This window comes from Trinickia symbiotica, from assembly GCF_003028655.1.
Classification (GTDB): Bacteria; Pseudomonadota; Gammaproteobacteria; order Burkholderiales; family Burkholderiaceae; genus Trinickia; species Trinickia symbiotica_A.
This window is the reverse complement of sequence record NZ_PYUC01000020.1, coordinates 1-57,671: the sequence shown is the minus strand read 5'-3', so window position 1 is coordinate 57,671 and position 57,671 is coordinate 1. Positions and strand designations below refer to the sequence as shown.

The window sequence follows — 57,671 nt, the reverse complement described above, 5'->3', positions numbered from 1 at the left end:
CGCCCGTCGGCGTCATCGCGCACGACTTCGCCGTGCCGGGCTGGCCGCACGGCGCGAAGCTCTCGGACGTCATGCTGCTCGTGATCGGCATCGTCGGCACGACGATCGCCCCGTGGCAATTGTTCTTCCAGCAAAGCTATGTGATCGACAAGCGCATCACGCCGCGCTTCATGAAGTACGAAAAGGCAGACCTCTGGATCGGGATCGTCTTCGTGATCGTCGGCGCTGTCGCGATGATGGCGTTCACAGCCGCGCTCTTTTCCGGCCGCCCCGAGTCCGGCAATTTCACCGACGCGGGCGGCGTGATCGCGGGGTTGCATCAGTATGTCGGCAAGACGTCGGCGACAATCTTCGCCGTGGCGCTGCTCGACGCATCGATCATCGGTGCCGCCGCGGTCTCGCTCGCCACCGCCTACGCGATCGGCGACGTGTTCGCGATCCGTCATTCGCTGCATCGAGGCGTGTCCGACGCGAAGGGGTTTTATCTCGTCTACTTCGCGATCATCGCGCTTGCCGCCACGCTCGTGCTGCTGCCGGGCACGCCGCTCGGCCTCTTGACCGAAGCCGTACAAACGCTCGCCGGCGTGCTGTTGCCGAGCGCAACGGTGTTCCTGCTGCTGCTTTGCAACGACAAGGCGGTGCTGGGCCCATGGGTCAACTCGAAGCGGCTCAACGCGTTCACGGGCAGTGTGATTGCGATCCTCGTCGTGCTCTCGGTCATCCTGACGGCCGCGACGGTCTTCCCCGACATCACGGGCGGCACGATCGTCGAGATTCTCGTCGGCGGGCTCGTGCTCTTCGTCGTCGGGTACTTGGCGACGCTGATCGCGCAGCGCCGAGTAGGGAAGCCAGTCGTCGGCAGGGAACATAAGCCGGCAGGCGGGAGTGGCGACGCCCACACAGACCGCGATTCATGGCGTATGCCGCCGCTCGACGAATTGCCGCCGCCGAAGCTGACGCTTTCGACGCGCGTATGGATGGCCGCGATGCGCGGATATCTGGTGATCGCCGTCGGGCTCGTCATCGTCAAGGTCGTGCAACTCGCGGTGCATTGACCAAAAGAGGTGTGCACGCCGCGGCCGCTGCCCGGCCGCTGCCGCTCGATGATCGCCATCGTGCGGCAGCGGTCTTGCTCCCAGCGTCGGGGCCTGTTCAGCCCTTCTTCTCGTCCGCGGCGTCGTAACGTCCGCGTGCCGCGGCTCCATTGAGCCGTGCGCGCTTGAGCAGCGCCTGCCGCGCCTCCCCGACATTCGCGGACTGGCCGCGCCACGCTTTCAACGGCGGCTCCTGCAGCGCCCTCGCATAAGAAAAGCTGAGCGGCCACGGGCGCCGTCCTGTGCGATTGATCGCATCGAGATGCGCGGTCGCCTGCTCAGGCGTCTGGCCGCCGGACAGGAAGAAAACGCCGGCCACGACGGGCGGCACCGTGCGGCCAAGCACCGTCACCGTGCTCGATGCCACTTCGTCGATACTCGCCTGCTTCGCGTCCTCCTTGCCCGGCAGCACCATGCTCGGCTTCAGCAGCATCAACTCGAGCGCGACGCCATGGCGGTGCAGCGCATGAAAGACCTCGTGCAAGACCGCTTCGGTGACTTCGGCGCAGCGCTCGATCGAGTGATCGCCATCGATCAGCACCTCCGGCTCGACGATCGGCACGACGCCCGCCTCCTGGCAAATCGCCGCGTAGCAGGCCAGCGATTCCGCATTCGTCTCGATCGCCAATCGGCTCGGCAACGTGTCCGACACGTTGTAGACCGCGCGCCACTTCGCAAAGCGTGCGCCCTGCTCCTTGTAATGCGCGAGTCGCTCGGCGAGACCGTCGAGCCCTTGCGTGATTTCGTCGCCGGCCGCATTGACGAGCGGAACCTTGCCTTTGTCGACCTTGATGCCGGGCACGATGCCCTGGCGCTCGGCCAGACGCGGCAGCAGTTCGCCGTCGTCGGCCTTTTGCCCGAGCGTTTCCTCGTACAGGATGACGCCGCTCACGAACTCGCCGAGCCCCGGCGCACCGAGCAGCAGGCTGCGCCACTGACGGCGGTTCTCTTCCGTCGACTCGATGCCGACCGTCTTGAACCGCTTCGCGATCGTCGGGCCGCTCTCGTCGGCTGCGAGCAGCCCTTTGCCCTCCTGCACGAGGGCATCGATGGTGGCTTGTAATTCCTCTCTGAGCGTACTCATCGTCGATCCTCCGAAAGCTGTTGCACCAGGGACCATTGAATGCCGGCGACTTCTAGCGGCAAGAAGACTCCGGCGCGCGGATGAACCGCCTGGTGCCGGTCCGCCCTGCGCTGCAAGTTCGGTGCCCACGAAGCGCCGAGGCGTGGCGCGGCGCGGCACGCCTCGGCGGCCGCTCACTCATCACTCGTGAGTCGCCTCTCCATCGTCAGCCATCATCGCAGCGCCGGATTCCGCAATCCGTGCGACACCGCGCCGAAACTCGTCGAGCGCCCGCGCGCTCGCAGCGATTCCCTTCGCGCAAACCCGGTCGCGCAAAGCGCTGCAACGCCGGCTCGCCTCGCGCTCGCCGAGCGCGAGCAGCGCGCCGTTCACTCGGTGCAATGCTTGTAAGAACGACTCGGTGTCGCCGCGTCTTGCGGCGGCGCACAAACGCTCATCGTCCTCGGGCCAAGATGCGGCAAACACCGCGTGCAGCGTTGGGGCGCGCGATTTGCCGGCACTCGCGCGCGGCGCGACGAGCAATTTCATCGATGGAAAGCCGGGTGTCGAGGGCGGCACCGATGAAGACGGCACGGGAAACGCCGGCTGCGACGACGCGAACACGATGTCGAGCGTCTCGCGCAGCCGCTCGAGCGAGAGCGGCTTCATGAGAAGCGCGGCGAAACCGCTGCGCCTCGCGTCAGCGGCCGCGTTCGGCGCGGCGGTATGCGCGATCACGGGCATCGTCATCCCTTCTTTGCGCAAAGCCGTCAGCAGTTCGCGGCCGCCCATGAGAGGCACGCAGAGATCGGCCACGACGACATCGCAAGCTTGCTGCAGGCAGGCCGCAAGTGCCTCCTGCCCGTCGGCGGCGACGGCAATCTGGCGATAGCCGAGCGCGTCGAGCTGGTCGGCGAGCAGCGCGCGGCTGACGGGATCGTCGTCGACGATGAGTATTCGCGCGCCGCGATCTTCGCCGCGTGGCGGCGCATGGGTATTGCCGCTCGTCTCCGGGCCGGGCACTGCACCGTCGCGCTCGCAAGCGACGACGGCCAGCTCGAGCTTCGCCCACGAAAGCGAAGTGACGTGCAGCGCGCCCGCGCGACGTTGCGGATGGAGCGGGCCGCGCTCGGAAACGACGACGATATCGACATACGCCGCACGCGCCGCGCGCCAGACCGGCGGAATGTCGTCGGCATGGGAGCCGAGCACGATCAGGGTACGCACGCCCGTCGCCGCGAGAGGCGCATCGGGGCGTGCTTCTTCGATCCGAGCCACCGCGCCGAACCGATGACGCAACCGGGCGAGGAGCGTGGCCCGCCAGGCGGCGTGGTTGCAAGCGACAGCGATCGTGTCGAACGCGAGCGTCTCATCGATCGGTGCGGCCGGGGAGGCCTTCACAGTGCGATCGCGAGGCAGCGGCAGACGCACCGTGAAGACGGCGCCGCGCCCCTCCACGCTTTTCACGTCGATGCGGCCGCCCATCAGATCGACGAGACGCCGGCTCAGCGACAACCCAAGTCCGGTGCCGCCGAAGCGGCGCCCGATCGAACCGTCGGCCTGCACGAACGGCTCGAAGATGCGCGTGAGCTGACTTGCCGGAATGCCGATGCCCGAATCGGCGACGGACAAGACCACCATCTCGTCACCGCCCGCCGCATGCGCCACCGTCGCCCGCAGCGTAATCGAGCCGCTTTGCGTGAACTTGCAGGCGTTGCCGAGCAGATTCGTCACGATCTGCGCGATGCGCAACCCATCGCCGTTCCAACTGCCGCCGATCGACGGATCGATGAGGCAGAGAAAGCGCAGCCCCTTGCCGGTGATGGCCGGCGCGAGCGTCTGCGCGCAACGCTCGACGACCTCGTCGAGTCGAAACGGCTCGACGTGCAAGCGCAGCTCGCGCGCCTCGGCCTTCGACAGATCGAGCACATCGTCGACGAGCGAGAGCAAGGAATCGAACGCGCGCCTGACTGAGCCGACGCGCGCAGCCTGCGAAGGCGTCAGGGCCTCCATCGACAGCAGCTCGAGATTGCCGAGCGCGCCATAAAGCGGCGTGCGCAGCTCATGACTGATCGTGGCGACGAGCATCGACTTGGCGCGACTCGCCTCGTCGGCGGCCCGCCGGGCACGGCGCAGCAGCCGAACGGTTTCCTTCTGGCGGCTGATGTCGGTGAGGCTGCAAAGCACGACCTCCTGCAGACGATAGCGCGCCCGCGCGAATGCTACGGCGAGCTCGCGGCGCATGCCGTCGGCCCCTGTTACGGACACCTCGGCGCTGCGAACGGCGCCGGTGGGCGTCGGGCGCGAACCGCTGGACGCATCGACGAGCGCGTGGTGACGCGCACCGCGGGACCCGTTGCCGGATGCCCCTCGCGCGGCGCCGCGGCGCCCTCGGCGTGTGCGGCGGCGCCTGCGCGGACGGGGCTCGAGGAGCCGCGCGTAGAAGCCCGCCTCGTCGGCCGACGCCGATAGCAGTGCGCGCGCAATGTCGTTCTGCAAGACGATGCGGCGTGTCGCGGGATCGAATACGGTAAGGCCGACCGGTGCGGTGGCGAGCACCGTGCGGCTGAACGCCTCGCTTTCGAAGACGCTGTGGGCGCGCAGACGGAGCGGCGCGAGCACGAACCGGTCTATGAGCAGAACGAACGCCCACTGCACGGCGAGGACGACGGAAGTCAGCGCGACGGTCCAACCGATCGGCCCTTTGAGATTGGCCGCGATCGTGCGCCAATCGAAGGCCGACACCGCGATCCATCCGGGCCCGGCAATATGCTGGATGATGAAGAAATCGCCGCCGCGACGCACGAGCCGTACGCGCTCGTCGGCGAGCTCGAAGACGGACGGTTTCGCAGCCAATGCGCGCATCCAGCGCTCGCCGCGCGGATTCGATTCGTCGATGCCGATCAGATGGCGGCGATCGCGCGACACCATGAAGAAATCGGGATCGTGCACCGCCGGCTGGAAGAGCCGGGGAATCTGCCTGGCCGGCAACGTCACGGCGAGCACGGCAAGGCGCTCGTCGCCGCGATAGATCGGCGCCGCGTAGTGCTTGACGAGGGCACCGTACATGTCCGAGTCGTGGAGCGCGACCCAGAACACCCGGTCGCGGCGCAGCAAGGCGTCCGCGTGATGGCCGAGTTCCGCGTCGACGTGGGCGACATAGCGGTCGATGAGGGCTTCGATGCCGTCCGAGGCGGGCCGTGCGGCCGTGCTCGCGTTTTCGTTGCGCCCCGGCGTGGGGGTATGCGCCTCGGTTCCTTCCGCTTGCGCGCCGCCCATGAGCCTTTCGTTGCGCAGCGGCGGCCAGGCCGCCAGAAAGCGCCGATCCTCGGTATAGAGAAAGCCGCCGATGTCGTCAGCCGCTTCGTGCCGCCTCAACAGCGAGCGCGGCGAAATCTCGCGCACGAGCCGCAGCAAGCCGGCGAGACGCTCGCGATCCTCGGGCGCCGACAGCGTCGAAACGATCGTGAACGGCGCCGCACCGAGGTCCTGCCCCGTGACGGCTATACCGCCGTTTTGCGCGAGCAGCCGCGAATAGCGGTCGACAGGCACGATATCGCGCTCGTGCACGGCGCTAAGCGCCTCGTAGGTTTCGACCGTATGCCGCAAGCGCGCCTGATTGCGCTCGACCGACGCGTTGACGAAGTCGCGCTGCGCGAGGAAGCCGGCACGCCAGTCGTCGATGCAGCGCGTATAACGATGCGCGATGCCGGCGATGGCGGCCGCGAGGATCGAAAGCGTCAGTACGGCACCGCCGCCGAACAGCAGCGTGCGATCGTAGAGGCCGGGGAACGATGCATTTTCGGCGGACCGGCGCAGGCGCTTCCGCCATGCGGCCAGCCTGCGCGACCACGAGCGTTTTCGGTTCATCGGCGCGACGTCCTTGTGGCGCCTCAAACTGGGCGCCGCTAGGGTAGTGAGAGGCCGTTACGCTAGCCAAGTCGAGTCGCGATGAAACAGAGAATGCCTAAAAATAGGACGATCACGCAGTGTGGGGCGGTGTGGGGCGCGAGCGGCGAGCGGCGAGCGGCGAACGCGGCGATCAGCGCCGCGCCCGTCTTTGTCACCGCGTAGCGGCGCGCTCACACGCGGGCAGTGCGCTCGCGCTTGCGTACGAACGGCAAGCGCCGCAGCACGTTGAAGGCAATGAGGTTACCCGTCACGACGAGCAAGAGGCCGACGACGGCTGAAAGGGACCAGCGGTAGCCTTCGAACACCGTCGAGACGGCGAGCGCGACGAACGGAAACAGCACCGTGCAGTAGGCGGCCCGCTCGGGACCGATGCGTCCGACGAGCGTCAGGTAGGTCGTAAAACCGATGACCGAGCCCGGTATGGCGAGATAGACGAGCGCGCCGAGATAGCGAACCGTCGATTCGGGCTCGAAAGAGAGGCCCGCCGCGAAGCTGCCGGCCGTCAGAATCGCGGCGCCGATCAGCATCGCCCAGCCGTTCGTGACGGTCGGGTGCAGCCCCATCGCCTGCATGCGGCTCGAAAGGAGATTGCCGGCCGAAAACGACATCGTGCCGACGAGCGTAATCAAGAGCCCCACCCACATCGCATGATCGTTCGCATGCCCGACCATTTGGGGCGCGAAGAGACACAGGATGCCGATCAGGCCGAGCACCGCGCCGACGAGCGCGCTCGGCTGAAGCGCACGGCCCATGAAGATGCGCCCGTTAATCGCATTGAAGAGCGGGGCCGTCGAGAAAACGACGGCCACGAGCCCGCTCGGCACGATCTGCTCGGCGTAGTAGAAGCAGAGAAAATTCACGCAAAAGAGCGCGAGACCCTGCGAGAAAAGCAGCGGCCAGGCCTTGCGCGGCGGCAACAGCGGCCGGCGCATGAGACGCACGAGCGCGAGCATGACGAGCGCGGCGAGCCAGAAGCGAAAGGCGATCGAGACCGGGGGCGCGACGACGCCGGTCTGCCATTTGATCGCGATCCAGGTCGTGCCCCAGATCAAGACGGTGGCGAAATAAAGCAAGAGATTCATGTTCGAGTCCAATTTGTCTTTTGGCCGGAAGCCCGCACGCCGCACGCAAATCGGGCGTGTGCCGGGCGGACCGACGGCGAAACCTGACCCGACTATGCATCGCCGGCCGGTCCCGGCGTTGTCCAGGCTTGCGGTTTTTTCGGGACAGCCAGGGCGCCGAACGCGCTGGCTCGCTATACTCGGAGCTCCTCGATGATCGTTACGAATTGCATTTTTGCCGTGGATGCGAGCCCGTTCCTGACCACCGCCGATCGCGCCGGCGCACCTTCAGCGTGCGCCGCGCCCGACGCCGCCTTGGCGGCCGGCGCGCGCGTGGACGAGCCGCCATTCGGCATGCACTCGATCGGCCGCACGCTCGCCGAGGCCAATGCGACGCTCGAGCGTTTCGCCTGGCTCGGCGATCGGCTCGCGGCAGCCGTCTGGCGGCGCGACATCGTCGAAGCCGAAACGGCTTACGACAATCCAGGCCACCATACGCTCTCGTGTTATCTCGACGGCGGCCATCGGACCGAGCGCCAGAAACTGCCGGGACGGTATGGCGCGCCGCAGCGGCTTTGCGCGCTGCCGAGCGATCATGAATCGCGCTGGTGGGTACGCGGGCACATGCATTTCGTGCATCTCTACTTCCTGCCCGAGCATTTCACGCGCCGGGCCATCCGCGAACTCGATCGCGAACCGCGCGAGCTCACGCTCGCCGATCGGACTTACTTCGAGGACGCGCGGCTGGCGGCGCTCTGTCAATCGCTCGCCGTCGCGCCGTGGGACGACCCCGACGATCGGCTGCGCGCCAACGAAGCCGCGCACGAGATCCTGAGCCTGTTGCTGCGCGGCCAGGCCGTGCGCCGAGACGAAGCGCCCGTCACGGGCGGGCTCGCCCCGGCGACGCGCCGCCGCGTACGCGAATACATCGACGCTCATCTGTCGCGCTCGCTCACGCTCGGCGAGCTCGCCGAGGTCGCCTGCCTGTCCGAATTCCACTTCTCGCGCATGTTTCGCGCATCGTTCGGCATGCCGCCGCATGCTTGGATCGCCGAGCAACGCATCGAACGCGCACGGGCGCTGCTGCGCTCGACGACGCTTGCGCTCGATCGGGTTGCGGCCGAATGTGGCTATGCAAATACCAGCCACCTCGGCCACCGGTTTCGCGCGGCCGTGGGCGCTTCCCCGCTCGGCTTTCGGCGTGCAATGAAGGCCGCCTGATCGCCGTTCCCTCGTTCTTGCCCCGGATGTAGCCGCGCTATCGCATCGATAGCCACCCATCGTTATCGCCGCGATGCGAACGTTCAATTGTTCTTTTTCCGCGGCGCACGGCACCATTCGTCGTAACAGGGTTGAAGCAACGAAAGCGCGACGACGAGGTGTGCGATGACGACAGCACAATTACAGCTGGGAATGACGGAACGAACGACGCAGGCGATCGGCGCCGCGCTTAGCCCGCGCGGCACGAGCCTGCGCTCGGCGCTGCTCTTCGCCGGCCCGGCTGTCGTCGCGTCCATCGCCTACATGGATCCGGGCAACTTCGCCGCCAACATCCAGGCCGGATCGCAGTACGGCTATTCGCTGCTCTGGGTCGTCGCCGTCGCCAATGTCATCGCGATGCTGTTTCAGGCGCTTTCGGCCAAGCTCGGTACCGTCACGGGCCGCAATCTCGCCGAAATGAGCCGCGAGCATTTTTCTCGGCCCGTCGTCTACGCGATGTGGGGCGTCAGCGAAATTGCCGCGATGGCCACGGACCTCGCCGAATTTCTCGGCGGCGCGATCGGCCTCTCACTGCTTTTCCATTTGCCGTTGTGGGCCGGGATGATCGTGACGGGCATCGTCACGTACGGCATCCTCGCGGCCGAAAAACGCGGATTTCGGCCGATGGAACTCATCATCGGTGGATTGATTGCCGCTGTTGCGCTCTCGTACGTGATCGAGCTTTCGATCGTCGATATCGATTGGCAACAAGCCGTGCACGGCGCCATCGTGCCGCAATTGCCCGGCGCCGGGGCGCTGTCGGTCGCCGTGGCGATGCTCGGCGCGACCGTCATGCCGCATGCCATCTACCTGCATTCCGGACTCACGCAGAACCGCGCGCCGGCGCGCAACAATACCAGTCGCCTGAAGCTGCTGCGCTTTTCGAATTGGGAAGTCGCCATCGCGCTTTCGGTGGCCGGACTCGTCAATATGGCGATGATCGTCATGGCGTCGGGCGCGTTTCACGACGGGCACGCCGACGTGGCGCAGATCGAGACCGCCTATCACAGCCTCGTGCCCCTCTTCGGCGCCGGCGCGGCTGCCGTGTTCCTGATCGCGCTGATCGCGTCGGGCGTGTCGAGTTCCGTCGTCGGGACGATGGCCGGGCAGATGATTATGCAAGGCTTCGTCGGCTTCCGGATTCCCGTCGGCCTGCGCCGCCTCATCACGATCGTGCCGGCCGTCGTCGTCGTCGCGCTCGGCGCCAATGCCACCGAAGCACTCGTCTACAGCCAGATCGTGCTCAGCCTTGCGCTGCCGGTTCCGATGATCGCCCTCGTCGTATTGACGAATCGGCGCGACATCATGGGGCCCTTCGCCAACACCGGCACGGTGAGGCTTGCGGCCGTGGGGGCGACCGCGTTGATCGTGGTGCTCAACGTCGTGCTCGTTTTGCAGACGCTCGGTGTGGCGGTACCGGGATTGGGCGCGGCTTGAGCGACGCGGATTGTTCACGCGTGCACACCAGTGATTTCAGATACCGCGTATTTATTCGTGAGATGTCGCCTTTTAGACTGGTTTCATGTAGCAACAGTCGGCGCCGTTCCGGGCATGGGCAGCGACGGTCCCGGAGCCGGCCGCGGCGTTTGAAACGATTGGAGGTTGCCATGTTCGCGACATCGGAATACATCGCGCTCGACGAAATGAACAAGCTCGTTGAATGGACGCAGGCTTGGTACGAAGAAGCGCTTTCGGCCCACTACGTCGAGGAACCCTATCAGCCCGAGGCTGAGGTGCTGACCCGTATGCATCAGTACTTCCGGTTTGGTCTGACGCCGGAAGAGGCGGTGCAGGCGTGCTTTGGCCTCAAGCACTGAAGCGTGAACGGGTTCCGGAGAACGTCGAAGTCGACCGGGCCGCTCGGCGGTTTTCAGAGCGATCGTCGATACATCACGAAACCCGGTTTATCCGCCACGGAGTCGTAGAGCCGCATCGCGGTGTGGTTGGTTTCGTGCGTGTGCCAGTAGACGCGTTCGGCGCGCGCGGCACGCGCTTCGGCGTAGACCGCTTCGATCAACGCTCGGCCGACGCCTTTGCCGCGCTCGCTTTCGAGCGTGAAAAGATCCTGCAGATAGCAGATGGGGCCGGCGAGCGTGGTACTGCGGTGATAAAGAAAATGCACGAGGCCGACGAGGGCCTCGCCCCGCTGCGCGACGAACGCGTGCATGGGCTCGTAGCCGTCGAAGAACCGCGACCACGTCAGATTCGTGATCTCCCGCGGCAAGGCCGTATCGCCGAAACGGCCATAGAAACGGTTATAGCCGTCCCACAGCGGGAGCCAACGGTCGAAATCGCTCGCCTCGATGGGCCGTACGATCAGCGGCGCGTCGGTGGTCAATGATGCGTTCATTCGACTTGTCCTTATTCTGTAGGTTCTGTAGGCACGATGAGAGGGCATGCTAGCACGCATGTGCGCTGTCGATTTCTCCTTGCCTCGATCGTCGCGTAGGATCGGGGGGCTCATCCTCCGTTCACTCCGGGAGTCGATCATGTCTACACAAACCGTCCGTCTGCATCGAGTCATTCGGGCCACGCCCGAGCGCATCTATCGCGCATTCCTCGACGCGAATGCCATGTCCAAGTGGCTTCCGCCGAATGGGTTCACCGGCAAGGTTCATGAGCTCGATGCCAAGGTGGGGGGCGGCTATCGGATGTCGTTCACGAACTTCACGACGGGCGATAGCCATTCTTTCGGCGGCGAGTATCTCGAGCTCGTGCCGCACGAGCGGCTTCGGTATACAGCGCAGTTCGACGATCCGAACATGCCGGGGACCATGCAGACGACGGTGTCGCTACGGGCTGTGATCTTCGGAACAGAGCTCCATGTCGTGCAGGAAGGCATACCGGAAGTCATTCCCGCCGAAGCCTGCTATCTCGGGTGGCAGGAGTCGCTTGCGTTGCTCACGTTGTTGGTGGAGGCCGAGATTCGACAGTAGTTGAAAGGCCGCTCACAGACACGAGCGGCCTGTCTCTTTCAGCCCGCCACCTCCGGAGCGCGGGCTGTTTCCTCGCTCGCTCCTGGCTCGATCGCCGGCACGGGCCGCCGGACCATCAATCCGTAGAACAGCGCGGCGAATGCCGCGATGATGCCGCCGCTCGTCAGCGCGAGGGCATACGAGCCCGTGTGATCGACGAGATAGCCGGCCACGACCGGCGAGAACGCACCACCGAAGTAGCCGCCGAAATTTTGGATCGAGCAAACAGAGGCGACAAGCTTGGGCGGCGCGATGTCGGCGGCCATCGCCCATGCGCTGCCGATCGTCGCGGCGATGCATGCGAGGCCGAGCGTCGTCGCGACGAGCGTTCCATTGAGCGTCGCGATGAACGGCAGCGTGATCGCACAAGCGCCAGCCAAGAGCGCGCAGACGACGAGCACCGCGCGCTTCGCCCCCATCGGCGACGCGATTTGGCGATCGACGAGCTTTTTCGTCAAATACCCGCCGGCGATTTCACCGAGCGCGCCGCCGACCCAAGGCACGGCCGCGTAGACGCCGAGCTGCGCGAACGTCACGTGAAAGCGATCGAGCAGGTAAAGCGGCAGAAAGACCAGAAACAGGTTCCACAGCCAGATCGCGCAGAAGTAGCCGAAGATCATGCCCCAGACACTGCGCTGCTTGAAGAGCGCGCCCCACGCGAGATGCGAGCCGCGGCCGAGCGCACGCTCGTGGCCGCCGCCACCCGCTTCGATATGGTCGAATTCGGCACGCGAAAGACGCTTGCTGTCGCGCGGGTTCCGGTACAGCACCATGAAGACGAGCGCGAACGCGATGCCGGCGATACCCGTCACATGGAACAAGGCGCGCCAACCGAATGCGACCATCAGCGCGATCAGCAACGCCGGCGCGAGCGCGGGGCCCCACTTCGACGACGAATCCCAGATGCCCGTGGCGAAGCTGCGCTCCTTGCCCGGGAACCAGATGGAAGTGATTTTCGCGGCGGTCGGCCAGCATGGGGCCTCGCCGACCGCAAGCAGGACGCGCATGACGATCAAGCCTGAAAGCGCGCCGACGACGCCCGTCAGGTAAGTCGCCACGCTCCACCAGATCATGCCGAGTGCATAGGCGCGCTTCGCGCCGAAACGATCGACGATCCAGCCGGCGGGCAACTGCATCACCGCGTACGTCCAGGCGAAGACCGTGCCGAGCAGGCCGATGTCGGTCCGCGTGAGGCCCAGCTCATGGATCATTTCGGGCGCGGCGATCGAGAGACTCGCGCGATCGAGGTAGTTGATGATGCCGCCGAGCAGCAGCCAGATGAGAACGGTCCAGCGGAGGTTCGGAATGCTCGCCCCGGACACTGCGGCTTGGGTGACGGTCGTCCTATCGTCCATAGCGTCTCCATGGTTATAGGACCGACGTCGTGACGTGCGTCGGTCTCGAATAGTAAAACTATATCGACCGACGTCCGCCTGCGATCCGTGTATACCCGTGAAACGCTTACGGAATTACCGCTATCAAAATCTGACTATTCGGGTCAGCCCAGCGCTTCCGAGGACTCGTCTGGCGACCGGCCGCCTTCGCCGAATCCCGCCAGAAGCCCGCTCGCCCGCTGCACTTTCGCGGTCACGGCCTGCTCGAGGACGCTCTTCCCTTCGGGCATGGCCAAAGTGAGAAATGCCCGCGCCCGCGTCACACCCGTATAAACGAGCTCGCGCGTCAGAATCGGGCTATACGTGTCCGGCAAAACCAGTGCCGCATGCTCAAACTCCGAGCCCTGAGACTTGTGCACCGTCAGCGCAAACACCGTTTCGACCGCCTGGAGCCGGCTCGGCAAAACCCATTTGATGCCGCCCGAGCCATCGGCGGACGGAAACGCGACACGCAATGCCCGCCCCCCGTCCTTGCCGCCGGGCACCGGGAGCGCGATCCCGATGTCGCCGTTCATCAGCCCGAGCTCGTAGTCGTTGCGCGTCACGAGCACCGGCCGCCCCGGATACCATTCGCTGCGCGCGTCGATCAGACCTTCTTCGTGCAGAAGGCGCGCGATTCGCTTGTTCAGCCCCTCTACGCCCCACGGGCCGCGGCGCACCGCGCAGAGCAACTGAAACGCGCCGTGCGCTTTCAGCACTTGCGCCGCCCATGCGGCAAACGCTTCCGGCGTGGCATCCGCTTCCGGCTCGCCGCTCGCCATCGTCTCCAGATAGTGACGGTAGCCTTGCCGCGCCGCTATCGCCGCATCGCTGAAAGCAGGATCGGCCGCGCCCCGCCCATCGACCACGAGCGATTTGAACGACGCGTCTTCAGTTGCCGAACAGCTCAGCAACGCAACGTCGGCGCGCCGCTCACTCAACACTCGCATGACGCCCGCGGCATCTCCTTCATTGATGCGCAGCGCCAACTCGCCGATGCCGCTATCGGACGAGAATCGATGGCTCTCGCGCAGCATGGCGATCGCCTGATCGAGCGTCGTGCCATGCTCGTCGCGCATCGAGTCGTCGATTCGCTCGCCGGTCGCCGCCTGCAGCCAGTCGAGGGTCTCGGGCGTGTAATGTCCTTTGACCGCGCGGCCGCAAAGCTCGCCTAGCACAGCGCCTGCTTCCACCGAGGCCAGCTGATCCTTATCGCCGAGCAGAATCAGTCTTGCCGATTCGGGCAACGCGTCGAGAACGGCCGCCATCATTTCGAGGTCGACCATCGATGCTTCGTCGATCACGAGCACGTCGACCGGCAGCGGATTGGCCGCGTCATGACGGAAACGCCGGCTGTCCGGACGCGTGCCGAGCACGCGGTGCAGCGTGCTGACCGCCGTCGGAATCGACTCCCGCACCGCCATGCCGTACGCGAAGCCATCTAGCGGCAGGCGCGCCACCGTACCCGCGATCGATTCGTTGAGTCGCGCGGCCGCCTTGCCGGTCGGCGCCGCGAGCTTGATTCTCAGCGGTCGGGCATGCCGAGTCGTGTTTGCGCCGGCTGCATCATTCGTCAATGCGATCGCTTGCAATAACGCGAGCAGACGAACGACCGTCGTCGTCTTGCCCGTGCCCGGGCCGCCCGTGACGATGCTGAACGCGCTGCGCGCCGCCAGCGCACAGGCGAGCTTCTGCCAGTCCGCGCCGGGCCTCGCGGCTTCCCGCGCCGGAAACAGCCTGTCGAGTGCAGCCCGCACCGCATCGGTATTCAACATCGCCGCCTGCTCTCTCGACGCATGCAATCGTCGTTCGATGCCGGCGCGCACGTCTTGTTCGTATTGCCAATAGCGGCGCAGGTACAGGCGCGTGCCAACCAGCACGAGCGGCGTGTTGCCCGCACCCGCGCTCACGAGTATCCGCTCGTCGAGCGCCGCCAGCCACTCGGCGAGCGTGACGCCGGCCAGCAGATCGGCGGGCGCGCAGGCAGGCGTGTCGGCCAACCACTCAGGAGGTCCGTCCGGCGGCAGCGACAACGCGAACGCCGGGTCGTCGAGCGTCGCCCGCAGATCCAGGCAGGCATGGCCGCGGCCCAGTTGGTGGCTGGCAAGCGCCGCCGCAAGGATCAACAGCGGCCTCGCCTGCTGCACTTCGCGCGATAGAAAGCGCGCGAATGCCGCATCGAGCGCACGAAGCCAGCCTCGCTCGACCCAATCGTCAAGCACGCCCAGCATCCGCCGCGCATCCGCGCGCGCCTCCTCGCCGGCTCGGTGCGTCACGGTGTCCGCTGCCGCTTCAATAGGATCGGTGACACGAGTCATCATGCGATATCCCCCGCCAATTCATCTTCGCTCACGCGATGCGCGAAGAGCGCATCGAGTCGCTCTATCAGCGCGCGCGGCGGATGATCGACATGAAGACCCTGGCTCGGCGCGTGGCTGCCGCGCAGGAACAAATACACCGCGCCGCCGACATGGCGGTCGTAGTCGTAATCCGGCAGACGCGCCTTGAGCAGCCGATGAAGGGCGAACAGGTAGAGCACGTACTGCAGCTCGTAGCGCGAATGCAGGATCTGGGCGCGCATTCTCGCCGGCGTGTACGCCGCATCGTCCGGCCCAAGCCAGTTCGATTTGTAGTCCGCGACGTAGTAGCGGCCCTCATGCTCGAACACGAGGTCGATGAACCCTTTGAGCATGCCGTTGAGCCGCGCCGGCTCGAGCGCGGGGCGCGCCGCGCCGTCGAGCGTCATCTCGCAGACGATGCGGTCGAGCACTTGCGCATCGACCGCATGCGCGCCTACCCAGAACTCCATTTCGGGCAGATACGACTTCAATGCGCGCAGCGTGACGGGCCGCATCGGCTCGCCGCCGCGGGCCGGCAAGTGCAACGGCTCGTGCAAAAGGCGCAGCAGCCAAGCGGTCAGCGGCTCGATCCAGCGCGCCCAGCCGCGCAAACTGCAGCGGCGCGCGACCGTATCGCGCAGGACGTCGGGGCGCTTGGCCACCTCCTCGAATCCTTCGGTCGCCGCCCATTCCATCAACTCGTGCAGGAAGCTGCCGGCGTCGGCTCCGCGCGGAAAATCGTGGAGCGCCCGGTCCTGCTCCGACGTGCTGGTCGCGGCGCCCGTCGGCGGCAAATTCACGTCCGGCTCGTCGGGCACCTCAGCTTCGGAGAGCTCCTGGAAGACGTCCTGTCCGCGCGTGTCGGGCGCGGCATGCGCGTCACCCGATTCATCCGCGTTAAACGATGCATGCGAATGAGCGCCCGTCCCGCCGATCACTCCGTCGACCTTGCGCAGGCTCGAATAGCTGGCGATCCACCAGCGCTCGCTCACGGCCTGCCGCAACGTCCGCGCGGCGCCGCGCCTGACTTGCGATTCGCGCAAGGTGAAGGGCTCGTCGCTCGGAGCCACGGCTTCTCCGACGCTGATCTGCGCGCATCCTTCGGCAAGCCGCTCGAGCAGCTCGCCGAGCGCATGCGGCGCAATCGGCTTGCCGCCGTCGAGCAAATAGCCGAGCGCACTCGACTCGACGCCTTGGATCGGCGCGATGCCGATCCATGTCGCGTAGCGAGCGCGCGTGAGGGCCACGTACAGCTTGCGCAGATCTTCGCCGAGCCGCTCACGATCGACTTGCGGCAAGACGGCCGCGTCACCGAGCGTCACCTGCAGCCGCCCCGTCTCGTCGTGCCACTTCAGCGGCATATCGGTCGGCAATGTTCGCCGAAAATTGCACGCGAACGGCAGGAACACGAGCGGGTACTCGAGCCCCTTCGACTTGTGAACCGTCACCACCTGCACGAGGCCCGCGTCGCTTTCGAGCCTCAGTTGCCGCGCGTCGCCGACTGCGCCGCCCGCCTCGTCCGCAATCTCTTCGTCGAGGTAGCGAATCAGCGCGTGCTCGCCGTCGAGTTGCGTGCTCGCCTGCTGCAGCAGCTCGGCCAGATGGAGCAGATTCGTCAGCACGCGCTCGCCGTTCACCGACGCGCCGCTCGCTTGCCCGATCAGTCTTCGCGGCACGTGAAAATCATTGAGCAGCCGGCGCAGCATCGGCAGTACGCCCTTGCTGCGCCAGCAATCGCGGTAGCCGCGAAACTGCAGCACGCGCGATTCCCACTCGATTTCATCGTGCGTGAGGGCATCGAGCGCGGCCCAATCGAGCCCGAGTGTCGCCGTCGCGAGCGCGGCGCGAAGGAGCCGTCCGTCATCAGGCTCTGCGCAGGCCGCGAGCCAATGGCGCAGTTCGGCTGCCTGCTCGGTCTGATACACGGAGTCCCTGTCGGACAGGTAGACGCTGCGCACGCCGCGCTCGGCGAGCGCGGCGCGAATCGTGCGCGCCTCCTCGCCGTTGTTGACGAGTACAGCCATGTGAGCGGGCTGTAACGGCGTCATCCGCTCGGGGCCGACGAACCCCGCTTCGCCTCGTTGGCCCAGGTTCAGCAGACGAACCATTTCGGTCGCGCAACTAGCCGCCATCGCGCGCAGATAAGCCTCTTTGCCGAGCGGCTTGCCATCCTCGGCGGGCGGCAGCCACCATGCGGTCAGCGCCGGCAAGTCATGTCCGTTCTCGCGAAGCTCGTCGGCACGGCCTTGCGCGTCGGCGGCGACGAACGGCAACGGGTTGTCCCCATCGGCGGCGTTGCGGAACAGAAACGCACCCTGCCCGTCCGCCCGCGCCTCCGCCGCCGAGAAGCAGCGGTTGACGGCCGCCACCATCGCGGCCGTCGAGCGGAAGTTCTTCTTCAGCGTAAAGAGACGCCCCGCGCAGGCACGGCGCGCCGTCAAGTACGTGTAGATGTCCGCGCCGCGAAACGCGTAGATCGCCTGCTTAGGATCGCCGATCAGGATGATCGCCGTGTCGGCGTCGTTCTCGGCGATTCGATAGACCGAGTCGAATATGTCGTACTGGACTGGGTCCGTGTCCTGGAACTCGTCGATGAGCGCCACCGGGTATTGCCGGCGAATGATCTCGGCGAGACGCGCGCCGTTCGGTGCGTGCAGCGCGTCGCGAAGGCGTGTCAGCAGATCGTCGAATCCCATCTGCGACCGTTTCTTCTCTTCGGCGGCGAAGCGCTCGGCAACCCAGCGAGCCGCGTGGCAAAGCAGTTCACGATAGGCCGTCGGCTGCGCCGCCAGCGCGGCGGGGAGCCCCTGCATTGCGTCGAGCGCCGGGTGACACGGCGCATCGCCGGTCTTCCAGATCTCGGCGAGCCCGTCTCGTGTCAAGCGCGTCCAGACGGCCGCATCGTCGGTGAACGCCGGCTTGAACATCTCCGGATCGGCAGCCCATGCCCGCATTTTGTCGAGCCAGTTCTGGCAGTTCGTCCGATTCAGGCGCTGCGCGTTGAATAGCTTTTTCTCGCGCGCATCGTCGAGGATCGCTTGCAGTTCATCGGCCCATATCGTCCAGTTTTCCTTGAGGCGTGCCAAGTGCGCGCGAAGCCTTTCACGCGCATCGCGCAGTGCTTGCTCCGGCGCGGGCGCTTCGGGCAGGAGGTCCGCGTGCGCAATGAGACCGCCAATCATCGACTGCAATGCGTGCGGACTCGCGAACCATCGACGCACCTCGCCCGCCGACTGCGCATCGAGCGGCGCGAGGAAGGTGCGCCAATAGTCGCGCACGACTTCAGCGCGCAACGCGCTTTGATCCGTTTCGAGCGTCTGCGAGAACAGGCTGTCGCTATCGAACGCATGCTCGCTCAACATCCGATTGCACCATCCGTGGATCGTCGAGACGGCTGCTTCATCCATCCATTCGGCGGCCAGTTCGAGCCGGTGCGCGCAGGCGGGCCACTCATCGGGTGAACAGTCGGCGCGCAACGCGTGCAGCAGGTCGTCGCCAGCCGGACGCTCGGCAACGTCGGCAGGATCCGCGCGGAAGTACGCGGCCGCCTCGACGAGACGCGCGCGAATCCGTTCGCGCAATTCCTTCGTCGCCGCATCGGTGAACGTCACGACGAGGATTTCGGGAGGCGTCAATGCCTGCGTGCGCAGCTCGGGGCCGCCATGCCCCAAGACGAGTCGCACATAGAGCATCGCAATCGTGAACGTCTTGCCGGTGCCCGCGCTCGCTTCAATAAGACTGCTACCGCGCAACGGAAAGCGTAGCGGGTCCAACACCGCGGCAGCCGAAGCAATCGAATCACTCACGGGTGCATCATTTATCAATTAGGACTCCCCACCGTTTTTGGCGTCGTTCTTCCCCCTTGCCGCCGCGGGAATCGCAAGATGGAGCGGCTGCAGCAACTCAACGGCCAGCGCCTCGAACTCGCCGCTCGCGGCGAGTGCGTCGAAGTTGGGGTACACGCGGCACAAGTAAGCATTCATATCGCGCTCGCCAGGTTGCCACGACGTGCCTTCATAGGCTGCGCGTGCCACCTCGCGCGCTTGCGTTTCGTCGGCCTGCGGCGAACCCTCGCGCGCTCCGTTGCCGTCGCCGTTGCGCCGCTTCGCGAGCCATGCGAACGCCGTGTTGACCGCGAGCGGCAACGGCCTGCGCATACCCTCGTCCCACGCGCTCAGCAATGCGAGCAGATGCGCGCGCGCTTCATCCGGTGCCACAGGCGCGAGCTCGATGCCGCCAACCTTACTGATCACCACCGTCGTGACCGGGCCCGCCGCCAGCTGCGCGGCCAGGTGCGGGACCCAGAACGCGATGACTCGGTCGCGGCGATACTTGTTGTCCTTGACGATCGTGCTCGCATCGAGGATCACGTGGCCCAGCCCGCCGTCCGAGCTGCGGCGAAGTCCGCCGATCCAGTCTTCGACCGAGCGCGCGCGGTCATCGAGCATGGCCTCGACACGCAGTTCGAACTGCTCTTCGAGCGCCTCGGGCCAACGTGCGAGTGCAGCCTGATAACGCTCGAAGAGGTCCGGCATCGGCGCGAGCAGTTCCTCGCCGACGAGCTCGCCGAAACCGCCTTTCGCCAGATCGCCGCTGCGGTACATGCGCTCGAGACGCGCAAGCGCGCTCGGCATCAGATCTTCGTCGCCGCGCTCGAGCGCGGCCGTCTGCGCGCGGATCAGCTCGTTCTGAAGTTGCCACGTTTCGAGCCCATCGAGGGCGAACGGTTCGTCGTTCTCGCTTGCCGTCGCATCAGCCTCGAACGCCACGCGCAGACGTTGGCGGAAGAAACACTTGACCGGATCCTTCAGGAAGGCGGCCAGCTCGCGAACCGACAACGGCTCTTCGCGTTCGATGGGCGGCAACACCGTCACGGTGCGGCGGATTGCGTTGTCCGTCCGCTCTACTTGATTCCATTCGCTCGCGAAAGTGAACAGCTTCGAGGCGTGCGGATCGGCGGGAAAATAGTCGGCGCTGAAAGGCTGCAGCCGGTGGACGATCGTCAGTTCGTCGATGAGCGCGTCGGGCTTGCCGCTCTCGTCGCCCGCCAGCCGCCAGCCGGCCGACAGATGCTCGCGCAGCTGCCCCACGAGCACCGATGGCGGACGCGGCGTGTTGTCGGTCACGCTGCGCCCGACCCACGACACATGCAGATGCTCACGTGCCGAGAGCAGCGCTTCGAGGAACAGGTAGCGATCGTCCTCGCGGCGCGACCGATCGCCAGGCCGATAGCTCTGCCGCATCAGGTCGAAGTCGAGCGGCGTGCGCGTGCGCGGGAAGTCGCCATCGTTCATGCCGAGCAGACATACGCGGCGAAACGGAATCGCGCGCATCGGCATCAGCGTCGCGAACGTGACCGCGCCCGCGAAGAATCGCTGCGACAGGCCGCCTCCTTCGAATTGCGAGAGCCAATAGTCGGCCACGATCGATAGCGGAAGCGCCTCAGTCAGCGCGGCGTCGTCACACTCGTCTCGCCATGCTTCGAGCGCGGCGTCGAGCCGGTCGAGGGTGTAGGCATCGTCGCTATCGGAGGGCGCGAAGAATGCGCTCTTGAGCTCGCGCAGGCGCCTACACCACTCGTCGACGGTGGCCGGCTCGCGCAATGTGCGCCATGTCTCGTCGAGCGCCTCGATGAGGCGCGTCAACGGTCCGAGAAGCGCCGCGTCGAGCCCGCCGATTTCGGCATATGGCTCGATGTCGGACCACGCGTCCGACTTGTCGCCCACCGCGTAGCCGAGCAGCATTCGGCGCAGGCCAAAGGCCCATGTGTTGGGCGCATCGTCGTCGCCCGTCTTCGGCAAACCGAGGCTCGCGCGTTGCTCGCCGTGCAGGCCCCAGCGAATGTTCGCGCCGCCGATCCAATGGTGCAGCGTCGGCACGTCGTCGGCCGAAATGCCGAAGCGCTCGCGCAGCGCGGGCACTTCGAGCAGGTCGAGCACATCGCTGACGGTCGTTCTCGATTGCGGCAGCGCAAGCAGCGTCTCGAGCGCGCCGAGCAGCGGGTCGAAGTCGCGTTGGCCCCGATCGGCGACGCTGAACGGGATGTGGCGCGAATCGCCCGCATCGAGCGAACCGAACACGGCCTGCACGTGCGGCGCGTAGGCCTCGATGTCGGGCACCATGACGATCACATCGCGCGGGCGCAGCGTCGCATCGGCCGCAAATGCGGCGAGCAGCTGGTCGTGCAGGATCTCGACTTCGCGCTGCGGGCTGTGCGCGATGTGAAAGCGAATCGACGGGTCCGCGCGTGGGTCGACCGCTGGCCAGCGCTCGCGCGTTTCCGCGAGCGGCCGCAGATCGCGAATGTCGTCCTGCAACTGTTGCAGCATCGTGGCGGTGCCGTCGCTCTCGAACAGATCGATACGTTGGCCGATGCTCGCGAAGCGCGACGCATAAGTGTTGCGGGCGGCGTCGCTGTCGAATTCATCGAGCAAGCCGATGAAGTCGCGCCCCTGCTTGCCCCAGGCCGCGAGCAGCGGATGGGCGTAGAGGTGAAGCTCCGCCTCGTCGATCATCGCGGGCGCGCCTTGACGACGACGCTGGCGCGAGCGCTGCGCACGCAACAGATCCTGGTCGGCGACGATGTCGGCCCAATAGTGCGCGCACGGGTTGTGCACGCACATCAGCACCTGCGTGAAGCTTGCCAGCGCGGCGAGCACTTCGAGCGATTGCCGAGGCAGGCTCGAGATGCCGAATACGATGACGCGCGGCGGGAGCCCACGCGGCCGCTCACCGTCGCCCATGGCGGCGACGCGCCGCAGAAATGCGTCGTGCACCGCCGCGCGGCCGCCCTTCGCCGCGTCGATGCCGTCCGGGCCATGCGCGCGGACATCGTCGAGCAGCGCGCGCCACAACGCCGCCTGCCAGCGATGCTCGTCGGGCAGCGGCGTGCGCGCGTCGCGGGCATCGATCAGCACGTCGTCGTGCGCGGCCCATCTCGCGAGCCAGTCCGCGCGATACAGCTGGTATTGGTCGAACAGTTCAGCCACACGTTGGGCGAGTTGAAACCGCTTGCGCTGATCGTCGTCGTGCGCCATGAAGCGCTTGAGCGGGCCGTATTCCGGCAGCTCGAGCAGCGCCGGCAGGAGACGCGTCAGCCGCCAGACGAGGCGCGACTTGTCGAACGGAGAGACGGCCGGCACCGCATCGGCGCCGAGCACCGCGCGGTAGACCTGCCAGAGAAAACGCGCGGGAAGCGAAAGATCGAGCGCGGCGGAAATCCCGCAGCCGCCCTCCTCGGCATCGGCCGCGAACGCGAGCTTCAGCCACTGAGCGATCCCGTTGCTTTGCACCAGGATCACTTCGTTTTCCAAGGGCGCCAGCGGGTACTGCTTGATCCATTCGATCATCAGCTCGCGCAGCCGCTCGGGCCGGTTGCCATGCACCAGCATCAGCCCGGCGGGAAGCGTGTGTGAGGTCAAACGGGACTCCATCAACGTGCGTGTGAATCCGGTCAGCGACGGCCCGTCGCAGAGACCGAAGGTAGTTTCGAAGAGATCGGCCCCGAACCGCAGCGCGGGCCGGCATACATATTAAGGCAGCATTGGACTCAAGGTCGTTCAGGAAAATTGGGGCGCGGCACCGCGCTTGCCGGACGCGATGCAGGCACTGACATCGCGCTCGGCAGCCGGAGGTCGGTCGCGCGGACCGCTCGGACACATCCTTGGCAGCTACCAGAAGAAATGATAACCTCTTAGGTTAATGAAATTGTAGTCTCATCGACGTGAATGGACATCACTTTCGCCAACAAGGCGCTGTGCAAGCAACTCAACGAAGAGAAGGCGATGATCAAGACGCATGGTCCTTTGAGAGCGAAGAAACTCAAGATTGCGATGGTGAAGCTTCGTGCTGCCCCCAACCTGGGAATTTTCGCGCCACCGATGAGTCCACCGCATCGATGTCATGAACTCACCGGGAACCGAAAGGGCCAACTGACGGTTGACCTCGATCACCCATACAGGCTCGTATTCAAGGCAAGGCACGATCCTTTGCCCGAGAGACCGGAGGGCGGATTGGACTGGAGCCGCGTGACTGCCATCGAAATAACGGGAATCGAGGATACTCATGGTTAGGCAAACCAACGAATTTCGGCCTGACTACGCCGTCGCGCCGGGCGAAGTGCTTGGCGAGGAACTGGAAGTACGCGGGATGACTCAGCAAGAGCTCGCAAAGCGGACGGGTCTGACTCCGAAGCACATTGTCTCGCTCGTCCAAGCGAAGTCGTCGATTACGCCCGAAACCGCCATCAAGTTGGAGAGGGCACTGGGCATGCCCGCTGTCTATTGGTTAAACCTGGAAAGTCAATATCAGGAAGCTCTTGCCCGAATTCGCGAGGAGGCGCGGCTCGAGCGTGACCTAGGTTGGCTCAGACGCGTCCCCGTCTCAATGATGGCGAAGCTCGGATGGATCGAAAGGACTAATGACGCAAAGGCACAGTTGGTAGAAGTCTTGCGTTTTTTCGGGATTGCAAGCGTTAGCCAGTGGAATGACCTGTGGCCGAGCTTGAACGTAGCTTACCGACAGCACAACCATCATGAGATCTTTCCAGAAGCGGTCTCGGCTTGGTTGCGTCGTGGCGAGATCGAAGCCTCGCAGATGACTTGTGCGCCGTTCGACAAGGCCTTGTTCCGTGAGGCGCTCGACAAGATTCGGTCGTTGACAACCGAGCGTCCCGAGTTCTTTGTCCCACGTCTGCAGACACTATGCGCGGCGGCTGGCGTAGCTGTAGTCTTCGTTCCTGCACTCCCCAAAACAGGGGTCAGCGGTGCCACGAGATGGCTCAGCGCCAACAAAGCGATCATTCAGCTCAGTTTGCGATATCGCACCGATGATCATCTATGGTTCACTTTTTTTCACGAAGCCGGGCATATTCTGTTGCATGGAAAAAAGGAACTTTTCCTCGAGGGCACCAATGGCTTGGACGCGGTGAAGGAAGCGGAGGCGAACAACTTCGCGGAACAAGAACTGTTGCCCCGCGCGCAACTATCCGACTTCGTAAAGCAGGGGCAATTTGGGAAGGCGACTATCGTCGCATTCGCCAAAATGGTTGGCATTTCCCCTGGCATCGTCGTGGGTCACTTGCAGCACCGGCAGCTGCTTGCAAGAAGCCACTGCAATGATTTGAAGCAAACTTTCCGGTGGGATCATGAATGACTAAGGCGCGCAGCCACCCGCGCGCCCAGGATTCCACGCGTTCCGCCCTTAAGCGGTGAACCGTTCCGCGCGGTACGGATCGAGCAGCTTCACGCGCACACCTTCGATCATTTCGGTCACGATCAACTGCGAAAGAATCGCTCCTAAACTCACGCCGGCATTCGTCGTGATGGCCGCGATTCCGGCCTCATCGCCGCTGCGGCTGAACACCGGCAGACCATCGGCTGGGATCACGCGGCGCGTTTCGGTGACTTTTTCGACCTTCGCGCCTTTCAACCCCGGGAGAATCGCGGCGGCAACTTCGACGAGTTGCTCCGGATTGGGTGCGCTCGGGTCGCCAACGGGTGAACCCGAGAAATGCTGCGCGATGACGACACGTCCGTCGAAACGCTGGATGGCATGCACGTGCGAGCCGAGCACGACTTTATCGAAGAGCGGGGGCAGCGGCGCGAGGTGAACGACACTGCCGACGCTATGAACGAGCGGCGCTTTCAGTCCAACCTGTTCGGTCAACTCGGGATTGGCGATCCCGCCCGCGAATACGACAATATCGGCCTCACGCGTGCCCTTGGCGCTCGTCACCGTATATCCCCCGGCAGTTCGTTGCAGACTCGCGAATGCATCGTTCGCGCTGTATGAGGCTCCCAGCGCAATCGCTTCGTCAAGCATCGCAGCAGTCATCTGCACCGGCGCCATCATGCCTTCGTCCGGCGTGTAGGTGATGAATGTCTCGTCACCGGGACGCAGGGCCGGTTCGAGTTCGCGCGCCTCGGCGGCACTCACCTTGAACGTTGGACTCCCCCACCTCAGGCGGCGCTGCAGTTCCGCGTCGAGTTCCGTCGCTTGCTGAGTGCCTGGAACCGCCAGTTGCAGACAGCCGCACCAGCGGATCGGCAGCTTTGCCTTCACTTCGTCCTGCAAATAGCGCCAACGCAGATGCGAGAGCCGATGAAGATTGAAGTAATCGCGTGCGCCGGCCTCGCTGAGCGTATCGGCGTTGCGAAACTTCGTCTGATTCGTGATCCAGGCGAACGATCCCGCCGTCGCGCCGCTCGCTCGCTCATTGCGGTCGAGCACGGTGACGCGCGCGCCGCGGCGCGAGAAATCGTAGGCAAGAATGGCGCCGATGATGCCTGCGCCGACAATCAGGACGCGGGGAGAAGAAATCGTCATGTTCGAACCTCGTTGTTGCTCACAGGAGAAAGCTTTTCGCGCGCTTGAGGCGGCTCCGAGTCCGCAAGCGGCAGATTGCGTGTTTCCGGCGCCATCCGGTATGACACCAGCAAGCCCAGCGCAGCAATGCCCGCTGCGATCAGGAGCCCGTTCGCCGCGCCCCACTTCGCAATCGTGATCGGCAGCACGAACGTGCCGGCCGCCGCGCCGATGCGGCTCACCGACATCGCGAGGCCCATGCCGGTGGCACGAACGTCCGTCGGGAACACTTCGTTGGGATAGACAAACTGCAGTGCCGAGCCAGCGGCTTCGGCGATCGTGAAAAGGATGAAAAGCGCGATGGCGAAAACAGCCAGCGCCGAGAGCGGCGTCGCGAGCGCGAACAACGAGAGCGTTGCGATAGTGCCCGACACGATCAGCAGCGGCCGGCGGCCGATGCGATTGATCACGAGCATGCCGAGCGCGGTGCCGACGATCGCAAACGAAATGATCACGAGCGTGCCACTCAGCACATGCGTCACGCCGAGCGATTTCAGCAGCAGCGGTTGAAATGTCTTGATGGCGAATGACGGCGCTATCTGACAGGTCCAGAACACCGAGCAGAAAAACACCATCCGGCCGTAACCGCGCCCAAACAACTCCCGAATGCTCGACAAGCCGAGCCCGGTGCGCGGCGCGCTCCGCGAAGTATGCGTAAGCAGGTGATCGAAGTCGGCCTGCCGCCCGAGATGTGTTTCGACGATTCGTCGCGCCTCGTCGATTCGTCCGACGGACACGAGCCAGCGCGGCGATTCCGGGATGTTCAGCCGAAGCAAGAGGAAAATCGCGGATGGAATGGCCGCGCTGGCCAGCACGTAACGCCACGTACTGCTATCGCCGGTATGGACGAACAGCCCGGTGGCAAGGCTCAGCGTGTAGCCGACCCACAAGCAGAGTACGAGACTCGACAGCACAGGCCCGCGAAGCCGCCTTGGCAAGAACTCGGACGCGAGCGCCGTGGCGATCGGATAGTCGGCGCCGAGCGCGATGCCCATGACGAGGCGCAGCGCGAAGAGCGCCGTCGCACCCGTGACGAAAAGGTGCGCGATCGAGCAGAGGACGAACACGGCCAGATTGAGCACATACATCGATTGGCGCCCGAACCGGTCCGTCATCGGACCGAACACGATTCCGCCGACGAACATACCGAGCAAGCTCGCCGCGCCGATCAGACCCGCTTGGGCCGCGCTCAGATGTAAATCGCGCGCGATGAGCGGCAATGCGACAACGATGATTCCGAGCAAGTAACCGTCGCAAAACGGTCCGCCGGCGGCGACGAGCGCGACGCGTCGATGAAAACGACCGGTAGGCAATTCGTCGAGGCTGACGCGTCTCTCTGTCATGGTGGGACTCCCGATGCGTACATGTGGGGTAGAGGCGGCTTCTTCTCATCCGCTTGCATCAAGGCTAGAGACGCGCTAAATATCGGTCAATGTCGTTCTTTATTTACGTCATATCGAAGGGATCGATATGTTGTTCAGCGAAGAGATCAATACCTTTCTAGCGGTTGTGCGCACCGGAAGCCTGTTGCAAGCGGCGGAGATCGTATGCGCGACGCAGTCGACGGTTTCCTATCGCATTCAGGCGCTCGAACGACGGATCGGCCATTCGTTGCTGCTGCGATCGCGCGGCTCGCGACGAATCGCGCTCACGCCGCATGGCGAGCGGTTCCTCGATATCGCCGAGCGGTGGAAGCGCCTCGAGATGGAGGCCGAGCAGTTGAAAATGGAAAGCGATCGCTATCTGGCGATTGGCGCTGTCGATGCCGTTGCGATCCACGTGCTGCCGCCGTTCGTGAGCGAACTATCGTGCGAAGATCCGCCGATCCGCCTGCACCTGGAAAGCGGGCGGTACTGGCAGCTGGCAAACAGAGTCGCATCGGGACACCTCAACGCCGCATTTACTTTGTCGCCCGCCGACCATGCCGATCTCGTATCGACTCGAATTCGAAGCTACGCCATGCGGATCGCGTACATGCCGCGAAACGGAGAGCAGGAGATCGAGGAATGTGCCGATTTGACGAGCTTTGACTACTCGCGCGAGATTTACCTGCCGTGGTCGGGGCAGTTCGATTTGTGGCGCACGAAGCGCGGGCTGCTCAGGCCGTTGAACTCGGCCGACAAGAGTCATTTGCTTGCGCCGTTGCTCAAGCGTCCGGGAGCGTGGGCGCTGGTGCCGTCGTTCATGGTGGAGGCGTTGCGCGCGCAGACGGGTTGCTCGATCCACCGACTCGCGCATCAGCCCCCGCCCGACATTTCGCTATATCGGATCTCACGCAGGCACGATAGTACGTTCGCCGAGCGCGATTCGGAGGCTGTGGAGCGGGCGCTAAGCGCGTTGCAAGCTTAGGCGGGACTTCGCGTGGAGGGAAATCGCGATGGAATCCTACGAGAGCATGCTTGAGACCCGACTCGTGCGCATACGCGGCACGGTGCAAGGCATCGGGTATCGGGATGCGTGCGTCGAGCACGCGAGGGCATTGGGCGTCAGCGGATGGGTGCGCAATCGGATGGACGGCTCGGTCGAGGTGATGTTGCAAGGATCGACCGAGCAGCTTGTCGAGATGTGCGAGTGGCTGGAGGATGGGATGCCGACCGCTTTGGTCGGGGAAATGGACATCGCCAACATCGCCCCGCCGTTTCCGCGCTTCAACGGGTTCGAGCAGCTGCCCACGGTTTGAGGCGCGCCGCTTCGGCGACCCCCGAGCCCCACTCGAGGGTCGCCACGATCAAACCGCTATTGCAAAGACGCCCATGTCGTCCCGAAGATGCTCGATTGATCGATCCCGGGGAAGTCGACGAACGCTTTGCTGCAATCAAGCACGCTGCTCGTCGGCAGATTCTGCTGCACCGTGCCGTTGACGACGACGCGGTTCGCCGTCGACGCGGCAATAGGCAAGTTCACGTGGTCGACAGTCAGATTGGCGTCGGACGAGATCAGCGAGATCCCCGTTGGCGTATCCGCCACCACATTCGTCAGCGACATAACGAGCGGAAAGGCCGGCTCTCCGTAGCCGCCCGTGTTGGCCTCGAACCCCTGCAGCTTCACGCCGGCATTGCCCATGATCACGACGTTGTTGAGCGAGATGTCATGGAAGTTCGGATACAGCGGACCGCTCGATGGCACGGCCTTCGTGCTGTAGTACGGCGTGAACAACAACGCGTTCGTCGCATCCTGGATGCAGATGTTCGAGTACTGGATGTGGCTGACCTCGCCGCCGCGCGCGTAGTCGGACTTGATGCGCAGCCCTTCTTCCGAATTCCAGAACGAATTGTCGAAGACCTGCACGTTCGTGACGCCCGCATTCGTTTCGCTGCCGATCGAAATCCCATGCCCCCAATAGATGTGGTTGTGCGCAATGACGACGCCCCACTTGCGATCCGATCTCACGTCGCGGTTGCCGTCGATGCCGAAGAGCCCCGAGCCGGCCGGCGACGGATTGGCGCTCCCCTTGAGCGCGATATCGTCGTCGCCCGTGCTCACGTAGTTGTACGCGAACACGAAGTTCTTCAGATAGCCGTCGAAAGAGATGGGACTCGCGGACGTCGTCGTGCTGCCCGTCGATAGCGTCGCCGAAATCGCCTTCGATGCGGAGCCCGGATCGAACGCGTCGGTGTTCTTGACGTTGTCGCGAGTGAACGTCTGCCCCGTATAAAGCGGGTTGCCATTACCCGCGGGATTCGCGAACGCAGCGAGGTTCGGCGTCTGCACCTTCACGCCCCATATGGTCAAACCGTCGACGCCGCTCGGTACCACATGGAAGTTCGGGCTGTTGCTCAGCGTGATTCGATAGAGCGTCAGGTTCTTCGCGTAGTTGAACACCATCAGACGGAAGTTCGACTGCGAGCCGACGCCGGTAGTGCCGTTGTCGACCATGTTGCCGAGGTAGGCAAGGTCCCACCACGTCATGTTGCGCGCCGGCGACTTCGAATCGACGACCGTGCCGCCGTCATCGCAAGCGGTGCCGTCGGCAGCAACCGTGCCGGTCTTATAGGCCGCGTAAGTGTTCGAGCACGTCAAATCGACTTTCATCAACGGATACTTCGCGTCGGACGTGACGATCTCCGCATAACCTCGTCCGTCGATGCGACCGTCACCGACCACGGCCGAGTTCACGAGGTCCGTCCCAGTGATCAGCGCGAGACAGTTGGATGAACTTCCGGCCTTCGTCGCGCTGACGGCGGTATTGCCGCAATACGGCCCCGCCACGTTCGGCGAATAAGCCTTGACGTCGCGCGATGCGTAGAGCGTAACGCCCTTGTCGATCCACAGCGTCACACCAGACGGCAGCGTCAACGGACCGCTGATGAAACTGTTGCCCGGCCCCGTGCTGCTCACGACGAGCCGCACCGCGAACTTGCTGGCGTGGTACTTCGATTTGGCCAGCTCCTCACCCGACGCGCCGGAGATGTTGACGTTCGGGACCGCGGCCGCCACCTCGGAAGCGGTCGCCGCGGCGTCGGCAGCCGCGATCGTTGTGCCCACCTCGGCATCGACGGACGCTCCGCAAGCATCGAGTGCCGCCTGGATGCGAGCTTGGTCCGGATTCGCGGTGGCCGTGGAGACCGCCTTGCCCACGCCGACCACCGAAGGATCCGCTTCCGGCGGCAGCGAGCCGTCCGGCCGGCTCACGAGCGAATTGTTCGCTTCGAGCGTGCTGCAAACTTGGGCGTCGGTCGGCAGCGTCGGCTCTGCGGGCAAGTTTGCATCGAACGTCGTCGTGCCGACCTGGAAGACGCTGTTGGCCGTCGGTGTCGCGGCTGCTGCGACCGGCGCGTCGCTACTGCCGCCGCATGCGGCCAACGTCGTGGCGGCGGCCAGTAGCGCCGCGAACAGGCCAAGGGGCCTCGATCTTCTCTTCAGAGCGGGAAAGCGGGATGTCATGACGAGTGTCTCCGTGTCGTGGCCTCGCTGAAAGGCGATGCCGGTTGGTTTTTGTAAGGAGCAGACGAGATCGGGGCAACTCGACACCGCCCCCTCCGCGGGACGGTGCGGCGGTACGAGATAAGCAGTGGGAGCCGCTCCCCTCGTACAGGATCATCGTCATCAGTCGTCCTACAACACTCCGGATCAGCAGGCGCAGCCGAAGAAATAGCCATCGGGCGATCGCCAATATCGCGCGAGAGAATTCTCCGTTTTCGCGAAACCTTCGAATTTCCTTCGAACGCCTTACCTCACCGATTCGCAGCACGACGGCCCGCCTATCCTACCGTGGCGCCCTGACTCCGCGCACCTAAGGGTAACTACCGAGTGAGCGAACAGACGCATATCCGTAAAGTCGCGCAACGCGTCGTACGATGTACGATCTTCGGAGACAGGCTTTAGAACCAGGAAACTGACGATGAAAAAGACATTCACACGCTCCCGCGTGGCGCTTGCAGCGGCGCTGCTCGCCGGCTTCGCCATGTCCGCGCAAGCGCGCGTTTTCCGCTCGGCGGACGTGCACGGCGACAACTTCCCGACCAACATGGCCGTGAAGTTCATGAGCGACGAGCTCTCGAAGGAGACGGGCGGCAAGGACTCGATCAAGGTCTTCGGCAACAGCGCGCTCGGCTCCGAGAAGGACACGATCGATCAGGTGCGGATCGGCGCGATCGACATGGTTCGCGCGAACGGTGCCGCGTTCAACGAGATCGTGCCCGAGTCGCTGATTCCGTCGTTCCCGTTCCTGTTCCGCGACATCGATCATTTCCGCAAGGTGATGTACGGCCCCGAAGGCCAGAAGATCCTCGATGCGTTCAAGGCGAAGGGCATGATCGCGCTGACGTTCTACGAGAGCGGCGCGCGCTCGATCTATGCGAAGCGGCCGGTGCGTTCGCCCGCCGACATGAAGGGCCTCAAAGTGCGCGTGCAGCCGTCGGACCTGATGGTCGACGAGATCAAGGCGATGGGCGGCACGCCGACGCCGATGCCGTTCGCCGAGGTCTACACGGGCCTGAAGACGGGGCTCGTCGACGCAGCGGAAAACAACTTGCCGTCCTACGAAGAGACGAAGCACTTCGAGGTTGCGCAGGACTACTCGGAAACGCAGCACGCGATGACGCCGGAAGTGCTCGTGTTCTCAAAGAAGGTGTGGGATACGCTGACGCCGCAGGAACAGGCGGCCATCAAGAAGGCAGCGGCCGATTCGGTGCCCTACTACCAGAAACTGTGGACCGCGCGTGAAACCGAGGCACAGAACATTGTGACGAAGGGCGGCGCGAAGATCATCCCCGCGGCGGACGTCGACCGCGCGGCGTTCGTGAAGGCCATGCAGCCGCTCTGGACGAAGTACGAGAAGACGCCGGAGATGAAGCAGATCGTCGACGAAATCCAGGCGATCAAGTAACGACGCGCCGCGCGCGTTGATCAGGCAACGCCCGCACGTCCTCCGGCCGATGGCCGGCGGCGAGGCGGGCGGTATTCGTTGAAGGACCGAAGTCATGAAGCTCCTCAAGCGCTCGAACGATGCGCTCTTTCGGGCGCTCGCCATCGTTGCGTCCGTCTGTCTCATCGCACTCACCGTGCTCGTGTTCTACGGCGTCGTGATGCGTTACGTCTTCGATAACGCGCCCGATTTCGTCGAGCCCATCGCACTGCTGCTCGTCGTCACGATCGCGATGTTCGGCGCCGCGTTGAAAGTACGCGACGGCGGCCACATCGGCCTCGATTCGTTCGTGCAGCGCTTGTCACCTAAGGCTCGCACGGTAGCGATCGCATTCCAGCACCTGTGCCTGATCGGCTTTGCCATCGCGATCATCGTCGGATGCGGGAGCATGGCGAGCACGACGATGGAAGACCGCATTCCGATTCTCGGGTTGCCCGAGGGGCTGCGCTACATGATCGCAGTTCCGGCCGGCATTGCGATGATCCTTTTCTCGCTCGAGCACTTGCTTGCGCTCCGTAGTCACGAACACCGTTAAAAGTCATGGAACTTGCGATCCTCGCTGGCAGTTTTCTGCTGTTTCTCGTCCTCGGCGTGCCCGTCTCGTTCGCGCTCGGGCTCTCGTGCGTGGCCACCTATTTCGCCGAAGGCCTGCCGATTGCGACCGCGATGCAGTCGATGGTGTCGGGAATGAATGCGTTCTCGTTCCTCGCCGTGCCGTTCTTCATTTTCTCGGGCGAGCTGATGTTGCACGGCGGTATTGCCGACCGGATCCTGCGGTTCGCGCAGGCCGCCGTCGGCCACTTCCGCGGCGGTCTCGGCATGGCGAACGTCGTCGCTTGCACGCTCTTCGGCGGCGTTTCGGGCTCGCCGACGGCCGACACCTCGGCGATGGGCGGTGTGGTCATTCCGTTGATGAAGCGCGAAGGCTATAGCGCGGCGTATGCGGTCAACGTGACGACGCACGCGTCGCTGGCCGGCGCGCTGATGCCGACTTCGACGAACATGATCATCTACGCCTTCGCCGCGCAGGGCATTACGGGCATGCTCAACGGGCATCCGGTGAGCGGTGTGTCGATCGGCGACTTGCTGTTTTCGGGCCTGCTGCCCGTGCTGTGGGTGATGGGCTTCGTGCTTGCCGCCGCCTACTGGCAGGCCGTGCGTCACGGTTATCCGCGTCGCGCCGATGGGTCGAGCGAATTGCCGAAGTTTCCGGGCTGGTACGCCGTCGCGCGCAGCTTTGCGGGCGCGGTGCCGGGGCTCATGGTGATTGCCATCATTCTCGTCTGTGTCGCGAAGGGGATTGCGACGGCGACGGAGGCCGCCGCGATCGCGGTGGTCTACTCGCTCGTGCTGACGGCCGTCGTCTACCGCACGCTCAATCGCGCGAAGCTGTGGCGCGCCCTGTCGCATGCGGCGCGCACGACGGGCGTTGTCCTGCTGCTGATCGCCGTGTCCAACATGCTGCGCTTCCAGATGTCGTATCTGGAGATTCCGGATGCGATCGAGGCCTTGCTGAAGCAATCGAGCGCCGCGCCTTGGCTGATGCTGCTCTACATCAATGTCCTGCAGGTGTTCCTCGGCACGTTCGTCGACATGGCGGCGCACATCCTGATCACGACGCCGCTGTTCCTGCCGATCGCGATGGCTTGCGGTGTCGGGCCGGTGCAGTTCGGCATCATGCTGCTGCTCAACTGCTCGCTCGGGCTCGTGCATCCGCCGATCGGGTCCGTGCAGTTTGTCGGATGCGCGATCGGCAACGTGTCGATCGGGGAAACGACGAAGGTTGCGTGGCCGTATTACCTCGCGATCTTCAGTGCGATCAATATCGTGACGTATTTGCCGTTTTTCTCCACCTGGCTGCCCAGCCTCATCAGCGGACATCCGGTTTATTGATTCGGCGGGCCGCCCGTCTCGCGGGCTGACGGGCGGCCCGAGCCAGATCCGCTCCCAGCGCGGCTTAATCCGCCTTCACGATTAAATCGGCAACTAGCGTCTCGTATCATCGGTGGTATCGCTGATGTCGCGAGACCGCCCCTCCATCACCGTCCCCTGGCAAGAAAAATGCGGCAGGCCCAGAGAGGGCTGTCGTATGACACGCGGATTCGTGTGCGCAAGACCTACCTCATAAGCCGGGCCGCCGCGGCCCGCGTTCGGCTCTTTTTTGGAAGCTTGGCGAATGAGGTATCTGATATGGCTTGCGTGTCTGGTTGGCACTGCAGCGGGATTGGAATGCATTACACGCATCGATCCTCCCGCGGCTGACATCCTTCTGGCAGCGTTAGCGGCTTTTTTTGCGCTCTGCGCATCGATCGGCATCATCTATACCGTCGCGGCGTCCATACTGGTCTGGCGGTTCTTCAAGAAGCCGAAATCCGAACCCTCGAGTTTTCCTCCGGTCACGATCGTAAAACCCCTATCCGGCGACGAATGGGGGCTTCTCGACGGCCTCGCAAGCTTCTGCCGGCAAGATTATGCGGGCGCCATCCAATTCCTGTTCGGCGTCCAGCAAAGCGAAGACCCCGCGTTAAAAGCCGTCGAGAAATTGAAGCAGCTGTTTCCCGAAGCGCATATCACGGTCGTCGCCGATTCGCGCCTGCATGGCCCGAATCGAAAGGTCAGCAACCTCATCAACATGATGCCGCATGCAGTGCACGATGTTTTCGTATTTGCCGATAGCGACATCCGAGTGTCACCAGACTATCTCCGACGTGTCATCGGCGAGCTGCAAAAACCGAACGTCGGCCTCGTGACTTGCCTTTACCGCGGCCGACCGGCGCCGGGATTCTGGCCGCACCTATCGGCTCAGGGCATCAACTACAACTTCCTGCCAAGCGTCGTCACTGGGCTTGCGCTTAAGATCGCCCGGCCATGCTTCGGACAGACGATCGCGACGCGGCGCGAGACGCTCGCCAAGATCGGCGGCTTCGCGCGCTTTGGGCACATCCTCGTCGAAGACAACGCTATCGGCGAAGCAGTGCGGGCCGCGGGCGAGCAGGCCGCCATCCCGCCGATCGTCATTTCCCATACTTCGGCTGAATCGACTTTCAGCGCACTGACTGCGCACGAACTTCGCTGGAGCCGCTCGCTGCGCATCATGGATCCGCTTGGCCATCTCGGCTCAGTGCTCACGCACCCGTTTCCGCTCGCGCTGATCGCGGCCGGCCTGTCCGGCGGCGCGATATGGTCATGGCCGCTCGTGCTCGTCGCGCTGCTGGCGCGCGTCGCGCTGAAGTTAGTCGCTGACGCTGCGGTGCACGAGCGGTGCCGCGACTTATGGCTGCTGCCGTTGCGAGACCTCTACTCGGTCGCGATCCTGATCGCGAGTTTCTTCTCGACGCGCGTGGTCTGGCGCGGCGCCAGTTTCGATGTCGGCCCGAAAGGCCTTTTGCATCCGCTTCAGGATGATTGAGCTGGACTTACGGTCACTTTCATCGCCAAACGACGACGCGTCTTTCCGCTCAGCGCGCGCGGGGCACTTTCCAACGCTTGCCTGCCAGAAGCTCACGCTTCCTTCGCCGACTCCTCGAATTCCGAGCCCGGATGCTCGCAGACGTGGTCTGCCATATCGCCGATGACGCGCTTAACGTGCTCGTCCGCCGCCTCATAGAAAATCTGCTTCCCGCGGCGCTCGGCCCGCAGCACGCGAGCCGCACGCAACAGCCGCAAATGATGGCTGACGAGCGGCTGAGACAGGCCGTGCTTCGCTGCGATGTCGGTGACGCACATCGGCGCGCTCAGGCAAGAGACAATGATTTTCAGGCGCGTCGGGTCGCCCATCAGCCGAAACATCTCCGACAACTCCGTGACCTGGTCGTCGCTCAATTCGAACGGCCGCATCTCGCCTCCGATATTTCACATTAACGCATACTTATATGTGTATATAATAGCCCATCCAGAGTCCAGCCGAGCGATAGTCCGATGGCACACAATCACGACCACGGTTCCGGCCATGCGGCCCACAACCATGGTGGAGGTCATTCGCATGCAAGCCACGATCATGCCCATGACCATGCGGGACATGACCACGCCGGGCACGGTCATGCAGGGCACAGTCATGCCGGCCATGATCACCTGCATGGCGTAACGGATCAGCACCGCATCGGGTGGGCATTCATCATCATCGCCGTGTTCATGGTCGTCGAGATCGTCGGCGGCCTGATGGCGGGCTCGCTCGCGCTGCTGGCCGACGCGGGCCATATGGTCAGTGATGCCGCCGCGCTGGGATTCAGTTGGTTCGCGATTCACTACGGCCGGCGCGAGGCCACGGCCGAACTGTCGTATGGCTATAAGCGCCTCGAGATCCTCGCTGCATTCGTCAACGGATGTGCGCTGTTCGTCATCGCCGCGTGGATCGTGATCGAGGCCATCCAGCGCTTTGCGTCACCGATACCCGTCGTCGGCAAGACGATGCTCATCGTGGCGATCGCGGGTCTTGCCTCGAACATCGCCGCGTTCGCGGTTCTGCACGGCGGCAACCGCGAGAACCTCAACTTGCGGGGAGCCTGGCTGCATGTCCTCGGCGACATGCTCGGCTCGGCGGCAGCCATCGTAGCGGCGTGCGTCATCCTGCTTACCGGCTGGACGCCCATCGATCCGATTTTGTCGATATTCGTTGCGCTCGTGATCCTCAAGAGCGCATGGGGTATCGTCAAGTCGTCCGCGCATATCTTGCTCGAAGGCACCCCGGCGGGCGTGAACCTGGCCGACATCAAGGCGGACCTCGAGCAAAACGTCGTGGGCGTGCGCGATGCGCATCACATTCACGCCTGGTCGATGACAGGCGAGCAGCATATGCTGACGCTGCATGTGCATCCCGCGGTCGAGGCCGATCCGCATGATGTCGTCAAGGCGGTTCAGCGCCGGCTGGCGACGCACTTCAATATCGATCACGTCACCGTGCAGATCGAGCACGACGAGTGCGCGGACCAGCACACATCCGCTCGTGGCGGATCCGGCGCGAAGAACTGTCACTGAGCGTGAAGACGTTCGCGCTATTCGCCATCACCGCCGTCGCCGAAATACTCGGCTGTTATTTGCCATGGCGCTGGCTTCGCGAAGGAGCGAGCGCGTGGCTCCTCGTGCCGGGAGCCATGAGTCTGGCGGCGTTCGCCTGGCTGCTGACGCTGCATCCGGCGGCGGCTGGCCGGACCTACGCGGCGTACGGCGGCGTTTACATCGCTGTCGCTATTCTGTGGCTATGGATTGTCGAAGGTATCCGCCCGACGGGGTGGGACTGTCTTGGCGTTGCTTTGACCGTCGGAGGCATGGCCGTTATTGCCTTTCAGCCGAAGTGAGGGGTCGCGCACCCGCAGCCAGTGTTCTATCCCTCCGAGATTCACGGGACCGGTAGAATCAGCACTGCAACAGCCGCACCAACGTTAGGCAAAATCATGGATTACCGCGTAAGTTACGAGCACAGTCTGAAGAGCAAGCCGGACGAGTTCATCGTTCACGTTCCGACGCAGCTTGTGGAGGGGGTGCCGGACAATGTGCCGCGCGCGCTCCTGGTCGAGTACATCACCGACATGATTCTCAAGCGCTCGCCGCAGATCGGGAAGATTCGCCAGCTTAGGATTCTTTGACGAGGAAGACTCGTCTCCGCCGCGGTGACTCAAGCTTTTACCGCGCCGGCGACGAGACCTTCGATGTAGTACCGCTGCAGCAAAAGGAACAACACCGCGCATCGAGCGATCCTTCGCCGCACGCGAGCTGTGTTGCCGTCAACGTCAACAGCCCATTCGCTTCTTCAGTCCATCCACGAAGCGTTTCGCCCAAGGAGAAGAGGCAGTGACCTTGGCAGGGTCAACCTTGGCCAATAACTTGAAGGAGTGTTCGCCTTTGCCGTATTCCGCCTTGGTCTTACAGTCACCTGTCGCCTTGGCAAGCGCATCGTAGACCTGGGCCTTACCTACCTTCTCGACCGAATTGTTGGCGATGAGTAGCGGCTTTTCCCTAAAGCCTTGCCCGAAAAAGGCTTTGAGTGTTTGCGGGTCGGCAAGGAACCAGCTTTCCATGCACTGCACCATCAGATGGCAATCGGCGTCTGGCGACTTGCCAGGCCTGTCCCACAGGTCACGCTTTTTCAGGTGATTCCACGGTAGCCATTTGTCAGTGCGGTCTTGAGGACTCTCATCCTCAGGCGCAATCGGCGCTTCGCTGTCCACCAACAACATTGCGTCCTCGCCATTCTTTACTGCCGTGCATTACGACTCGTAGGCGTCCCGGCGGCTGCCACAGGCGACTACCCGCGGACGAGCGGTGATTCCTGCGCGGGTGATGAACGTCGTGAAACCTTCACGGCAGGCAGTTCTGAGCGCTGTCGTGTCACCTCCCCCTTCCACATAAAGCTTTACCATCGAGTCCCCCCGATTTCACCGCGTGTCCAGAGCTGGCCGAGACGATATTTTTCGAGCCATGGTTTGAGCTTTTCAGCATCGAGCCGGGTGAGCGTCGTGCTACCGGCGGTCTTTTCCGCCACTAGCACGACTTCCGGGCGATCCGTCAGCGCGTCGACCAGCACGTCCGAATGCGTGGTGACGACAAGCTGAGTGCGCTCCGAGGCTTCCTTCAGAAGGTCAGCCAGAGCAGGGAGTACGTCGGGGTGTAGACCAAGCTCTGGCTCTTCGATGCACACTAGAGGTGGCGGGTTCGGGTGACAGAGGATGGCCAGGAGACACAGGTACCGCAACGTGCCATCCGATAGACGTGTCGCGGGGACCGTAAAGCGACCTTCGTGGAAGAAGACCTGAACAGTCCCGCCCTCGATCTGTACGTCGTAATCATCAATGCCTTCGTACAAGGCACGCAACGCTTCCAATAGACGCCGCTTGACAGCGGGCTCACGACGGAGACGATTGAGTACCAACCCCAAGTTGCTGGCATCCGGTTCGAGCAAATCGTTTGGCAAATCCGCCTTCTGCGGTAGACGCGGCGTCGTGTAGCGGCCGAAGCTCCACTCGCGGTAGAGGCGGATCTTGGAAAAGGCGTTGCCGAGGTAGGTGAGCTCGGGGTACTGGTCCGGGTCTTTCCGTTGAGCCAATATGGATGCAGCGGATTCGATTTCCTCATGCAGCAAACGCCGCTCTTTACCCTTGACATTTAGGACACCGCGGCCGTGCTCGAAGCGATAAAAGAGATGCGGCTTGTGGTGACCGGCATCTGGACGCTCGTTCTCGATGCGCTCGTCCAATATCTCGAAACGTTGAGCCACTTCCGTGAAGCTCAGCACATAGCGCAGATCCGCTTGGCCTATGGGATTGTCGAGCACGGCGTCAATCGTTGCGGTCGGCGTCTTCGATGCTCCCTTCCACAACCAATCGTGCACCCCCCCACCGTCACGAATGGGAGTCAGCAAGTCCTTCGGCGCGGATCGTATGAGTTCGATCGCTTCAATCAGGTTCGACTTACCCGAGCCATTCGGGCCGATCACCACGTTGAGCGGCAGCAGTTCCACCGCTCGGGTCGAATCGCCGAAACTCAGGAAGTTCTCTAGCTTGATGGATTTGAGCAGCATGATCACGCCCTTCTCTATTCGATGACGAGCCGCAACTCGCCAGCGTCTTCGCTCACATCGCACTCGATTTAACCGATTCACAGCAGCACGTGGCTGGGTTCGGTCATTGCGTCGAGGACAAATCGGATGGCTTCTCGTCATGCCACCAACGTGTAGCCGCGGTCACTTTCACGAAGGTAGGTTTCGACAGTGGCCGACCGCCCCTCGACTCATCTTGTTACGACTTCTTAGGCCAAGACTACGTGCGTATGCCCGATGGTGCGCCGTTTGGCCTTCCTAACCACGATGTCCACATCGCGCCCCAGCCGATTCAGACACTCGATCATCTTTGCCTGGCTGATACCTCGGAACTTGCCGCGCAGCATTTCCGACAGCTTGGGTTGCGGCATCCCGAGCAACTCAGCCGCCCGCTGCTGCGTGAGATGCCGGCTCTTGATAATTTCACCAATCTCGTGCGCCAGCCCCGCTTTGACGAGCATCTCTTCAGCCGCCGGGTAGCCCAAGTCCGCATACGGATTGTCGCTGCCTTGCTCCATGGCTATGCCGTCGACGATCGCTATCCTGCTCATCTCCTACTCCTGTTCCAACGCAGCCACCGCTTTCAATCGCTGCTCGATCAACTACACGTCCGGCTTCGGCTTGGTAATCCCGCTCGTCGACTTACGTCCCTTTTTGCTGAGCCCACCCAGTACGCGGGTTTGATCGTTGCAGACATCGAATTATACCCAAATATAGATAAATCTGCCGTAGAGCATGGCTGCGTCTGGGCCTTGCTAGGGCCGTGTCCAGGTAGTTAGCTCACGCCGCCCGCGAGCCGAACCGCGGCACGGCCTCCCCACATTCAAGCAGCGGTAATGATCAGCCTGCCGACTTCGACAGCGATTTTGACGCGTTGCCCGGGGCGGAACCCGGCATGCTCGATCCATCGACCGGCAAGCTTCAGCCAGGGATAAAACACGGGCGCCGGGTATCGGTACGGAGGTTTGTTCCACGACGATTGGTAACGCCTCGACTCCTGAACGGTGACAAAACGTTCCGAGACGAGACTACGTGACTTATGATTGGCCTCAGCCATGATCTGCTCTCCTGTGAAGAGTGGGTTGTGGTTAGCGGGTCGTGAGTGCTGCTAACACTCTCGGCCCGCGCTTCGCTTACCGCTTACCTTCTTTACCTCCTGCTGCGTACGTACGAGTTCGTTGCTTGCTCGTTGATCGCGTGACTCTTGAAAATGAGCGCGTCCAGTAGCTCGCGCACGATCTGCTGCTCGTGCTCCGGCATACGCGAAATCGTTTCGAAGTGGTAGCGCAACGTGTCATCGGGACGGCGTTCGTCGCGATCAAACATGAGCGCATCAGCGCTGACACCCAGCGCAATTGCTAACCTCCGAATTACGGCAAAGGGAGGTTGCGACGCCCCCTTCTCGTATCGATAAATCTGCACGACGGTAACGCCGATCAGGTCGGCCAGGGCCTGTTGCGATAGTCCGCGTGCTTTACGTAGCCGAAATAAGCGCTGTGAAAATTCCATGCTCGAATACCTAAATCGTTCAAGGCAGTTCGCCATTGCGGGCTTGCTCCGAATTGCTTAAGACTATCACCATGTGTATCTCAAAAACATATGGCGGAACGTAGCCGAATGGCTAACGAGCCGATGCATCACGCCTCCTTCACCTTCGGCTCCAGGAAACGACTTCCGTTGGTCTGATTTTTTGCCGAAAAGGGCCGCTGCAGCCGGCCCCGCGTCAAGAATCATCGCCGGACTAATGCAACCGAGACCCATTCGCCGTTGCCGGTCCTCGTACGAACGATCCGTTTGGCGCGCCCTCGTCGGCGCGAGCAGACGGGAGGCAAACGCTTTCAAACATCGACTTATGCGTGAAGAAACAGACCAACAACAGAACGATCTTCTCAACGGAAACGAGCGTGACTTCGTCAAAGCTGTCCGAGACAGCATCGTCAACGCGAATCCAGCCCATTTCCCACGCGTTCCTCTCGCAGCAATTTGCGCGCGAAGCTCTTCCGATCGAATCCTTACTTCATGCCTAACATGCAAATAACGCAAATTTTTCGACTACAGCAAGCCATGCTCCCTTCACAGCAAGAGCATCTCGTCTACCTCTGGAAGGTCGCAAAACTGCTCGAGCCGTTCGGCTTCCCCATTCAAAACTGGCATCCGCCCGCAGCAACTGCGAAGAAGTCCCTCGAGACCCTCGCCTTCGACCACAACGGCCCGACACCTGCTGCCGTCGAGAGGCTTCGAGCTGGAGATAAGAGAGAGAAGACAACCGACTATCGAATCACTTCGGTCTGGAACGGCAAACAGAAGGAGGGAGGCAGCGCCTTCTCCGTCTCGTTGTCCGTTGATCCCGGCAACCCGACTTGTGTGCTCGGCCTCCAATTCGACGCTGCCGAGGCACTTCTAAACACGACCAACATGCAGCGACTCGTGCTCGGCTTGCTTGGAATATGGCCGAATGCATCTGTCATCGAAGTTGGGCCGCTGATGTACTACACCACGCGGGCCGTATTTCCCAAGAGGCCGGGAGCGGGATGGATGCTCTACCTTGCAAAGCCGATCACTGCACGGGAGTTGCCAGAAGCGGCCGAGCTTGTCGCTGTCATGGAAGGCGACGGACAGAAAGGCACCATCATCGTTAGCGTCGCCGACGAGGTTTTCTCCGTCGACAATCCCGAGCACGTGAAGATCGCGAACGCGATCGAAGTGCGTTTGGCCGATCAGGACCTCTTGCCTCAGTAACGAGCTGAGCAAGCAACATCAAGAATCGAATCAGGGCTCGCCGTTCGGCGCCATCGGCGGCGCCACGGCGTCATGATTGAAATAAATCACAGAACGCACCTCGAGCTATTTTCGAGAGAACTGCTTTCGATCGAATCGTCACTCCACTCGTGACATAGACATGCAGGTAACCCTGATTTTTCGACTACAACAAGCTGCGCTCCCGTCGCAGGTGGAGCATCTTCGCTATCTTTGGAAGATCGCCAAACTGCTTGAGCCGTTCGGATTTCCCATGCAAGAGTGGTATCCGCCCGCGGCGACACCGAAGAAGTCCCTCGCGACTCCAGCCTTCGACCGCGATGGTCCAACGCCTGCTGCCGTCGAAATGCTCCGAGCGGAAGACAGAAAAGACCGGACAACCGACTATCGAATCACTTCCGTCTGGAACGGTAAACAGAAAGCCGGGGGAAGCGCGTTCTACGTCTCGTTCTCCACCGACGGCAACTTCCCCATCTGTGTTTTCAAACTTCAATTCCAAAATCCTGAGACGCTCGACAATGCGAAGAAGGCGCAACAACTCATAATTGGCTTGCTCGACGTATGGCCCGCTGCCTCTGAGATTGAAGTTGGACCTCTGATGTATTACACGACGCGTAAGGTCTTCCGCAACAAGCCGGGTGCTGGATGGATGCTGTACCTTGCAAAGATCGTCACAGCGGAGCAGTTGCCGGAAGCGGCCGAATTGTTGCCGGTCATGGAAGGCGATAAACAGAGAGGCACCATCATTGTCAGCATCGCCAACGAGGTCTTCTCCGCCGACAATCCCGAGCACGTGAAGATCGCTAACGCGATCGAAGTGCGGTTGGCCGACCAAGACCTCTTGTGCCGATAGCAAGACCCATCGCCTGCTATCGCCCGGGGGCATCGCCAAAAACGGGCTGAACCTCCGGGCGATCCACGATTCTCGTTCGAGGAATATCAGCCGTGCGGCGGCACAGCTTTGGGATCCATCCACATCACTTCCCAAATATGGCCATCCGGATCCTCGAAGCTGCGGCCATACATGAAGCCGAGGTCCTGCACAGGCGTAGGGTCTGCCTTGCCGCCGGCACCAATCGCCTTATCGACCATGCTGGACACCTCCTCCCGATTATCCGCTGACAGGCACAGCAGCACTTGAGCAAGCGCCCGACGATCCCGTCGGTCACTACGTCTGGAATCTTGCTGCCGCTACCACCCCACCGCCTTACGAATCATCTGCGCCGCGGCCACGAGCACGAACAAAAGCACGATGATACGAAACGCGTGCGGCGGCAGCTTGTCGCGCAGCGGGCGCGCAAGCACGATTCCGGCGATCACGGGCACACTCGCCGCGGCTGAAATCAGCAGATCGAAGCCGCTCGCCTGTGCGCCGCCCCTGAATGCAATCAGCAGCGTGATGACCGATACGACCAGGATCACCGCCATCTGCTTCGTAAATGCTTTGCCACGCGCACCCGAGGCGATCAGATAGATGGCGAGCAACGGCCCGGGAATCGACGCGATGCTTTCCATCATCGCAGCCCCGAAGCCGAGCACGAACCCAACGGGTTTAACCCAACGCGGCGCCAGCGAAAATCGCGGCGAAATGAGCAGCAGCATGGCCGCGAAAGCCAAAAGCGCGCCTGCCACGATCTGCGCATGGTGGGGCTCGAGCGATATCAGCACCGAGACACCGACGAGATTGCCGAGCACCGTACCCACGAGTGGGGCCGCGATATGGCGCACGGTTGGCAACAGCTCGCCTCCCTCGAGCGCTTGCGGAATGTTGCCGAGAATCACCGGCATCGAGAGCAGCAGCACCGCCTGCTTGATCGGCATGAACTGGCTCAGGATCGGCATGGCGATGATCGGTACGCCGATGCTGACGATGCCTTTCACGATCCCGCCGAGTACGAGCGCCGCTGCGATGCCGAGCAGCGTACGCACATCGAGCGTCTGCAGCGTCGGCAACAGCAGGCCCGCATGAGCGTGGAAATGGGACAGCTCGTTCATCGTTGGTTTGTTGTCGTGCTTATTGTGGTGGGGGTGTAATCGAATGCTGTCAAACGCGTGCCGGCGCGAGCGAGATTCCGAAATCGCGGCGAGCAACGATACGCCCCTACTCGCCACAGGATCGCCAAGTTTAACCAATGCAGATACGTCGCAGGTGCGTAGACGGCCTGGATCGTGCCGGCTTCTGTTGGCCTGGTTTTTTGCTGAAAACAGTCGCTGCACGCGGCAAGGCGGCTCGGCATCAGCCGGCAATCGCGTTACAGGAAGATGGCTAACTGAGGACTGACCTAGTCCGTCAACAAATCCGACGCCAAGTGTCCAGCAACCGGACGCTTTCCTTTTTGGGCACCCCGTCATTCCCTTATCCGGCCATGCCATCGCACATGGCATCGGCCTTGCAATTCACTCGCCGTCTTCTGACAGGAGTGAACCATGTATCGGACATCCCCGCTCGACACTGAACGCGCAATGCGGCCTGCAACGCACGCCGTGCGTGTTGCAGTTCGCATATTGCTGATCGCGCTAAGCCCTTGGACCAGCGCATGCGTTGCGCAGACGTCGCAGGGACCGGCCGCACCGGATATGTCGCCTCCGGCGGCTGCTCCATTGAGGCCTCCCGGTCGTGGACCGCTGTCTGTTCCGCCGCCGCCTCCGCGCGCATGGGCGCAACCTGCAATCCAGCAGTCCCCTGTGGCGCAAGGCACCGTCAGCCGGTTTGTTATCAACCCCGAGGGCGATGTCGACGGCTTCATCCTGAGTGACGGGTCGCTCGTGCATTTCCCGCCGCATCTCGGTACGCAGTTGGTCGCTGCCGTAAGGCCAGGAGACGCCGTTCAAATTGCAGGGTTCATGGACGGCAGCGGCGACGTCAAGGCACGGCAAATCGTCAACCAGCGCACCGGCCAGCAGCTCTTCGACCAGCCTCCGCCACGCGACGTGCCGCGTCCACCGCCCGCGCTTCGCGGCGCCGGGCTCGTGCGCCTCAGCGCCGAGGGAGAGGTCATGCGCGTGACAACCGCCCGTCGCGGAGAACCCGACGGGGTCGTGCTGCGCAACGGCACCGTCATCAAGCTCACGCCTGGCACGGCGCAGCAGTTCGTGAGCTTGCTGCGCCCAGGCGCGTCCGTCGCCGCCACCGGCTACGGCACCCGCAACCAGTACGGCGAAGCCCTGCAGGCCACCGCCTTTGGCACTCCCGGCAACCTCACCCGGCTCTACAGCAACTTTCCCAACTGAAGGAGAAACACCATGCACTGGATTGACCCCGCATGCCTGCCCGAAACGAAGGGCGCCGTCACGCAATTCCTGCTCGACCCGCACGGCGATCCCGATGGCTTCATCCTCGAGGGGAAACGGCAGGTCTACTGCCCCCCGCACCTTGGCGCACGCATCGCGCAACGCGTAGCGCCCGGCGACATCGTCATCGTGCGAGGCATCAAGCCACGCGCGGCGGACATCATCGCGGCAGTTTCGATTACTCCCCAAGACGGCGAGGCCATCGTCGACGATGGCCCCCCTCGCGATGACGACGAGCATGGAAGACCCGAAGCCGAACCGCATGCGACGGAAGTAGCGGGAACCGTCGTCCTGTCGCTCTATGGCCCGAAGGGCGAGTTGCGTGGCGCATTGCTCGATGACGGCACGTCGCTGCGAATGCCCCATCACACCGCCGAAGAACTGCGGACGTATCTCACACCCGGCGCACGCGTCCAGGCGTGGGGTGACCTGGTCGAAACTGGCTACGGCCGCACGCTCGAGGTGAGCGAGATCGCGGAACAGGCGGATATCGACACTGATGCTGGGACAGGCGCATAAAACAGCGGGTGGGTCACGCCCGGTATCACGTGCGCTTGGGCACACCGGCAACCCACTCCACTTCAGCGAAGCTTTGCGCAACCTTGGTCGGCATGACTTCATCCTCGCTTGGCGCCTCCGGCTTAAGGCACAATGCCCGCTCTCCCTCGTCAGCGGAAGCGCAGCACATGAGCGATTCGGATACCGCAAATGAAACCATCGGCGGCAACGCATACGCGGAGTTTGCGGAGCGCTATGCCGCGATCGCGCCGACGAAACCACATAACGCCCTTTACGAGCGTCCTGCGACGATGTCGCTTCTAGGGGACGTCAGCGGCTTGCATATACTCGACGCCGGATGTGGGCCAGGCATCTGCAGTGAACATCTCGCTCGTGGTGGGGCGTCCGTGCATGCGTTCGATGTCACGCCACAGATGGTGGAGCTCGCTCGTGTTCGATGTGCCGGTCTGCCAGTCGAAGTGGTGACTGGTGATCTCACGGCTCCGCTATCGTGGCTGCCCGATCAGACGTTCGACAAAATACTGTGCTCGCTCGCCCTCGACTACGTGGAAGACCTTGGGCCAACGCTCAGTGAATTCCGCAGGGTGGCGCGCCCCGGAGCGACGCTGGTGTTTTCGATGGCGCATCCGATGCGGGACTGGACGGACGAGCGAACTCGTGGGGACGGGGCGTACTTCGATACGAGTCGATTTGGGTTTTACTGGTCGGGATTCGGTGAGCCGAAGCCATACGTGCAGGCTTATCGGCGGCCGCTCTCGGATATCTTGAACGCGTTGGTCGACGGTGGGTGGCGACTCGATCGATTCGTCGAGCCACTGCCGCTGCCGGAGATGAAGGCAGTCTCCGAATGGCTTTATCGGGAGTTGTCCCGGGCGCCAGCTTTCATTTGCGTGCGCGCGCGGTGCTAGCGGTATTCATGAACTACCAGCAATTCGGAGGATGTTGATGGCAACGCACGCGCCTTACTCGGTCGTATTGACGTACGACGACGATCAACAAAAATTCAATGCTCAGACAGTCGACCCAGCAAAGCTAGCACCGTTACTGGCCGGCAGGCTCGAAATGCCGATCCTGCTTGACGAGTTCAACTATCGGATTGACGATGAGTTTGCTCGCCGGCTCGGCGTTGCAATGCTCAATCTGATCGCCTTGGGGAAGCCTGAACTGAAGCAGTACATAAGCGTCACACCAGGGCCGATTTCTCGACCGGGAGACAATGTCTAGCCAAGTCGAATCGCCGCTTCTGTGGGCGGCGGCAACTATGGACGGAAGCATGAGATCCAGAAAAGGCATTCGCCGCCTAAACGACTTCGATCAGTAGGATACCGGCTCAACGAGACTCGGCTCCCCGAATTCGATCAGCGATGCATTGGATTCCTGGAAATAGCCTTGCCAGAACGCCTTGAGGTCCCGCAACGTCTTCGCATCCCTATAGCCGTTGCGCTCCGCAAGCGTCCCGGTCTTAGCGGGCGGCATCATGGCGCCTCCCAGCACATACACTTTTGCGCCGGCAAGATCCGCAAGCATCTGGCTGGACCGCGCCTTACTGAGCTCGGTTGCCGGATTGATATCGCGCACAGTGTTATGCGAATAGAACGACGCGACACTCGAGTACTCCAGCCCGTCAGTCACAACAAACAGCACCTTGCTTCGCGCGGAATCAGCACGCATCGCCTGCCCGACGGTCTGAAGCGCCGCCATGATCTCCGAATGGTCGAAAGACGAAGTTGCGGTCCCCAGTACCTGCTTCGCAGTTGTCGCCGCCATTCGCCGGGCGTACGTCCGTTGCTGACCGAAGCACGCCCGAATCTGCGGCGCCTTAGCGATAGGAATATCGCTATAGGCGTTTTCGGGAAGTGGAGATTCGACGACGCCCGTATGAACAACCTGAAGGTATCTCCCCTGCGAGAAGGCCGAAAACTCGGCAATGACGAACTTCGACCCTGGCTGTATCAGGCGGTCGATGTTGTCGATGACGGACTGCTGCAGGGTCGCGTCCAGCTCAACCGTTTGGTCGATGAGAATGTAGACGAGCCGATCCGGGGGCTGGGGAACGGCCGTGAGATGAAAAGCGCCATAGCAACTCGGCACGTCGTTGACGAGGCCTGCATGAGCGAGCGTGAGCGCTTGAATGGCGACGAGCGCAGCAGACGCCGCCATCCTTCTGATGAGTTTCATAGATTCGTATCGAATGTTTTCACCCTGCACTATCATCGCCACGATGATAGGTGCGTCGCCGTGCGAAGGGCGACCGGATCAGTCTTCGAGCAGGTCACCATATTTTTCAGTGGCTTTTGCCAATTCTTTCTGCCGCTTGATCTCCTCCGCAAGCAGCTGGAAATTCGCCTCGCTGAGGGTTCCTTGCTGCTTGGCCAGGAATTCGGTCTTTGCCTGCTTGTCCGGCAACTTGAGGAAGTCTCTTGCGAGTTCGTCGATAGCAGGGGTATCTACAACCGGCGAGGATGCGTTGCCCGCAGCGACCGTGTGAGATGACGCACCAGCCGCCGCCACGGGCGCCATAACAGATGCAGCGCCGACCGGATTCAAAGACGCATCATGCGTGCGTTCACGTAGTCGAATGCGATCTTTCTTTACGTGCGCCTCCTCGCATTTCTGGACGAGGATCGTCTGCTCCTCCGACGAGAAGTTGTAGTTCTTTAGCGCAAGCTCCCATTGCAACTCGCGATCGTCGTCAGTCTTCCCCGTCGAGATCTCGGCCGCCGCTCGGGTAATGAGATTATCGCGAGCGCTCGCCTCGCGGGCTTCGCCGGACTTCAGGAAGTCCTCGAATCTACCGGTGCCAATGCGATGGCTTTTCTTCTTACGGGCGTCGCGCAGCTGCGTTAGGAAGCTCTCAGCCCGCGCGATCTTCGGCATCAAAAACTTGGCGCGAAATGTGTCGAAAGAAGGTTGATTGCGGGTGAAGCTATACGCCGCTTCACCTTGGCCGCTGAAAGTGCTCTTGAACGCAACGATGAAGGCCGTGAATTGGGTGACAAGGTAGATCAGCGCCAACATGATCGACGCCGTCATTCCTTGCGTCTTGTAATCACCACCGAGACTTTCCGCAACCGTCCTTCGCGTCTGCTGCTGAGCGGCGACAACGTCCGGCGGCAACGACGAGGAACTGGCCGTGTCGAACGGGCTTGAACCACTGCCTGAGTCCGCGACACCGTTTGCTTCCATCGACACAATCTGCTTTGTCGCTTCGCTTTCCACTCCAGCGACACGGTGCACAAAGATCACGACCATGATCGTTACGACAACGCCGGTCACGATCGCCAGTAAGACTGGCCCCCAAGCGCCCGGATCATCGACGCGGTTTGCGAACCGGCGCGGTAAAGGATTTTGCTTTACCGTTCCCGTGTTCGGATCGATATAGAACGCGTCTTGATCTTGATCGTCGCCAAGGTCGATTGGCAACCCCAGACCCTCGGAGCCCGCCCTCTTTCGATAGTGAAAGAATTTTGCAGCTTCCGCACCCGCGACGTGGGTCATGATGGCAAGAACGATCGCCACTGCCAGCGCGAGGACGGCTGCCGCCATATCTGCGCGGGCGGGCGTAATGTCATTCGATAGCCAAGGTGCGAGCACATAACCCGTTCCCACAGACTCGGCCAAGATCAGGACGAACAGGCCCACGCGTGCAAGCATCGACGGTGGATGAACATCGTTTTGCTGGGTAATCTTCAGGTAGCTCTTGGCGCGATTGAATTGTTCGGCCGTTACCTCTGCATTGCTCGACCCCGCGATCACCGCCTTGAAGGTCTGACAGAGCGTACCTTCCGCGTGGACCAGTCCGTTCTCATCAACGACTGAGTCACCGCTCTCCTTCGAAAGGCGTTGAAATTCACCGCTGTGATCGTTACCGGGAACCCAAGGACGCTTATATGCGAAAGACGTGAAACGAAAATTGTCTGCCCGAAGCCAGAAATAGAAGCTTCCCAGCACGAGGCTCGCCAGGACGGAGATGAGGACCGGCAGCGATGTGAGAATGGAAATGATGGAGTGCACGATGGCTTATCCCTTCGAAGTGAACGCGCCGGCGGCTTGATACTCCTTGCCGTCCGATGGATAGACGATGATGCCGTCCGCCTTGGCGGACTTAACGGGTACGCGGAGATCGATGCACTGCGCGCCCCCATGCAGGAAGACTCGATACAGAGTGGCACTGCTGCCCCGATAAACGTTGACCGGCGCATCGGCAAAGCGAGCGATGGGCTCATGCGAATAGCCTTGATCGTCACGGCGGAAGATTTCCGCTGTAACAGGGGGAATAGGTGCTGCGCCATCGCGCGGCACATAGACGTGCATCAGCGCGATCCCTGCGGCGCCTTGGTCACCGAACCACGGCTGACCATAGAGGCCCGGCAATGCGTCGTCAACTTTCAACGTTTGGTTCGTCGCCAAGTTCCGAATCGACGTACTGACATGCGGATGATCGAGCAGGCATGAGCCGATGGTGACCGGCGTGTCTGCGTTGGCAGGGCGGATGAAGTTGAAGAATGACGAATTCTCGCGCGCGGCACCCAAGTCCACGCGGTAACCCGCGTCATTCATTGGCTTTCCGTCGAAGCCGAAGGTCGAAATTGCGGGAGCAGTTGAAGAGGCAGCGGCCACGGGCGCGCTGCTCGAACGCGCGTCGACCGTGCTTGGGGGCAGCTTCGATTTCGCCTTCTTGCGGGCCGGGTGCGTTGTTGTTGCCGCATGGGTCGAATCGAGCGCGGCTGCAGGCGCGGTGTGCGACGCCTCGCCGATCTGCTCGTCCAATGCTCCGGCTGAAACGTGCGGACGATCTGCGGCCTGCTGCGCCACCGTGAAATTCGCCGGGTTCGCTGCGCGATTGGCTGCATAACGTGCCAAGTAGTCGAGGTTCGGCATGTCGACGACCTCGACGCGATTATTGTCGCTGTGGCCGTTCTGGGTGCCATTGGGAACGATAGGCAATGCGTCGCCCGCCCCCTGGTATTCGATGTTCGCTGCCGGGACGCCGCGTGCCGCAAATACCTGGGCGACTGCTCGAGCACGAGCCTCGGATAGCGCTGCCAGTTCGGCTCCGGACGCGTCGTCACGTTCGTCCGTATGTCCAACGATCAGCAAGTGGCGTTGTGCGAACTGCGCCTTTTGCGCAGGCGTCGCCTGAGGGCCTAACGCCGCCGGGCTGTATTGGTCGGCAATGTGCGCTAAATACTCGCGCGAGCGAGGCGTCAAGGTTGCGGTGCCGGGAAGGAATTCGTCGTCCTGACTTCCCATTTGGACATCAAGGCCGACAGTATCGTTTGCGCTGCTGCCTGCTTGCGGGGAGATGCCGAGGCCGCTAGCCGTGACCGGCGCACTTGCCAGTTTCATGTTGTACTGCTGCGCAACTCGGTAGAGGTTGCATCTGCGCTGATCCATGGCATGGCCAATCAGACCGCCTACCAAAGCCCCAGCCGCCGCGCCGGCGAGCGTTTGACCCGTGTTCTTGCCGAGGTAATGGCCTGCTATTGCACCGATGCCGGCGCCGACCAGCACGCCGATATTGCGGTCATTGCTCGAGCAAGGATCCGGACTGTCAAAGATGCTTTGGAACGTGGTCTTCACCGCGGGAGCGAATTCGGGTTGGCCGCTCTGGGGGTTGATTGCACAACCCGCCAGCACGGATGTCGAGACCCCGAGCGCAATCAGCTTCTTCCGCGGTGCATTGGCTGCTCTTCTTAGCTTCATTTGCTGTCCTGATGACACGTTATGTTTTTGTAAACATCTTTACCTTGCCTTCCGGCTCGGAATGCGTTCGTGTCCGTCACTAACCGATGCATTGGCCCATTGCATCAGTGTGGAAACGCTAATCGTTTAATATCGGCAGATCGCCTGAAAGCTTTAGTGGTACGGCTGTTTGGCTCGCCCCTCGACGACTCCCCGGCCTCCATCGCGGTGGCCCCGCTCGTCCGAGTCTTCGCCATCAGTCGTGGCGAACGCAAAGGCGGATGCGCCAGACGGCATTAATTCGAATCCGGTTGGGCGGAGGAGGATCGAACAGTCCCGCTTAGGCTTATGTGGCAAGGCAAAGGCTTTCCATCCTTTCGATAATGCCCCCACTGAGGGACATAGGACAGGCACGCTTCAATGTGTGATCGAACTATCTTCGCTGGCCGTCACCGCCGCCATCGCTGATGCCAATGAGGGTGCTAACCATACTTCCGGTCATCGGATCAGGACTTCGGAATCCACCAGGAGTACCCGAGCGATCCTAGCACCAAAATCCAAACTATTCCGAAGAACCAAAACGCAGAGGCATGCCAGCGTGCACGTGTCAGCAGAGCCACGTGCCATCCCATCAACGGCTTCCCGTTGCCGTCCGCAAACTCTTTCGCGAATCTCTTGCTTGCCCTAAACAGTGCATCGTCTCCAGGCATGTGATTGCACGAGCACATGTCCTTAATTGCCTCGTACTCGAGCCTTAAATCGTCCACCTCCCCATCCGTGACGGATTTTCCGGTATCGATCTGCGCAAGAATCTGCGCAAGTTTCAGCTGGAAGGCAGTCAAGAGTTCCGCATTGTGATGCAGAGCCTCAGCTTTCGCACCATAACCTGACCCGGACTCCAAGAGGCTGATTGCTAACAGAAAAATTCCGAATGTGACAGCGAGTGAAGACAGGTAGTTATCTAGTGCTGTACCTGGCGTCGGAGAATAGGTCTTCTGTGCGAATGCCACAGCAATGCTCAGGGCCGAAAGTGCAGCAAGGCTCAAAGTTGAGAACCACTCGCGCTGCTTCAAGCGGCGCGCTGCGTTGTACCGCGCGCCAGCCGTTCGCCAAGCGATTGTCCGCAGATCCATCAGAAATGTCTTCATGGATTGATTTCAATTCGACTAAGGGGGTGCGGACGATGCCTCATGGATCAGTCATATCCACTTCCCGAGCAGAGGCGTATTACGTCTCCCTCAAGAAGGTTTCGCCGCCAGCAGCGGCGACCCACGCTTTCGCGGAGTAGGGGGCACTTCCGCCCGCAAGATCGAGGTCTCGCGAGGTATCGCTTTCGCGATAGGCATCGCCCGCCGACGAATATTACCCGACTCACCCGTAAACGACACCCTCGTCCGCATGCATGGCCGCAAGAATGTGATGCAGATACTTCTCGTACCGATCCTTGATTTCTGCATCGGTCAGCGCCTCTTCCGGGTCCACGCGCCCCCGCTCAGTCAGCAACGCGAGCATTTCGATTCGATTCGTGATTTTGTCGTAGTTCCGCACATACCCGCCCTGCGGATTGAACTTCATCTCGTAGTATGCGCGCCGCAGCTTTCTTAGTTCTGGAGGAGCTTTATGCCCGAAGTCCGGCATCCTCTTGAACATCCCTTCAATCGCGACGTCCAGTCGATGCAATAACGACAGATCGCTGATCTGATTGAAGTAGGCGATCCAGCCGTAGCGCTTCTTCTGAGATATGGCTCCGGTTATGCGTTCGTTTAGCTCGTGAAGGAAGATATCCTTGAGTCGATCTTCGTCAAGGTACTTGAACTTGGCCAACCTGCGAATCTTGTTGTGCGTGTAGTCACTGAACTTCGCCACGATTGACTGCAAGAACCGCTCGATCGTCGAGTCTCTCACCGATATCATTGGCCAATGAAAGGTGTACCCAAGATATCCGAAAGGTGCCGACAGGGGCTCGATGAGGGTCTTGCCGGACCCCACGGGATGCAGCGACAAGCCTCTCGGTATAAGGCGCGAGCGCAACGAGCGAAAACCTGACTTCACTGCGGCCTCTGCGCCATACATCAGCACGTCATCGACATATCTGTAATAGGTGACGTCAAGCTTCGCCATGGCTTCGTCCACATCTTGCATGTAGATGGACGCCAGGATGTTTGATATCGCCAGTCCCTGTGGTACCCCGTTCCTAGGCCTGAAGTCCTTGTGACGAGAGCGGTGAGTGTTCCTGGGAACTGTCGGAGTCGATATGGCGTGCGTAACCAGCTTGACTGCGCAAATGCACTTCACTCTTTTGGAGAGTACCTTCAGCAGCCTATCCTGCTTGATCGAGTCGTAAAACGTCCTGATATCAGTGCTGCAAATCCATGTGTCGGTTGGAGATTGCTCTTTTAGATCTTTCGCAATCGCCCGAACATACGTACCCGCGACGTTCTTTGGCACTCTCTCGGGGTACAGGGCAGCAAGGTACTTGTTTAGCTGATGCAGTACTACGCGATCGCGTACTGTAGGTATGCCAATGAGGCGGGGCGGCTTGTCCCGGGTCTTCGTCCTAAGCACTTCGAGAAACGGCGAGAACCGAAACTGCCCGCTCAGGATCTTCGCCGACGCAACGGTGAGATCGTGCGCCGCACTCGTTCTGAACTGGAACCCGTTGAGGCGATCAACGCCTTTCCCGGTTGTGCTCGCAAACTCGTCGTTGAAAGTCTCCCGGAGTGCGTCTGGACCAAAAAGGCCATTGAAAAGCACTTCTTCGTTAACTGGTACTGCCATTGGTGCAACAGGCGACGCTCCCTCAATAGAACTCGGTGTCTTCCCCACGTCTTGCTCCATGCCTTCAGCCACAATGTGCCGCCCAGGGTTGCACGCGCGGTCGAATATTCTTTAACTTGCTCCGCAGGGACGGTCCTGGGTATCCCGAATTGTACCGCTTCGTAGCTGCACACCATTTGACGGCCAGCATGACTATCACCGCGAGAGTCAGACGGCTTAACGAATTCGCGTTTAAAGACCTGCGGGGGACCTTCCTGCAGACAGCTTCACGGCCGCTGAAGGGTGGACACCAAAGCAACCTCATCGTTCAGTGATTGCCGCTGTCTTGTGAGCGCTGGGCCCGGCCCAATTCTCCCATTTGTTAGAAGTGATTTCGACTAGAACGCTTGCGGCGACATCTCGGTCGCCCGCGAGGCCGCTCTCGCCGACTATTAGCGATGCGACCTGAGGAGCCAACGTCTTAAACAACAGATAGTCAGCGTGCGTTGCGCTATCCCACGCGAGGGGGCGGTTGTCGCGGATCGCTTGCCGCAATTGCTGGTATACCTGACGAAAGTGTCCGAGCACTGCGATGTCGTCGGGCTTCAAACGTTGTTCGCACGCCAACCGTACGAAAGTGGTTTCTAGCTTCGCTTCTGCCTCACACGCGCGAACGAGAAGCGCCCAGCGCGAAGCTCCCTCAAGCGACTTCGCACCGACATCTCGAACGTAGTAGTTCCAGAGTTTCCATATTGCGAAAAATTCGCCGTATAGTGCATGAAAGTCGCGCGCAGTAGCTAGATCATTCTCCTTTTGCTTCTGCCGCAAATTCCAAGCGACGGTTAGACGCTGCCCAACGAACCAAGCGAGGGCCAGCAGAACCACTGAAGATGTCAGTTTAGGAATTTCGATGATTGTATATTCAAGCAGTGTGGTCATCGGCGCGCTCGCTTCGGCACTAGGTGAGTGAATGTCGATTGCTGCTCGATTTACTATTGATCACCGATTCTATTAGCAGTCGCAGTGCGAGGCGCACCGGCTCCGAAGAGGCGGCCCGCCGCGCCCACATATCTATTTCTTCTTCGGCTTGCTCGGCGTCGCGCCCTTGCGCTGAGCGAGATCCGACGCGGCGACCTCCTTCTCCCTCTTGGTCGACTTCGGATCCCGCAATTGCTTGCCCGCGTCAGATGCCGCCTTCTTTCCAGTTGCCATGGTCACCTCGCGTCTTGGTTGAACCCTCAATATCCGGGCAAAATAATCCTACGAACGTCGCTGGCAAATTTCAAGGCTCTGTGCTGCTTTGAAGGGTTGGCGACAAGATTGCGCAACTTCCGCAGGAGCGTGCACGGTCGAGCGTCAGGAGCGCTCAATAGGCGACGTGGCTTGCGCGGGGCAATCGGCCTTGCGTTAGTCAGTGGACGCGGCCAGCCGCCAGGGCAGCAGAGTTTCGTAATCGCCGGCACTCTCGGCGCAGAGGAGGATCGGTCACAGGGTCTCTGCAGATGACCGCACTTCAATGTGTCATCGAACTCTGCCGCTCAGTGCCTCGACCAGTTCCTCTTAAATCAATTACTCTTGCCGCAGCGGCGGCCGTAGTCGACATCGGACACGGGAGCTCGGTTCGGCTATGATGCACCAACCGAAACTGATGGCTTAGCGTGGAGGATAATTGGCGACGCGTTTGCGTGGTGTAAACACCCCCCGTGCTCTGGAATCCGACGTAGTGACGCGATTTTCTACAAAGCTCGACCGGCATTTCCGCACGCTTTATGCGGGGCAGCAGCAGGCCCGTGATGCGCTTTGTGCGACCGCGCTCGGCGGCCAGGACAAGGCGTTGGCCGACTATATCGTTGCACGACGTGGCCGCTACTGTCTAATTGAATTCAAGGCTAGCGAAGCCGCATTCCGGTCCGAAGCGCGAAAGGAACTGCGCCTTGCACTTTGCAAAACAATTTCTCAACAGAAAAATCCCCTGCGCTGGGCCCGATCCGCACACTTTATAGGCTGGGGAACGACGATCACGCAGTCACTTGCGGGGATCGGTATGGCGGATGTCGAATCAATCGCATTAGCAAGTTATCCCGGCGCTGTCTGCCCGCTACTGGGTGTCCCCATCCAGGCGCCGGAGAACCGTGTGGATGCAGATCATTTCATCGAAATGTTTCTCGAAAGCAAGCTGCTCGGTTCAAGCGCTGCCAGATTTGAGAAGTATTTGGCCTTGCTTTTCATGCTTGCCGGCTCGTGCTCGGCTGACGCACTTAAATCGATCGAAGGCTCTGTCTATGTCTACGTCCCAAGCGAAGACTTTCGTCTCCCGGAGCTTCATTCGGTACGGTTCCGCGGCCTGGAACAACTCTTCCTGCTTACTGTGGGCAGGGAAATGCGAGCACGGGCCATGGAAAAGCACGGCCCCGAAATAGAACGAGACCGCCCCATGGGGCGGCACGGTGGCATGCGTCTCTGATGTCTTACGGCGGCGACCTTGTCACGCGGTTGTACAGCTGCTCGAGTCTCTGCCGGTCCTTCGCGGAACCTTGCTGAAACATCTTCTCGAGTGCAGCGCCGTAGTACATCAACGTAGCGCTACGTTCAGCCGTCGGCTCTGTATGACGTGCCGCTTCATCGTTGACTCCCTTTCTGTAGGCCAAGTAAGAGCAAGCGAGGCAGACAATGAACACTAGTAGAAAATATGCGATGGAGATCGCTCGACTGAAAGAAATGGTTCGCTTCAGCGCTGCGGTCACTTCCCAAGCATGCTCCGTCGCGTGTCCGAGAGACGACACCATGTCATTTGCCGCGGCGGCCACCGCAGATGTTGCGGAAGAAGCGGCAGTTAGACCAACTGAATTTGCAACCTCTTCCGCTTTGCCCCAAGCATCCTCGGCCCGGCGGACGTGGGATTGAATTAGCAAGGCTGTTTGGGTCATTGACTCCGTACTCTCTCGCAAAGCCGCGCATTCGTCCCTTACCTTCGGCAAATCATCGGTGATAGCCTCAACCTGCTCTTGCAGCGCTTCAGTGTTTTGGCGATACCAATCGTAGAGTTTTTTCCAATCGGCAGGCGTACTTCCACCGTCACTCATTCAATCTCCCTTGAAGACCTGGCGTCTAGTATTGTAACGAACGACGACTTCTCCAAACCGTAAGCGTTGCCTCACCACCGTCTGTTCATAGGCTCGCGGAGTCGGCAATCTGATTCCCACCAGATCTGAACTGAACCCCTGAAGTTGGACGGTGGGTGAACGAATCTCACGCGAATCGAAGTCGGTACTCGACGGGGCTCAGCCCCTTGAGTTTGAGTTTGATCCGCTCATGATTGTAG

General features: G+C 62.1%; 50 protein-coding genes and 1 pseudogene (1 of these 51 running past the window's edge). 23 read left to right on the top strand and 28 right to left on the bottom strand.

Annotated elements, in window-relative coordinates; all coding sequences use genetic code 11:
• Window positions 1-1,055, top strand: partial view of an NRAMP family divalent metal transporter gene (locus tag C9I57_RS28750; protein ID WP_107153946.1) — the 3' portion only. The gene continues 616 nt to the left of window position 1, outside the view; 1,055 of the gene's 1,671 nt are visible here — the last part of the coding sequence; the start codon falls outside the window, past its left edge; it ends in the stop codon at window positions 1,053-1,055.
• A 97-nt stretch (window positions 1,056-1,152) separates the two neighbouring features.
• On the opposite strand, the gene C9I57_RS28745 is transcribed toward C9I57_RS28750, so the two are convergent.
• From C9I57_RS28745 to C9I57_RS28735, 3 genes are all read right to left on the bottom strand, one after another.
• Window positions 1,153-2,178, bottom strand: coding sequence for a class I fructose-bisphosphate aldolase (locus C9I57_RS28745; protein WP_107153945.1), 1,026 nt, complete (start codon window positions 2,176-2,178; stop codon window positions 1,153-1,155).
• Between the two features lie 180 nt (window positions 2,179-2,358).
• Complete coding sequence (locus C9I57_RS28740) at window positions 2,359-6,027, bottom strand: ATP-binding protein (RefSeq protein WP_107153944.1); 3,669 nt, start codon at window positions 6,025-6,027, stop codon at window positions 2,359-2,361.
• 212 nt (window positions 6,028-6,239) lie between these two features.
• Complete coding sequence (locus C9I57_RS28735; protein WP_107153943.1) at window positions 6,240-7,151, bottom strand: DMT family transporter; 912 nt, start codon at window positions 7,149-7,151, stop codon at window positions 6,240-6,242.
• Window positions 7,152-7,484: 333 nt separating this feature from the next.
• Between C9I57_RS28735 and C9I57_RS28730 the strand changes: the two genes are divergently transcribed.
• The 3 genes from C9I57_RS28730 to C9I57_RS28720 all read left to right on the top strand — a co-directional run bounded on the left by C9I57_RS28730 (window position 7,485) and on the right by C9I57_RS28720 (window position 10,207).
• Window positions 7,485-8,351 carry a helix-turn-helix domain-containing protein gene (locus C9I57_RS28730; protein WP_258187881.1) on the top strand — a complete coding sequence of 289 codons (867 nt, stop codon included), beginning with the start codon at window positions 7,485-7,487 and terminating at the stop codon, window positions 8,349-8,351.
• A gap of 165 nt (window positions 8,352-8,516) precedes the next feature.
• Complete coding sequence (locus C9I57_RS28725) at window positions 8,517-9,827, top strand: Nramp family divalent metal transporter (protein ID WP_107153941.1); 1,311 nt, start codon at window positions 8,517-8,519, stop codon at window positions 9,825-9,827.
• A 170-nt stretch (window positions 9,828-9,997) separates the two neighbouring features.
• The gene (locus C9I57_RS28720; RefSeq protein ID WP_107153940.1) at window positions 9,998-10,207 is read left to right on the top strand and encodes a hypothetical protein; all 210 of its coding nucleotides are present in this window, start codon (window positions 9,998-10,000) and stop codon (window positions 10,205-10,207) included.
• Between the two features lie 53 nt (window positions 10,208-10,260).
• Here C9I57_RS28720 and C9I57_RS28715 read toward each other — a convergent pair whose 3' ends face one another.
• On the bottom strand, window positions 10,261-10,740 hold the full coding sequence (locus C9I57_RS28715) for a GNAT family N-acetyltransferase (RefSeq protein WP_107153939.1): 480 nt from the start codon (window positions 10,738-10,740) through the stop codon (window positions 10,261-10,263).
• Between the two features lie 139 nt (window positions 10,741-10,879).
• Here C9I57_RS28715 and C9I57_RS28710 point away from each other — a divergent pair, with 139 nt between their 5' ends.
• Window positions 10,880-11,326, top strand: a complete 447-nt coding sequence (locus C9I57_RS28710; RefSeq protein ID WP_107153938.1) for an SRPBCC family protein — start codon at window positions 10,880-10,882, stop codon at window positions 11,324-11,326.
• Window positions 11,327-11,364: 38 nt separating this feature from the next.
• Here the strand turns inward: C9I57_RS28710 and C9I57_RS28705 are convergent, their stop codons facing one another.
• From C9I57_RS28705 to recC, 4 genes are all read right to left on the bottom strand, one after another.
• The gene (locus C9I57_RS28705; RefSeq protein WP_107153937.1) at window positions 11,365-12,720 is read right to left on the bottom strand and encodes an MFS transporter; all 1,356 of its coding nucleotides are present in this window, start codon (window positions 12,718-12,720) and stop codon (window positions 11,365-11,367) included.
• 143 nt (window positions 12,721-12,863) lie between these two features.
• Window positions 12,864-15,059, bottom strand: a complete 2,196-nt coding sequence (recD, locus tag C9I57_RS28700) for an exodeoxyribonuclease V subunit alpha (RefSeq protein WP_258187880.1) — start codon at window positions 15,057-15,059, stop codon at window positions 12,864-12,866.
• Window positions 15,056-18,883 carry an exodeoxyribonuclease V subunit beta gene (gene recB, locus C9I57_RS28695; RefSeq protein WP_258187879.1) on the bottom strand — a complete coding sequence of 1,276 codons (3,828 nt, stop codon included), beginning with the start codon at window positions 18,881-18,883 and terminating at the stop codon, window positions 15,056-15,058. The genes recD and recB overlap by 4 nt, the downstream gene beginning before the upstream one ends.
• Before the next feature lie 18 nt (window positions 18,884-18,901).
• The gene (gene recC, locus C9I57_RS28690) at window positions 18,902-22,498 is read right to left on the bottom strand and encodes an exodeoxyribonuclease V subunit gamma (RefSeq protein ID WP_258187878.1); all 3,597 of its coding nucleotides are present in this window, start codon (window positions 22,496-22,498) and stop codon (window positions 18,902-18,904) included.
• 306 nt (window positions 22,499-22,804) lie between these two features.
• Here recC and C9I57_RS28685 point away from each other — a divergent pair, with 306 nt between their 5' ends.
• Window positions 22,805-23,149 carry a killer suppression protein gene (locus C9I57_RS28685; RefSeq protein ID WP_107153934.1) on the top strand — a complete coding sequence of 115 codons (345 nt, stop codon included), beginning with the start codon at window positions 22,805-22,807 and terminating at the stop codon, window positions 23,147-23,149.
• Window positions 23,142-24,230 carry a HigA family addiction module antitoxin gene (locus C9I57_RS28680; RefSeq protein WP_107153933.1) on the top strand — a complete coding sequence of 363 codons (1,089 nt, stop codon included), beginning with the start codon at window positions 23,142-23,144 and terminating at the stop codon, window positions 24,228-24,230. The genes C9I57_RS28685 and C9I57_RS28680 overlap by 8 nt, the downstream gene beginning before the upstream one ends.
• 48 nt (window positions 24,231-24,278) lie before the next feature.
• Here the strand turns inward: C9I57_RS28680 and C9I57_RS28675 are convergent, their stop codons facing one another.
• A complete protein-coding gene (locus tag C9I57_RS28675; RefSeq protein ID WP_107153932.1) occupies window positions 24,279-25,403 on the bottom strand; it encodes an NAD(P)/FAD-dependent oxidoreductase in 1,125 nt (374 codons plus the stop codon).
• A complete protein-coding gene (locus tag C9I57_RS28670) occupies window positions 25,400-26,785 on the bottom strand; it encodes an MFS transporter (protein WP_107153931.1) in 1,386 nt (461 codons plus the stop codon). Before C9I57_RS28670 ends, C9I57_RS28675 begins: the two co-directional genes overlap by 4 nt.
• A 127-nt stretch (window positions 26,786-26,912) precedes the next feature.
• On the opposite strand from C9I57_RS28670, the gene C9I57_RS28665 reads away from it, so the two are divergent.
• Complete coding sequence (locus tag C9I57_RS28665) at window positions 26,913-27,791, top strand: LysR family transcriptional regulator (RefSeq protein ID WP_107153930.1); 879 nt, start codon at window positions 26,913-26,915, stop codon at window positions 27,789-27,791.
• Window positions 27,792-27,819: 28 nt separating this feature from the next.
• Complete coding sequence (locus C9I57_RS28660) at window positions 27,820-28,122, top strand: acylphosphatase (RefSeq protein WP_107153929.1); 303 nt, start codon at window positions 27,820-27,822, stop codon at window positions 28,120-28,122.
• Window positions 28,123-28,178: 56 nt separating this feature from the next.
• Here C9I57_RS28660 and C9I57_RS28655 read toward each other — a convergent pair whose 3' ends face one another.
• The gene (locus C9I57_RS28655) at window positions 28,179-30,326 is read right to left on the bottom strand and encodes a glycoside hydrolase family 28 protein (RefSeq protein ID WP_107153928.1); all 2,148 of its coding nucleotides are present in this window, start codon (window positions 30,324-30,326) and stop codon (window positions 28,179-28,181) included.
• 457 nt (window positions 30,327-30,783) lie between these two features.
• Here C9I57_RS28655 and C9I57_RS28650 point away from each other — a divergent pair, with 457 nt between their 5' ends.
• The 4 genes from C9I57_RS28650 (at window position 30,784) to hpnI (ending at window position 35,218) form a co-directional block, all read left to right on the top strand.
• Entirely contained in the window at window positions 30,784-31,770 is a 987-nt protein-coding gene (locus C9I57_RS28650) for a TRAP transporter substrate-binding protein (RefSeq protein ID WP_107153927.1), read from the top strand.
• A 94-nt stretch (window positions 31,771-31,864) separates the two neighbouring features.
• Complete coding sequence (locus C9I57_RS28645; RefSeq protein ID WP_107153926.1) at window positions 31,865-32,344, top strand: TRAP transporter small permease; 480 nt, start codon at window positions 31,865-31,867, stop codon at window positions 32,342-32,344.
• A 5-nt stretch (window positions 32,345-32,349) separates the two neighbouring features.
• Window positions 32,350-33,702 (top strand): TRAP transporter large permease, encoded by a 1,353-nt coding sequence (locus C9I57_RS28640; protein ID WP_018441752.1) that lies wholly within the window; start codon window positions 32,350-32,352, stop codon window positions 33,700-33,702.
• 283 nt (window positions 33,703-33,985) lie between these two features.
• Window positions 33,986-35,218, top strand: coding sequence for a bacteriohopanetetrol glucosamine biosynthesis glycosyltransferase HpnI (gene hpnI, locus C9I57_RS28635; RefSeq protein ID WP_107153925.1), 1,233 nt, complete (start codon window positions 33,986-33,988; stop codon window positions 35,216-35,218).
• A 92-nt stretch (window positions 35,219-35,310) separates the two neighbouring features.
• Here hpnI and C9I57_RS28630 read toward each other — a convergent pair whose 3' ends face one another.
• Entirely contained in the window at window positions 35,311-35,646 is a 336-nt protein-coding gene (locus tag C9I57_RS28630) for an ArsR/SmtB family transcription factor (protein ID WP_018441755.1), read from the bottom strand.
• Window positions 35,647-35,727: 81 nt separating this feature from the next.
• Between C9I57_RS28630 and C9I57_RS28625 the strand changes: the two genes are divergently transcribed.
• From C9I57_RS28625 to C9I57_RS28615, 3 genes are all read left to right on the top strand, one after another.
• On the top strand, window positions 35,728-36,783 hold the full coding sequence (locus tag C9I57_RS28625) for a cation diffusion facilitator family transporter (RefSeq protein ID WP_146166287.1): 1,056 nt from the start codon (window positions 35,728-35,730) through the stop codon (window positions 36,781-36,783).
• Window positions 36,784-36,785: 2 nt separating this feature from the next.
• Window positions 36,786-37,103 (top strand): YnfA family protein, encoded by a 318-nt coding sequence (locus C9I57_RS28620; protein WP_107153924.1) that lies wholly within the window; start codon window positions 36,786-36,788, stop codon window positions 37,101-37,103.
• A 96-nt stretch (window positions 37,104-37,199) separates the two neighbouring features.
• Window positions 37,200-37,391 carry a hypothetical protein gene (locus C9I57_RS28615; RefSeq protein ID WP_018441759.1) on the top strand — a complete coding sequence of 64 codons (192 nt, stop codon included), beginning with the start codon at window positions 37,200-37,202 and terminating at the stop codon, window positions 37,389-37,391.
• Window positions 37,392-37,535: 144 nt separating this feature from the next.
• Here C9I57_RS28615 and C9I57_RS28610 read toward each other — a convergent pair whose 3' ends face one another.
• The 5 genes from C9I57_RS28610 to C9I57_RS28590 all read right to left on the bottom strand — a co-directional run bounded on the left by C9I57_RS28610 (window position 37,536) and on the right by C9I57_RS28590 (window position 40,849).
• The gene (locus C9I57_RS28610; RefSeq protein WP_219909914.1) at window positions 37,536-37,982 is read right to left on the bottom strand and encodes a DUF4276 family protein; all 447 of its coding nucleotides are present in this window, start codon (window positions 37,980-37,982) and stop codon (window positions 37,536-37,538) included.
• 176 nt (window positions 37,983-38,158) lie between these two features.
• Window positions 38,159-39,322, bottom strand: a complete 1,164-nt coding sequence (locus C9I57_RS28605) for an AAA family ATPase (RefSeq protein ID WP_107153976.1) — start codon at window positions 39,320-39,322, stop codon at window positions 38,159-38,161.
• 227 nt (window positions 39,323-39,549) lie between these two features.
• The gene (locus C9I57_RS28600; RefSeq protein WP_107153923.1) at window positions 39,550-39,891 is read right to left on the bottom strand and encodes a helix-turn-helix domain-containing protein; all 342 of its coding nucleotides are present in this window, start codon (window positions 39,889-39,891) and stop codon (window positions 39,550-39,552) included.
• A gap of 272 nt (window positions 39,892-40,163) precedes the next feature.
• Entirely contained in the window at window positions 40,164-40,397 is a 234-nt protein-coding gene (locus C9I57_RS28595; RefSeq protein ID WP_107153922.1) for a SymE family type I addiction module toxin, read from the bottom strand.
• A gap of 92 nt (window positions 40,398-40,489) precedes the next feature.
• Entirely contained in the window at window positions 40,490-40,849 is a 360-nt protein-coding gene (locus C9I57_RS28590; RefSeq protein WP_107153921.1) for a helix-turn-helix domain-containing protein, read from the bottom strand.
• A 474-nt stretch (window positions 40,850-41,323) separates the two neighbouring features.
• Between C9I57_RS28590 and C9I57_RS28580 the strand changes: the two genes are divergently transcribed.
• Window positions 41,324-42,079, top strand: coding sequence for an immunity 52 family protein (locus tag C9I57_RS28580; RefSeq protein WP_258187877.1), 756 nt, complete (start codon window positions 41,324-41,326; stop codon window positions 42,077-42,079).
• 160 nt (window positions 42,080-42,239) lie between these two features.
• On the top strand, window positions 42,240-42,950 hold the full coding sequence (locus C9I57_RS28575) for an Imm52 family immunity protein (protein ID WP_107153918.1): 711 nt from the start codon (window positions 42,240-42,242) through the stop codon (window positions 42,948-42,950).
• 86 nt (window positions 42,951-43,036) lie between these two features.
• On the opposite strand, the pseudogene C9I57_RS28570 reads toward C9I57_RS28575, so the two are convergent.
• Window positions 43,037-43,255: pseudogene (locus C9I57_RS28570) on the bottom strand (VOC family protein); the annotation flags it as partial.
• A gap of 33 nt (window positions 43,256-43,288) precedes the next feature.
• Window positions 43,289-44,092, bottom strand: coding sequence for a sulfite exporter TauE/SafE family protein (locus tag C9I57_RS28565; RefSeq protein ID WP_258187876.1), 804 nt, complete (start codon window positions 44,090-44,092; stop codon window positions 43,289-43,291).
• Between the two features lie 690 nt (window positions 44,093-44,782).
• Here C9I57_RS28565 and C9I57_RS28560 point away from each other — a divergent pair.
• The 4 genes from C9I57_RS28560 (at window position 44,783) to C9I57_RS28545 (ending at window position 47,131) form a co-directional block, all read left to right on the top strand.
• Entirely contained in the window at window positions 44,783-45,328 is a 546-nt protein-coding gene (locus C9I57_RS28560; protein WP_107153916.1) for a hypothetical protein, read from the top strand.
• 12 nt (window positions 45,329-45,340) lie between these two features.
• Window positions 45,341-45,907, top strand: coding sequence for a hypothetical protein (locus C9I57_RS28555; RefSeq protein WP_107153915.1), 567 nt, complete (start codon window positions 45,341-45,343; stop codon window positions 45,905-45,907).
• Between the two features lie 167 nt (window positions 45,908-46,074).
• Entirely contained in the window at window positions 46,075-46,815 is a 741-nt protein-coding gene (locus tag C9I57_RS28550) for a class I SAM-dependent methyltransferase (RefSeq protein ID WP_107153914.1), read from the top strand.
• A gap of 37 nt (window positions 46,816-46,852) precedes the next feature.
• Window positions 46,853-47,131 (top strand): hypothetical protein, encoded by a 279-nt coding sequence (locus tag C9I57_RS28545; protein ID WP_107153975.1) that lies wholly within the window; start codon window positions 46,853-46,855, stop codon window positions 47,129-47,131.
• A gap of 90 nt (window positions 47,132-47,221) precedes the next feature.
• Here the strand turns inward: C9I57_RS28545 and C9I57_RS28540 are convergent, their stop codons facing one another.
• From C9I57_RS28540 to C9I57_RS32915, 7 genes are all read right to left on the bottom strand, one after another.
• Window positions 47,222-48,085, bottom strand: a complete 864-nt coding sequence (locus tag C9I57_RS28540; RefSeq protein ID WP_258187875.1) for a hypothetical protein — start codon at window positions 48,083-48,085, stop codon at window positions 47,222-47,224.
• A gap of 78 nt (window positions 48,086-48,163) precedes the next feature.
• Window positions 48,164-49,921, bottom strand: a complete 1,758-nt coding sequence (locus tag C9I57_RS28535; protein ID WP_107153912.1) for a hypothetical protein — start codon at window positions 49,919-49,921, stop codon at window positions 48,164-48,166.
• A gap of 6 nt (window positions 49,922-49,927) precedes the next feature.
• Window positions 49,928-51,631 (bottom strand): OmpA family protein, encoded by a 1,704-nt coding sequence (locus C9I57_RS28530; RefSeq protein WP_146166286.1) that lies wholly within the window; start codon window positions 51,629-51,631, stop codon window positions 49,928-49,930.
• 467 nt (window positions 51,632-52,098) lie between these two features.
• Complete coding sequence (locus C9I57_RS28525) at window positions 52,099-52,740, bottom strand: SLATT domain-containing protein (RefSeq protein ID WP_107153910.1); 642 nt, start codon at window positions 52,738-52,740, stop codon at window positions 52,099-52,101.
• A gap of 223 nt (window positions 52,741-52,963) precedes the next feature.
• On the bottom strand, window positions 52,964-54,430 hold the full coding sequence (locus tag C9I57_RS28520) for an RNA-directed DNA polymerase (RefSeq protein ID WP_258187874.1): 1,467 nt from the start codon (window positions 54,428-54,430) through the stop codon (window positions 52,964-52,966).
• A gap of 240 nt (window positions 54,431-54,670) precedes the next feature.
• Window positions 54,671-55,288, bottom strand: coding sequence for a hypothetical protein (locus tag C9I57_RS28515; protein WP_107153908.1), 618 nt, complete (start codon window positions 55,286-55,288; stop codon window positions 54,671-54,673).
• Between the two features lie 132 nt (window positions 55,289-55,420).
• Window positions 55,421-55,561 (bottom strand): hypothetical protein, encoded by a 141-nt coding sequence (locus tag C9I57_RS32915; RefSeq protein WP_181321985.1) that lies wholly within the window; start codon window positions 55,559-55,561, stop codon window positions 55,421-55,423.
• Between the two features lie 457 nt (window positions 55,562-56,018).
• Between C9I57_RS32915 and C9I57_RS28510 the strand changes: the two genes are divergently transcribed.
• Window positions 56,019-56,813: a hypothetical protein gene (locus C9I57_RS28510; protein ID WP_146166285.1), complete on the top strand. Its 795-nt coding sequence runs from the start codon at window positions 56,019-56,021 to the stop codon at window positions 56,811-56,813.
• A gap of 4 nt (window positions 56,814-56,817) precedes the next feature.
• On the opposite strand, the gene C9I57_RS28505 is transcribed toward C9I57_RS28510, so the two are convergent.
• Window positions 56,818-57,432 carry a hypothetical protein gene (locus tag C9I57_RS28505; RefSeq protein WP_107153906.1) on the bottom strand — a complete coding sequence of 205 codons (615 nt, stop codon included), beginning with the start codon at window positions 57,430-57,432 and terminating at the stop codon, window positions 56,818-56,820.
• Window positions 57,433-57,598: 166 nt separating this feature from the next.
• On the bottom strand, window positions 57,599-57,671 hold a 73-nt coding region (locus C9I57_RS33715; RefSeq protein WP_146166288.1), incomplete at its 5' end, for an IS3 family transposase.

What these genes read in the sequence shown, in the direction of transcription:
- C9I57_RS28745 (WP_107153945.1), bottom strand. Translation starts at nt 2,178, where the DNA reads ATGAGTACGCTCAGAGAGGAATTACAAGCCACCATCGATGCCCTCGTG.
- C9I57_RS28740 (WP_107153944.1), bottom strand. Translation starts at nt 6,027, where the DNA reads ATGAACCGAAAACGCTCGTGGTCGCGCAGGCTGGCCGCATGGCGGAAG.
- C9I57_RS28735 (WP_107153943.1), bottom strand. Translation starts at nt 7,151, where the DNA reads ATGAATCTCTTGCTTTATTTCGCCACCGTCTTGATCTGGGGCACGACC.
- C9I57_RS28730 (WP_258187881.1), top strand. Translation starts at nt 7,485, where the DNA reads ATGCACTCGATCGGCCGCACGCTCGCCGAGGCCAATGCGACGCTCGAG.
- C9I57_RS28725 (WP_107153941.1), top strand. Translation starts at nt 8,517, where the DNA reads ATGACGACAGCACAATTACAGCTGGGAATGACGGAACGAACGACGCAG.
- C9I57_RS28720 (WP_107153940.1), top strand. Translation starts at nt 9,998, where the DNA reads ATGTTCGCGACATCGGAATACATCGCGCTCGACGAAATGAACAAGCTC.
- C9I57_RS28715 (WP_107153939.1), bottom strand. Translation starts at nt 10,740, where the DNA reads ATGAACGCATCATTGACCACCGACGCGCCGCTGATCGTACGGCCCATC.
- C9I57_RS28710 (WP_107153938.1), top strand. Translation starts at nt 10,880, where the DNA reads ATGTCTACACAAACCGTCCGTCTGCATCGAGTCATTCGGGCCACGCCC.
- C9I57_RS28705 (WP_107153937.1), bottom strand. Translation starts at nt 12,720, where the DNA reads ATGGACGATAGGACGACCGTCACCCAAGCCGCAGTGTCCGGGGCGAGC.
- recD (WP_258187880.1), bottom strand. Translation starts at nt 15,059, where the DNA reads ATGATGACTCGTGTCACCGATCCTATTGAAGCGGCAGCGGACACCGTG.
- C9I57_RS28685 (WP_107153934.1), top strand. Translation starts at nt 22,805, where the DNA reads ATGGACATCACTTTCGCCAACAAGGCGCTGTGCAAGCAACTCAACGAA.
- C9I57_RS28680 (WP_107153933.1), top strand. Translation starts at nt 23,142, where the DNA reads ATGGTTAGGCAAACCAACGAATTTCGGCCTGACTACGCCGTCGCGCCG.
- C9I57_RS28675 (WP_107153932.1), bottom strand. Translation starts at nt 25,403, where the DNA reads ATGACGATTTCTTCTCCCCGCGTCCTGATTGTCGGCGCAGGCATCATC.
- C9I57_RS28670 (WP_107153931.1), bottom strand. Translation starts at nt 26,785, where the DNA reads ATGACAGAGAGACGCGTCAGCCTCGACGAATTGCCTACCGGTCGTTTT.
- C9I57_RS28665 (WP_107153930.1), top strand. Translation starts at nt 26,913, where the DNA reads ATGTTGTTCAGCGAAGAGATCAATACCTTTCTAGCGGTTGTGCGCACC.
- C9I57_RS28660 (WP_107153929.1), top strand. Translation starts at nt 27,820, where the DNA reads ATGGAATCCTACGAGAGCATGCTTGAGACCCGACTCGTGCGCATACGC.
- C9I57_RS28655 (WP_107153928.1), bottom strand. Translation starts at nt 30,326, where the DNA reads ATGACATCCCGCTTTCCCGCTCTGAAGAGAAGATCGAGGCCCCTTGGC.
- C9I57_RS28650 (WP_107153927.1), top strand. Translation starts at nt 30,784, where the DNA reads ATGAAAAAGACATTCACACGCTCCCGCGTGGCGCTTGCAGCGGCGCTG.
- C9I57_RS28645 (WP_107153926.1), top strand. Translation starts at nt 31,865, where the DNA reads ATGAAGCTCCTCAAGCGCTCGAACGATGCGCTCTTTCGGGCGCTCGCC.
- C9I57_RS28640 (WP_018441752.1), top strand. Translation starts at nt 32,350, where the DNA reads ATGGAACTTGCGATCCTCGCTGGCAGTTTTCTGCTGTTTCTCGTCCTC.
- hpnI (WP_107153925.1), top strand. Translation starts at nt 33,986, where the DNA reads ATGAGGTATCTGATATGGCTTGCGTGTCTGGTTGGCACTGCAGCGGGA.
- C9I57_RS28630 (WP_018441755.1), bottom strand. Translation starts at nt 35,646, where the DNA reads ATGCGGCCGTTCGAATTGAGCGACGACCAGGTCACGGAGTTGTCGGAG.
- C9I57_RS28625 (WP_146166287.1), top strand. Translation starts at nt 35,728, where the DNA reads ATGGCACACAATCACGACCACGGTTCCGGCCATGCGGCCCACAACCAT.
- C9I57_RS28615 (WP_018441759.1), top strand. Translation starts at nt 37,200, where the DNA reads ATGGATTACCGCGTAAGTTACGAGCACAGTCTGAAGAGCAAGCCGGAC.
- C9I57_RS28610 (WP_219909914.1), bottom strand. Translation starts at nt 37,982, where the DNA reads ATGTTGTTGGTGGACAGCGAAGCGCCGATTGCGCCTGAGGATGAGAGT.
- C9I57_RS28605 (WP_107153976.1), bottom strand. Translation starts at nt 39,322, where the DNA reads ATGCTGCTCAAATCCATCAAGCTAGAGAACTTCCTGAGTTTCGGCGAT.
- C9I57_RS28600 (WP_107153923.1), bottom strand. Translation starts at nt 39,891, where the DNA reads ATGAGCAGGATAGCGATCGTCGACGGCATAGCCATGGAGCAAGGCAGC.
- C9I57_RS28595 (WP_107153922.1), bottom strand. Translation starts at nt 40,397, where the DNA reads ATGGCTGAGGCCAATCATAAGTCACGTAGTCTCGTCTCGGAACGTTTT.
- C9I57_RS28590 (WP_107153921.1), bottom strand. Translation starts at nt 40,849, where the DNA reads ATGGAATTTTCACAGCGCTTATTTCGGCTACGTAAAGCACGCGGACTA.
- C9I57_RS28575 (WP_107153918.1), top strand. Translation starts at nt 42,240, where the DNA reads ATGCAGGTAACCCTGATTTTTCGACTACAACAAGCTGCGCTCCCGTCG.
- C9I57_RS28565 (WP_258187876.1), bottom strand. Translation starts at nt 44,092, where the DNA reads ATGAACGAGCTGTCCCATTTCCACGCTCATGCGGGCCTGCTGTTGCCG.
- C9I57_RS28555 (WP_107153915.1), top strand. Translation starts at nt 45,341, where the DNA reads ATGCACTGGATTGACCCCGCATGCCTGCCCGAAACGAAGGGCGCCGTC.
- C9I57_RS28550 (WP_107153914.1), top strand. Translation starts at nt 46,075, where the DNA reads ATGAGCGATTCGGATACCGCAAATGAAACCATCGGCGGCAACGCATAC.
- C9I57_RS28545 (WP_107153975.1), top strand. Translation starts at nt 46,853, where the DNA reads ATGGCAACGCACGCGCCTTACTCGGTCGTATTGACGTACGACGACGAT.
- C9I57_RS28540 (WP_258187875.1), bottom strand. Translation starts at nt 48,085, where the DNA reads ATGAAACTCATCAGAAGGATGGCGGCGTCTGCTGCGCTCGTCGCCATT.
- C9I57_RS28525 (WP_107153910.1), bottom strand. Translation starts at nt 52,740, where the DNA reads ATGAAGACATTTCTGATGGATCTGCGGACAATCGCTTGGCGAACGGCT.
- C9I57_RS28520 (WP_258187874.1), bottom strand. Translation starts at nt 54,430, where the DNA reads ATGGAGCAAGACGTGGGGAAGACACCGAGTTCTATTGAGGGAGCGTCG.
- C9I57_RS28515 (WP_107153908.1), bottom strand. Translation starts at nt 55,288, where the DNA reads ATGACCACACTGCTTGAATATACAATCATCGAAATTCCTAAACTGACA.
- C9I57_RS32915 (WP_181321985.1), bottom strand. Translation starts at nt 55,561, where the DNA reads ATGGCAACTGGAAAGAAGGCGGCATCTGACGCGGGCAAGCAATTGCGG.
- C9I57_RS28505 (WP_107153906.1), bottom strand. Translation starts at nt 57,432, where the DNA reads ATGAGTGACGGTGGAAGTACGCCTGCCGATTGGAAAAAACTCTACGAT.